The sequence below is a fragment of the Streptomyces albiaxialis genome (assembly GCF_039530985.1).
Taxonomy (GTDB): domain Bacteria; phylum Actinomycetota; class Actinomycetes; order Streptomycetales; family Streptomycetaceae; genus Streptomyces; species Streptomyces albiaxialis.
The window spans coordinates 87,970-143,939 of sequence record NZ_BAAAPE010000002.1 but is presented as its reverse complement, the minus strand read 5'-3'; the positions used below and the strand labels follow the sequence as shown (position 1 = coordinate 143,939).

Below are 55,970 nucleotides of genomic sequence, written 5' to 3'. Positions count from 1 at the left end.
GCACCGGCACAGGTTGGAGGCGACCACCTCGCGGATCTCCTCCTTGGACGCCTCCGGCCGTTCGGCGAGGTAGCCCTCGGCGAGCATCAGGAACCCCGGGGTGCAGAAGCCGCACTGGAGCCCGTGGTGCTCGGTGAACGCCCGCTGCAGATCGCCGAGTTCGCGCCCGTCGGGCCCGCCCCCGAGCCCCTCGACCGTACGGATCTCGGCGTCCTCGGCCTGGGCGGCGAACATCAGGCACGCCCGCGCGGGCGCGCCGTCGACCAGGACCGTGCAGGCGCCGCAGATGCCGTGCTCGCAGCCGACGTGGGTGCCGGTGAGACCGAGGTCGTGCCGGAGCACGTCCACGAGGGTGCGGCGCGGCTCGGTCAGCACCTCGTGGCGCTCGCCGTTCACGGTCAGGGCCAGCAGTTGCTGCCCCGGGGGCTGGTGGGTGATGTCGGGCATCAGGCGTGCTCCAGTGCGTGGGAGGCGAGAGCGCTCGCGACGGTTTCCGGGGTGACGGGGGTGCTGTCCAGCTCGACGCCGGTCGGGCGCAGCGCGTCGTTGACCGCGTTGAGGACGGCGGCCGGGGCGCCGATGGTGCCGCCCTCGCCCGCGCCCTTCGCGCCGGTCTCGGTGAACGCGCAGGGCGTCTCCAGGTGCTGGATGCCGATGTCGGGGATCTCCAGCGCGGTCGGCACCTTGTAGTCCATGAAGCTGGTGGCCGAGGGCTCGCCCTGCTCGTCGTAGGTGACCTGCTCGAAGAGGGCGCCCGCGATGCCCTGCGCGATGCCGCCCCGGCACTGGCCCTCGACGACCTGCGGGTTGATGGCGACGCCGCAGTCCTCGACGCACACGTAGCGCAGGATCTCCACCTGGCCCGTGCCCTCGTGGAGTTCGACGACGACGCCGTGGGTGGCGTTCGAGAACGTGCCGTCGTTGAAGACGTCGAACGAGGCGGTGGCCGCGAGTCCCGGATCCATGCCCTCGGGCAGCAGATGCGCCTTGAGATAGGCCACGTCCGCCAGTTCCTCGTGGCCGAGGAAACGCTCGCCGTCCGTGTGCCGCACCCCGCCGCGCGCGAGCGCGACCTGCTCGGGCGGTACGTCCCAGCGGTGCGCGGCCAGCAGCCGCAGCTTCTCGCCGAGCTTGGCCGCCGCGAGCCGTACCGCGCTGCCGCCGACCGCGATCGAGCGGCTGGCGAAGGTGCCCCAGCCGTAGGTGATGCGGTCCGTGTCGCCCTGGTGGACGCGGACCTTGTCGAGGGTCAGGCCGAGCGCGTCGGCGGCGATCTGCGCCATCGTCGTCTCGTGGCTCTGGCCGTGGCTCATGGTGCCGGTGGTGACGGTGAGCGCGCCGCTGGTGTCCATCCGGACCTCGGAGATGTCGAAGCCGGGGACGACCTCCATCTTGCGCTGCGCGAACGCCGCCGAGCCGTAGCCCGTACGCTCGCTGAAGCAGGAGTAACCGATGCCCAGGTGCCGCCCCTCGGCCGCCGCCTCGTCCCGGCGCTCGTACCAGCCCTCCTCGCGGAGCGTCGCCTCGCACAGGTCGAGCGACTCCAGATACGAACCCGGGTCGTACGTCACGTTGTTGACGCCCGTGTACGGGAACTCGGTGATCAGGTTGCGGCGGCGGATCTCGACCGGGTCCAGGCCCAGCTCGCGCGCGGCCCGTTCGAAGAGCCGCTCCATCACCACCACGTACTGCGGGCGGCTCACGCCCCGGTACGGCGCGGTCGGCGCCTTGTTGGTGGTCACGGCGCGGGCCCGTACGCGGTAGGCGGGCACCCGGTAGACGCCCGGCATCTCGGCGGAGGCCATCAGCGGCTCGATGCCGGCCGTGAACGGGTAGCAGGAGTACGCGCCCATGTCGCACACGATGTCCGCGTCCAGGCCGAGGATCCGACCCTCCGCGTCGAACGCGGCCCGTACGTCGTAGTGCTGCTCGCGCGCCAGGAACGAGGCGGTCAGCGCCTCCTTGCGGTCCTCCGTCCACTTCACGGGGCGGCCCATGCGCAGCGCGGCCGCGCCGACCGCGATCTCCTCGCGCCCGACCACGCACTTGAGGCCGAAGCCGCCGCCCATGTCCGGGACCATCACGCGCACCGCGCGCTCGTCCAGCCCGAGACAGCGGGCGGCGACCGTACGGACCTGGTGCGGGACCTGCGTGGACGTGTGCAGCACGAGCTGCTGCTCGCGGTCGTCCCAGGCGGCGACGGCGCCCCGGGTCTCCAGCGGCAGCGCGTTCTGCCGCCCGGTGCGGGACTCCACGCCGACGACCTGATGGGCGCCCGCGAAGACCTCATCGATGCCCTCGGTCGCGAACATCGAGACGTCCACGAGGGTGTTGGCCGCCGCCTCGTCGTGCACCAGCGGCGCGCCGGGGGCCAGGGCCTGGGCGTCGGACGTGACGGCGGTCCGCGTCTCGTACGTGACACGCGCGGCCTCGATCCCGTCCTCGGCGGCGTACGGGTCGCGGGCCACGACCACGGCCAGGGGCTCGCCCGCGTACCGCACCCGGTCGCGGGCCAGCACCGGCATGCTCGTCGGCACGAACTCGGCGGCGGGGCGGCCGAGGCGGGCCGTGATGTCGCCGAGCTCGAGGTCGTCCGCGCAGAACGCGGCGACCACGCCCGGGACGTCGCGGACGGCCGACAGGTCGAGCGAGGTGACCGTGGCGTGCGCGACGGTCGCGCGGACGAACGCGGCGTACAGCATGCTGGGCAGCCGGATGTCGTCGGTGAACCGCCCGCGCCCGGTCAGCAGCCGCGGATCCTCCCGCCGCCCGACGGAAGCCCCCACGAGCATGCCGTCGCTCCGGTCCTCACTCATGGTCCATCGCCTCCTCGCGGGTACGCGCGTTCGGGGTGCGGGCGGGGCCGCGACGGTGTGCGGCGCTGCCGTCGGCGTCACGGGGCGGGTCGGTGGCGTACGCGACCGCTGCCGCGCGGGCCGCGTGGGCCCCTGGCGGGGCCTCGGCTCCGGCGGCTGTCCTTCGGGCGCCGACGAGGGTGCGGCGGTGTTCGTCGGTGTCGCGGGGTGGGGCCGCCGCCTGTGGCACGCGGGGCGCGTGGGCGTCCGAAGGGGTGCCGTCCTCCGCGAGGTTCCGCCGGACGCGGTGTTGGGGGCGTGCCCTGGCGGTCGGGTTCTCACGCACCGGGCATCGCCTCCTCGCAGGCGCGTGTCACCAGGGTGCGGGTGAGGCCGCGGCGGTAGTCCGTGCTGCCGTTGGCGTCGTTGGGCGGGTCTATCGCGGTCGCCGCCGCCGAGGCGCAGGCGGCGAAGAGGTCCCGGCCGGCCGGGCCGCCCTCGGCGAGGACCCGCTCGGCCTCCGGGACCCGCACCGGCAGTGCCGCGACGCCGCCGAGCGCGACCCGGCCGCCGCGCACCGTGCGCCCGTCGGGCGCCACGTCGAGGTCGACGGCGGCGGCGACCGTCGCGAAGTCGCCGTGCCGCTGCGCGTACTCGGTGAGCGCGGCGTGCGGCGCCGGGCGTGGGAAGACGACCTCGGTCAGCAGCTCGTCGGGCTCCAGCGCGGTCGTGTAGTAGCCGTGGAAGAAGTCCCGGGCGTCGATCCGCCGTACGCCGCCTGGGCCCTGGGCCACGAGGACCGCGTCCAGCAGCAGCGCCAGCAGGCACCACTCGGCGGTCGCGTCGGCGTGCGCCAGGCTGCCGCCGACCGTGCCGCGCGTACGGATCGGGAAGTGGCCCACCCAGCGCATCGCGTCGCGCAGCACGGCGAAGCCGGGGCCGAGGTCCGGCGCGGTCTCGACCTCGTGGTGCGTGGTGAGGGCCCCGATGCGCAGGGCGCCGTCGACGCCGGGACGGATGCCGCGCAGCCCGTCGAGCCCGGAGATGTCGACCAGGTGGTCGGGGCGGGCGAGGCGGAAGTTCATCATGGCGACCAGGCTCTGGCCGCCCGCGACGACCTTCGGCTCGCCCCCGGCGTCCGCGAGTTCGGCCAGCAGCCGGGTGGCGCCGTCCAGATCGCGGGCGCGGTGGTACGTGAACGGGGCGGGCTTCACGGCGCGGGCACCTCCTCCCGCGCGGAGGCCGGGCCCGGGTCCGGGTCGGGGCCCTCCGTCACCTCGTCGGCGTCCAGCTCGCGCCCCTTGGTCTCCGGCGCGGCGACCGCCATCCACAGCACCGCCGCGACCACGACCACGCCGAGCACGGTGAACGTCAGCGGCAGCCCCAGCGTCGGCCACATCAGCGAGCCGAACAGCATCGGCGCGAAGCCGGTGCTGATCCGGCTGACGGACGAGGCCCAGCCGAAGCCGCTGGCGCGCAGCGTCGTGGGGTACAGCTCGGAGACGTACGCGTACAGCGCCGGGATCGTGAGCTGGATCAGGAAGCCGAAGACGGCGATCATGACGAGCGCCGGGGTCCGGACGTCCAGCACCAGCGCGAAGACGACCAGCGCGGCCGTCGCCACGGGCGCGGAGAAGCCGATGAGCCGCTTGCGGCCCACCACGTCCACCAGCCAGGTCGAGGCGAGCACGCCCGCGATGCCGACGCCGCTCATCAGGGTCGTGCCGGTGAACGACGCGGTGTCGCCGTAGCCCTCCTCCTTGAGGATGGAGGGCATCCAGGTCAGCGCCGCGTAGTAGACGAGCATGATGGTGATGAACAACAGCCAGGCCACCGAGGTGATACGCGGGCTGTGGCTCCACAGCCGGCGGAACTGCTCGACGCCGGCGCGCACTCCGCCCGTCGTCTCCCGCCGCACGGGCTCGGGGACGGCGTACGGCTCGGGCGTCGCGCCCGTACGCTCCACCAGGTCGTCGATGACCTCGCGGGCCTCGGCCTCGCGGCCTGTCTTCGTCAGGTACACCGGCGACTCGGGCACCCCGCGCCGCACCCAGAAGAGCAGCAGTGCGGGCAGCACCATCGTGGCCAGCATCCAGCGCCAGTTGCCGTCGAGCGGGATCAGCGCGGTCGAGGCCAGTCCGCACAGGGTGACGCCGATGGGCCACCACAGGTCGAGCGCGGTGAGGATCCGGCCCCGGTACTTCTTCGGGGAGAACTCGCTCACCAGCGCGTAGTCCACCGGGATGCAGCCGCCCAGCCCGACGCCCGCGAGGAAGCGGAAGAGCAGGAAGATCCCGTAGTCGGGGGAGAGGGCGCCGAGCACGGAGAAGAGCGCGAAGATCAGCAGCGTCGCGCTGAAGGCCTTCTTCCGGCCGATACGGTCGGCGATGGCGCCCCATACGATCGCGCCGACCGCCATCCCGACGAGGTTCGCCGTGGCGACGAAGCCCCGGGCGCTCAGGCTGAGGTCGAACTCCTTGCCGAGCAGGGGCATCAGGAAGCCGTTGAGCGCGATGTCGTACGCGTCGAACAGATAGCCGAGGCCACCGATGACGAAGATCTTTCCTTGGACTCCCCATCTCCAGGGGAGCTCCTGCACTATCTGATCGCCTGTCTTCACGGGATCACCTCGCGGAGCCGGGGACGGTGGGGCGTTTCAGCGTGGGAACTGGTACGAGAAAGCGGTCATGTCGGGGTCCCGCAGCGGCGTGCCGCTCCAGAGCCAGTCGTAGGAGACGTCGGACTCCCCGCTGAAGCCGCGCGCCAGCTTGCGGTCCCGCTCCCGCTGCTCGGGGCCGTCGGGGTAGTGGTAGAAGTCCTTGTTGCGCAGCGAGGCGTCCTGCACCATGCCCGCGTGCTTGGCCCGCCGGTCGACGTAGCGCCGCAGGCCCTGCTCGACGCCGTCGGCGGTGACCGCGCCCAGCTCCTCGGCGAGCACGGCCGCGTCCTCCATCGCCTGCGAGGCGCCCTGCGCCTGGTACGGGAGCATCGCGTGGCAGGCGTCGCCCAGCAGCGCCACCCGGCCGTCCTGCCAGACGGGGTCGCGGCGCCGGTAGTACAGGGCGAAGAGGGAGACGTCGTCGTCCTTGGCCTTGGACAGCATCGCCGGGACGCGGTCGTCCCAGCCGGGGTACGCCGCCGCCAGCTCGGCCGAGGAGGACGGCACGGTCCACTTCTCCGCGACCTCGTCCGTGCAGGGCACGATGGCCACGATGTTGAGGTACTCGCCGCCCCGGATCATGTAGTGCACCAGGTGGCGGTCAGGGCCGTACCAGATCGTGGACTGGAAGCGGTCCACCAGCCAGCGCGTGGCCGGGTCGGCGGCGATCGCGTCCCCGGAGATCAGCGCGCGGAAGCACATCTCCCCGGAGAATTCGAGGGTGTCCTCGGCGCCCATCAGGTCCCGCACCTTCGAGCGGATGCCGTCCGCGCCGATGAGCACGTCGCCCGCGTACCGCTCGCCGCCCTCGGTGACCGCGACGGGCCGCGCGGGGTCGGTGCGGTCCAGCTCCGTCACCCTGCTGCTGGTGTGCAGCGTGACGACGGGGCCCGGACCGCCGGGGTCGGTGCACGCGTCCATGAGCACGCGGTGCAGGTCGGCCCGGTGGTAGTGCCAGTACGGGGCGTTGTACGTGTCCTTGCAGTGCTGGCCCAGCGAGGTGAGCCCGACGACGCTGCCGTCCTTCCACCGGCGCCGCACCTGGTCGAGCGGCTCGGTGTGGATGGCCTCCAGCTCCTTGCGCAGCCCCATGCCGAGCAGCAGCCTGCTGGCGTTCGGCGCGGTCTGGATGCCGGCGCCCACCTCGCCGAGCTGCGCCGCCTGCTCCAGCACGGTGACCCGCACGCCGCGCTGCCGCAGCGCGAGGGCGGCGGTGAGCCCGCCGAGACCTCCGCCGACGATAGTGGCTTCGAACGACTGACTGGGCGCCAAGGCGGCTCTCCTTAGGGCGAGTTCGGAATGCGTGGGGGAGTCGGGCGGCGTCGTCAGCGCTCGGTGAGCGCGCCGCCGGTGACGACCTCGGTGCCGTCGACCGAGACCGTGCAGCCGCGCATGGCGATGTCGAGGTGCGCGTACGACTCGCGGCCGAGGACCGGGTGCGGTCCTGTGGACCAGAGGAAGTTGCCCGCGAAGGCACGCGCGTCCATGCCCATCAGGTCGCCCTTGCCGTACATGGCCGTCGCGAACCAGTCGGCCGAGCGCATCAGGCCCCAGCCCATGTGCGAGAGGTAGCGGGCCCACTGGTCGTCGGCGTCCTCGAAGAACGTCTCCAGCATCCGCGCCTCGGCCCCGCCCTCGACCTTGTCGATGCGGCCGCCCGCGATGTGCAGGGTGGCGGGCGTGTGCACGTACTCCTTGAAGGGCAGCAGGATGTCGCCCTCGGCCAGCACGATCTGCCCGTCGGAGATCTCGGGCCAGCACAGCACCATCGTGCTGGGCCAGTGGTCCCAGCGGCCCGGGTCGTCGGCGAACCCGGTCTGGAACTCGGGCTTCGAGCCCTCCAGCCGGACGGTCAGGTCGGTCCCGGCGGCGGAGGTGACGCGCATGACCCGGGACTTCTTCAGCAGCTCGGCCTCGCGGATCACGAGCTGCTTGTCGTTCTCGTCCGGCAGGTTGCGGATGAGGACGTCGGGCGCGTCGCAGACGAAGATGATCCGCGTGCCGGCCTGGAGGATCTCCTGCTGGACGGGCGCGTGGATGAAGCCCTCCTGGGTGAGGTCCACGACCAGGTCGGCGGACTTCAGCAGGTCCTGCGCCGCGCGGTCGTCGAGCACCGAGGCGAGCCCGGGGCCCGCGCCCGTGTGGGTGCTGGGCATCGGCGCGGGGCTGCCGCCGGGCACGGTCGCCGCGATGACGCGGGCGCCGAGCGACTTGGCCGCGCCGAAGGCCGCCGCGACGTAGTCCCCCCGGCTGTTGGGCTCCGCGAGGACGACGACGTGCTCGCCCTCCTGGACCTTGCAGAGCTGGAGTTCACGGGTGAAGGCGTCGAGCAGGTCGACGGACGAGAGGTCGAACACGTGGGTCCTCCGAAGTGGTTGAGGGCACGGCGGAATTGGCCCCTCACATGGGGGCTGACCAGTAAGAATGTGGGCCGGGAGCGGTGCCCGACGGAGATAATCCGAACACGTACTAACTTGGCTTGGCAAGGGTCGTGCACGGAGTTAACGGGGATCTTTCCTGGCGGACCCACGGCACACGGAAGACACCCGCGCACGGGCACGAGGCGGGCACGAGGGCTGACACGAGGGCTGGCACAAGGGCTGGCACGGCCGGCACGAGGGCCGGCACGGAGCGGACAGGGAGACGGCATGGCGGCACTGCGCGACACCTTCGACGAGGCGGCGGAGCTGTACGACAGGGTCCGGCCCCGCTACCCGGCGGCGCTGGTCGAGGAGCTGGCCGGGCACGTCGCCCCCTCGCCCGGCGCCCGCGTCCTGGAGATCGGACCGGGCACCGGCCAGTTGACCGTCCCGCTGGCGGAGCTGGGGTGCCGGATCACGGCCGTCGAGCTGGGGCCGCACCTCGCCGCCGTCGCCCGGCGCAACCTCGCGCCCCACCCGCGGGCCCGGGTGGAGGTCGCCGCGTTCGAGGACTGGCCGCTCCCCGAGGGCGGGTTCGACGCGGCCGTCGCGGCGACCTCGTTCCACTGGCTCGACCCGGAGGTGCGCGTACGGAAACTCGCCGAGGCACTGCCTCCCGGCGGTGTCCTCGCCCTGATCGCCACCCACCACGTCGCGGGCGGCAGCGCAGACTTCTTCGCCGAGGTCCAGCGGTGCTACGAGCGCCACGTCCCCGGCACCGGGCCGGGCCAGGTCCTCCCGGACGAGGCCGAGGTCTCCACGGACACCGCCGAACTGCGCCGGGACGGCCTGTTCGGCGAGGCGAGCACCCACCGGTACGCCCAGGAGATCGGCTACTCCCGCGCCGAGTACCTCGACGTCCTGCGCACCTACTCCGGGCACCGTGCGCTGCCCGACGGGACGCGCCGCGCGCTGCTGGAGGCGATCGGCGCCCTGATCGACGAGCGCCACGGAGGGCGGGTCACGAAGCGTTACCTGCACGAGCTGATCGTCACGATACGGCAGGGATGTTTCGGGAGTGCTGTCCCCGGTACTGCATGAGTCATGCATGACGAACTCCGTACGGCCAATCTCCTCGGTGCGGCCTCCCTCGCCCTGAGCGACCTGCTGCTGGCCGGAGTCACCGCGGCGGCCGGTACGAGCGGCAGCGGGGCCGCGGCCCTCGTCGTCCTCTCCGGCGACGGCGGCCTCGGCGTCACCGAACTCGGGCGGCGGGTCGGACTCAGCCAGTCCGCCGCAGCGCGCATGGTCGACGGCCTGGAGGCGCGGGAGCTGGTCCGCAGGGAGCCCTCCTCGGGCCGCTGGGTCACCGTCCACCTCACCGGCCGGGGGACCCGGGCCGCCAGGAGCCTGCTCTCCTCCCGCGGCGACGCGCTGCGCGAGGCGCTGGGCCACCTCGACGAGGCGGAGCAGGCCCAGCTCGACGCCCTGCTGGCCAAGCTCCTCACCGGGCTCCACGAACGGACGGGCGACGCGGAACGGCTCTGCCGCCTGTGCGACCGGGAACGCTGCGTTCAGGACGGAGCGGTGTGCCCGGTCGGCCGGGCGGCCCGCGCTGCCGGTCGCGAGCGGGGCGACGGGCGCGAGCGGGCCGACGGGCGCGAGCGGGGCGACGGGTTCGATGGGTGAGGCCCTCGCCCTGGCGTCGGCCCTGTGCTTCGGGGCCACCCACTTCCTGAACGGCCTCCTCGCCCGCCGCGCCGACAGCGCCGCCGTCGCCCTCACCGGCCAGCTCGGCGGCACCGCGCTCATGCTCGCCCTCGCCCCGCTCGCCGCCGCACCCCACATCACGCCCGCCGCACTCGGCTGGGGCGCCCTCTCCGGGCTCGGGACCGGCCTCGGGGTGGCCTTCCTCTACCGGGGCATGAGCGGGGGCCGCTTCAGCGTCGTCGTCCCCTTGAGCGATGTGGCGGCCGTCGCCCTGCCCGTCCTCATCGGCGTCGCCCTGCTGGGAGACCGCCCGACCTGGCCCGCCTGGACCGGCATCGCCGCCGCGCCCCCGGCCCTCTGGCTCATCTCCCGCTCCGCCCGCGCGGACGCCTCGCCCGGCGCCGCCGCCCCGCGTGGCCGTGGGGTGGTCGCCTCCGGCGCCTGTGACGGGCTCGTCGCCGGGGTCGGCTTCGCGGCCCAGTTCGTCGCGCTCGCGCAGGCCGACGCGGCCGCGGGGCTGTGGCCGTTGGCCGTGAGCCGGGCCGTGTCGGTCCTCGCCCTGGTGCCGCCGGTCGCCCGCCGCCCGCGGGCCCCGCGGATGCCGGGCCGACTCGCCTGGGCCTGCGCGGGCGTGGGCGCGCTGGGGACGGTGGCGATCACGCTCTACGTCCTCGCCGCCCGCGAGCAGTTGATGTCGCTCGCCGTCGTGCTCACCGCGCTCTACCCGGCCATCCCGGTCCTGCTCGGCGTCACCGTCCTGCGCGAGCGCCTCACCCGCGCCCAGGCCGCGGGGCTGGCCTGCGCCGGCGCTGCCATCGCGCTGATCTCCCTCGCGTAGCCCGGGGCACGGGGCCGGGACCCCTGACGTCCCGTTCGTCCTGTTCACCGAGCGACTCCGGGACGAGGAGGGCCACGTCCTCGATGCCGCTGTCCGGAACGGGGGGGGGCGGCTCACGCGGGCGGAGGCACCTCGCCCGAGCCGCGGGTGACGAGGCGGGTGGGGCGGGTGACCCGGCGCGGCGGGTCGTCGGCCCCGTCCAGGCGGCGGAAGAGCAGCTCCGCGGCGCTGCGGCCCAGCTCCGCCGGGTCCTGGGCGACGACGGTGACCGGAGGGGAGAGCAGGTCGGCCAGCTCGAAGTCGTCGAACCCGACGAGGGCCACCGGGTGTTCGCGTTCGGCGATCTCGGCCAGGACGCGGACGAGGGTGACCGTCACCCGGTTGTTCCCGGCGAAGAGGGCCGTGACCGGCTCGGGGCCCGCCAGCATGCGGGCGGCGTCGGCGCGGACGCGCTCGGGGTCCGTACCGCCCAGGGCCATCCAGGAGTCGGGGGAGGGGAGGCCCGCGTCGGCCATCGCCTCGCGGTACCCCCGCAGGCGCTCCCTGGCGGTGTGGATGCGGGGGTGGTCGCCGATGAAGCCGATACGGCGGTGGCCGTGCGCGATGAGGTGGGTGACACCCTCCCGCGCGCCGTTCGCGCTGTCCGAGAGGACCATGTCGGCGTCTATCCGGCCCGGCGGGCGGTCCACGAAGACCGTGGCGACCCCGGCGGCGATCTCCGGCTCCAGATAGCGGTGGTCGTCACTGGCCGGGACGATGATGAGCCCGTCCACGCGCCGCGCGCACAGCGCGAGGGCCAGCTCCCGCTCGCGCTCGGGGTCCTCCGCGCTCGACCCGTTGATCAGCAGCGCCCCGTGCGCCCGCGCGATCTCCTCGACGGCGCGGCTCAGCGGCGAGTAGAACGGGTCGGCCAGGTCCTCCAGCACGAGGCCGATGCTCGCGGTGCTGCCCTTGCGGAGCACCCGCGCGCTGTCGTTGCGCCGGAAGCCGAGTGCCGTGATCGCCTCCTGGACGCGGCGCTCGGTGTCGCTGGAGACCCCCGCCTCGCCGTTGACCACACGGGACACGGTCTTGAGGCCGACGCCGGCCTGCGCCGCGACGTCCTTCATGGTGGGCCTGGTGCCGTAACGGCCCCCGTTCTGGCGGGAGGCGGCGGTGCGGGCGGTATGGGGCACGGAGTCGAGTCCTTTCGTGCGGCACCAGCAGCATAGTCCCCGGGGTACCCCGGACGGCCGAGGTCTGGACAACGTTGTCAGATGTGGTCAGACTTGTCCGGTCCGCTCCCGGCCCGGGCCCGGACCGCCAACTCCCGGACACCCACCCCGGGCACCGCCCCCTCAGGAGACAACTGCCCATGCGCAACGACCTCGTCGCCTCGCTCGACATCGGAGGCACCAAGATCGCGGGTGCCCTGGTCGACAGCGGCGGCAGACTGCTCGCCAGGGCCCAGCGGCCCACGCGGGCCCAGTCGGGCGCCGCGCAGGTCGCGGGCGCGCTCTCCGAGGTGCTCGACGAGCTGGCGGCGGCCCCCGACTGGCACCGCGCGGGCGCGGTCGGGATCGGCAGCGCGGGCCCCGTGGACGCGAAGGCGGGCAGCGTCAGCCCCGTGAACATCCCGTCCTGGCGCGACTATCCGCTGGTCGCCCAGGTGCGCGAGCACGCGGGCGGCCTCCCCGTGACCCTCGTCGGGGACGGCGTGGCCCTCGCCGCCGCCGAGCACTGGCAGGGCGCGGCCCGGGGGCGTACGGGCGCGCTGTGCATGGTCGTCTCGACCGGCGTCGGCGGCGGCCTGGTGCTGGGCGGCCAGGTCCACCCGGGGCCCACGGGGAACGCGGGGCATATCGGCCACATCTCCGTCGACATGAACGGCGGCCTGTGCGCCTGCGGTTCGCGCGGCTGCGTCGAGAGCATCGCCAGCGGCCCCAGCATCGCCCGCTTCGCCCAGGAGCAGGGCTGGCGCCCGGGGACGGACGGCGACGGGACGGCCGAGGCGGTCGCCGCCTCGGCGCGCGCCGGTGACCCGGTGGCCGTCGCCGCCTTCGACCGCGCCGCGCGGGCGCTCGCGGCGGGCATCGCCGCCACCGCCACGCTCGTCGAGATCGAGATCGCGGTGATCGGCGGCGGCGTCGCCGGTGCCGGAGAGGTCCTCTTCGCCCCCCTCCGCCGCGAACTGGGCCGGTACGCCACGCTCTCCTTCGTCCAGGGCCTGGAGATCGCCCCCGCGCAGATGGGCACGGACGCGGGCCTCGTCGGCGCCGCCGCGGCCTGCTGGAAGCTCCTGGAGAACGGTTCGCGGGGCCCGGGCGCCGCCTGAACCGATCTGGCTAGGGTGTGGCGGTGATCGATGACTGGAACACCGACAGAGTGCGTCGTTTCCGCGCCGAGGCCGCGTCCCGTGTTCTGCCCGCGGAGGAGATCGAGGAATGGATACGGGCCGCCGTGCCGGGCACGTTCTTCACGCAGGGCGGTGACGGGCCGCTCGCGGCACGGATGGGCGGCGAGCCGGTACTGCCGGAAGACGCCCCGGAGCCACGCCACCCCCTGATCGCCCGCGTCGACTGCGCGCTGATACCCCGAAGCGCCACCGGACTTCCCCTCCCGCCAGAGGGCGACCTGCTGTTCTTCGCCGACCTGGAGCTGGGCCTGCACGGCCCGATGAACGACGCGGTGTGCCATGTCCCCGCCGGGACACCGGCGACCGTCCGGCATGCGGAGACCGCGTACGGGCCGTTCGTGCCGCAGGACATGCGCACGATGTGGCACCACGTGTCCCCGCCGATGCCGGAGAGCTTCGCGGAGGCCAGGTGGGACGAACCCGACGACGAGGAGTACGAACTCGCCGAGGAGCTGCAGAGCGCCTGGACGCATGTGGGGGGCTCCTGGCCGACCTGGACGTTCGCGCTCGGCGCCCACCCCGTCGTCCTCAACGACGACCCTCTCCTCCTCGCCAGGGACGACGCAGCGGAGACCGGCGACGCCGCGGCGGACCCCGACGACTGGGCCGTGCTGGCCACGTGGCGATGCGGCGAGCAGATCCCCGAGCTGGACTCGCGCGTCGTCACCTGGATGATCCGCCGCCAGGACCTGGCATCCCTCCGCTTCGACCGGGTCTACGGCCACGTCGACAGGGCGTGACGCCCGACGGGGGAGGGGACGGCGGCAAACGGGAACGGCGGCGACCGATGTGCTCAGGGCCGCCAGTCCTCCACCCCGACGACGGCGCCGACGGGCAGCGGCCCGTAGATGTGCGGATAGAGGTCCTCGCTGCCCGGCACCGGCGGCTCGTACCGTACGGGCACCGTCAGGCGGTTGCTGTCGATGACGAGCACGACCAGGCGGGAGGGGTCGGGCTCGTCGCCGTACAGGACGCGGGCGACGCGCGGGAGCTGGTGGCGCAGCGAGGAGTGGATGAAGCCCACTTCGTCCAGGGTGCGGCCCTTGGTGGACATCTCGTACGTACCGGCCTCGCGCGCCTCCTCCCACAGGGCGCGCTCCGTCAGGTGCAGCAGCTCTGTCATGGCACGACGCTAGAGCGCACACGCGCCACGTGTCACCCGGGGAACCCCGCTCTGACGTACGCCGCGGGGGAGACCCCGACGGCGTGCGTGAAGTCGCGGACGAGGTGGGCCTGGTCGGCGTAGCCCAGCTCGGCGGCGAGGCGCGACCAGTCGGTGCCGGGGTCGCGGGTGGCCTGCTCCAGCGCCTCGTGGACGCGGTAGCGCAGGACGACCCACTTCGGGCTGACGCCCACGTACGTGGCGAACAGCCGCTGGAGCGTACGGACGGAGACGCCCTCGTCGGCGGCGAGCTGCTCGACCCGCAGCACCGTACGGTCCGTACGGACGCGGTGCGCGAGCGCCATGGCCTGCTCGGCGGCGGGGTCGGCGCGCGGCCCGCGGGAGAGCAGGAACGCGTCGAGCGCCGCGACCCGCCCGTCCTCGTCCTCCGGGCCCAGCACGCGGGAGGGCACCGCCGGTTCGTCAGCGGCGCCGGGGAAGACGTCCGCCAGGGGGAGCTGCGCGCCGGTGAACGCGGAGACCGGGCGCGGCGGGGAGAGGAACGGACGGAAGCCGCCGGGCCGCGTCTGCACCCCGCACACCCGGCCCGTGCCCTCCAGCTTGGTGGCGAACAGGCCGATGCCGACGCCCGCCACCAGCCCGGTCTCCGGGGCGAGCCCGGCGGGGCCGCGCCGCTCGAAGACGAGGTTCACGGCGGGATGCGGCACCACCTGCGAGACGTACGGCTCGTCCAGGTCCCAGTCGATCAGCCAGTAGTGCTCCACCCAGCGGCGCAGCGGCCCGGCGGGCAGCCTGCGCCGGAACCGGACGCGCGCGAACAGCTCCGGGGCCTCGACGATGCCCCGGGTGTCCCGGCGCGGCGCGGGATCCCCGGCGGGGGCCGCACCGTCTCCCGAGGGGGCGGCTGAACGGTTCTGACCTGGCATGACAGCGATGTTGCGCCCCGTGTCGTGTTTCTTCAAGCCGGACCTCTGCGGCCGGGCCTACGCTCCGGACATGGCGAACGAACTCAGCGAACTCATGGAGCGCTCGGCCCACCGCACGGTGCCCGTCGTCCAGGGCGTGACCGACGCGCGGCTCGGCGACCCGACCCCGTGCTCCGAGTACGACGTACGGGACCTGCTGAACCACCTCTTCCACGTGGTGGTCGGCTTCCAGGCACTGGCCGCCAAGGGCACGGCCGACTTCAGTACCACCCCCGACTACCTGGACGGCGACTGGCGCGCCCGCTTCGGCGAGGAGACCGGCAGGCTGGTGGCCGCCTGGGGCGAACCGGGCACGCTAGAAGGAAAATCCCAGGGCTTCGGGATGCCGCAGCGCACCGTCGCGCACATGGTCCTCGGCGATCTCACCGTCCACGGCTGGGACCTCGCACGCGCCACGGGCCAGGCGTACGCCCCGGACGACGACGTGGTCGGCGAACTGCTCCCCGCCTTCGAGGGCATGGGCCCGATGGCCCGCGAGATGGGCGTCCTCGGCGAGGAGGTGCCGGTGCCCGCCGGAGCGCCGCCCTTCGAGCGGCTGCTCGGCCTCATGGGCCGCGACCCCCGGTGGAAGGTCTGACGTTCCTCGACGCTTAGCAGCGCGGCACCCCTTCATCAACCCCTGTTTCCCCGGTCTCGCGCGCCCGCCGCGCGCGCCGGGGCGCGAGCGCCGTGCCCCTTTCTCCGCTGGCAGAGCCGCCCCGGCGCGTTTCCGGGCCCCGCTGATGCGGGCAACTGAACGGGGACGACGGATGAGGGGGGACCACCGTGATCGTCTGGCTGAACGGCGCCTTCGGCGCGGGCAAGACCACGACGGCGAACGAACTCCTGGACCTGCTCCCCGGCAGTACGCTCTACGATCCCGAACTCATCGGCGCGGGCCTCAGAAGGATGCTCCCGAAGGAACGCGTCGGCCAGATCGGCGACTTCCAGGACCTCCCCTCCTGGCGGCGGCTCGTGGCCGACACGGCCGCCGCCCTGCTCAGCGAGGTGGAGGGCCCGCTGATCACCCCCATGACGCTGCTCCGCCGCGAGTACCGCGACGAGATATTCGGCGCGCTCGCCGCCCGCCGGATACCGGTGTGCCACATCCTGCTGCACGCGGGGGAAACGATCCTCCGGGCACGGATCGCCGAACGGGCCGCCACCGACGGGGACTCCACCCGCGCCTGGTGCCTGCGCCACCTGGAGCCCTACGCGCAGGCCCTGCCCTGGATCACCGCCGAGGCCCACACGGTCGACACCTCGCGGCTCACCCCGCGCCAGACGGCGGAACGCGTGGCCACCGCGCTGCGCGCGGGGGCCGGCGCCGTCGACATCGTGCAGACCCCGGAGCCCACGGCCGAGACGGTCGCCTCCGGGGTCCTGCTCTTCGACGAGTGCGACCGGGTGCTGCTGGTCGATCCCACCTACAAGCCCGGCTGGGAGTTCCCCGGCGGCGTGGTCGAGTCCGGCGAGGCACCCGCCCTCGCCGGGGTGCGCGAGGTCGGCGAGGAGCTGGGCCTGCGGCTCGACGACGAGCCCCGGCTGCTCGTCGTCGACTGGGAGCCCCCGGCCCCGCCCGGCTTCGGGGGACTCCGGCTGCTCTTCGACGGGGGCCGCCTGGCCGCCGAGGACGCCGCCTCGCTGCTGCTCCCGAGCGCCGAACTGCGCGGCTGGCGCTTCGTGACGGAGGAGGACGCCGCCGGGCTCCTCCCGCCCGTACGCCTCGACCGGCTCCGATGCGCGCTGCGCGCCCGCCGCACGGGACACCCGCTCTACCTGGAGGCGGGTGTCCCGGTCGGCTCCCGGAACCTGTTCTGAGGAGCGGGCCCGGCGAACCGGATCAGCCGCTCACGCGCCGGTCGCCGCGTACCGCCGCAGGAACTCCGCCACCGCCACCGACATGCGCTCCAGCTCGCGCGGGTCCACGCTCTCGTTCACCGCGTGGATACGGGCCTCCGGCTCGCTGAGCCCGATCAGCAGAATCTCGGCCTCCGGGTAGAGGGAGGCCAGGGTGTTGCACAGCGGGATCGAGCCGCCCTGCCCGGCGACGCGCATCTCCTCGCCGTCGTACGCCGTGCGCAGCGCCGCCTCCATCGCCGCGTACGAGGGGCTGCCGGTGTCGGCGCTGAAGGGCTGGCCCTGGCCGACCGCCTCGGTCGTGACCCGCGCGTTCCACGGCACGTGCGACTCCAGGTGCGCGGTGAGGAGCTCGACGGCCTTGACCGCGTCCGTGCCGGGCGCGATGCGCAGCGAGACCAGGGCGCGGGCACTGGCCTGCACCGACGGGGTGGCGCCGACGACCGGCGGGCAGTCGATGCCGAGGATCGACACGGCGGGGCGCGACCAGACGCGCTCGGCGACCGTGCCGGTGCCCGCCAGCTCCACGCCGTCGAGCACCCGGGCGTCCTGCCGGAAGACCTCCTCCGGGTACTCCATGCCGGGCCACTCGCCGTCCGCGGCGAGCCCGTCGATGACCGTGTTGCCGTCGGCGTCGCGCATCGAGTCGAGGGTGCGGACGAGGGCGGCGAGCGCGTCGGGGGCCGGACCGCCGAACATGCCGGAGTGCAGATTGCCCTCCAGCGTGTCCACCTGGACGCGGACCAGGGCCATGCCGCGCAGCATCGCGGTCACGGTCGGCACGCCGTTGCGGAAGTTGCCCGCGTCGCCGATGACGATCGTGTCGGCCGTGAGCAGCTCCGGGTGCGCCTCCGCGTACCGCTCCAGGCCGCCCGTGCCCTGCTCCTCCGAGCCCTCGACGATCACCTTGACGGTGACCGGCACGCCGCCGTTCGCGCGCAGCGCACGCAGTGCGAGCAGGAGCATCACGAAGCCGCCCTTGCAGTCCGCCGCGCCCCGCCCGTACCAGCGGCCGTCCTCGCGCTCGGTCAGCTCGAACGGGGGCGTGATCCAGGCCTCCTCGTCGAGCGGCGGCTGGACGTCGTAGTGCGCGTACAGCAGCACCGTCGGGGCGCCCTCCGGGCCGGGCAGCAGGCCGTAGACGGACTGGGTGCCGTCCGGGGTGTCCAGGATCGCGACGTCCCGGAAGTCCTCCGCGCGCAGCGCGTCCGCCACCCAGCCCGCCGCGGCCTCGCACTCGCTCCGCGGGAACTGCTCCGGATCGGCCACCGAGCGGAAGGCGACCAGCTCGGCCAGTTCCTCCCGGGCCCGCGGCATCAGCGCGGAGACGGAGACGGCGATGTCCGAAGGGCTGTCCGACGGGGTGGTGGCCGACGGGGTCTGCGGCATGGGAACGCTCCTTGTGGGTGCGACGTTGGCACACGTGTACGCAGACATGTGTATCGCACATCCGCGGCGGCGGAGGCCGCCGGGAGTCCGGCGGGAGTCCGGCGGCGGTCCGCCGCGAGGGCGGGCGCGCGGGCGCCGTAGGATGCGTTGGACCATGCAGGAGCCGAGCTCGGGCGGGAGCAGAAGCACATCGTGAGCAGCGAGAACGCAGCCGGGGGAACCGAATCCGAGGGCGCCGCCGCCGGCGGCCCGGAGGAGAACGCGGTCTGGGACGTCGTCGTGGTCGGAGCGGGCCCCGGCGGGGCCTCGGCGGCCTACGCCGCGGCGGTCGCCGGACGGCGGGTGCTGCTGCTGGAGAAGGCCGAGCTGCCCCGTTACAAGACGTGCGGGGGCGGCATCATCGGCCCCTCGCGCGACTCCCTGCCGCCCGGCTTCGAACTGCCGCTGCGCGACCGTGTGCACGCGGTCACCTTCTCGCTCAACGGCAAGCTGGCCCGCACCCGCCGCTCCCGGAACATGCTCTTCGGGCTCGTCAACCGCCCGGAGTTCGACCAGAGCCTCGTCGAGCACGCGGTGAAGGCGGGCGCCGAGGTGCGCACCGGCGTCACCGTCTCCCGCGTCGAGCAGCACGGCCCCGCCGTGCCCGACCGGCGCACCGTCGCCGTCGTCGTGGCGGGCGAGGACGAGCCGGTGCTGGCCCGCGCGGTCGTCGGGGCCGACGGCAGCGCGAGCCGCATAGGGGCCCACGTCGGCGTCAAGCTCGACCAGGTCGATCTCGGCCTGGAGGCCGAGATCCCGGTGCCGCCGAGCGTCGCCGAGGACTGGGCGGGCCGGGTGCTGGTCGACTGGGGCCCGCTGCCCGGGAGTTACGGCTGGGTGTTCCCCAAGGGCGACACCCTCACCGTCGGCGTGATCTCCGCCCGCGGCGACGGCGCGGCCACCAAGCGGTACCTGGACGACTTCATCGCCCGCCAGGGCCTCGCCGGCTTCGAGCCCCGCCTCTCCTCCGGCCACCTCACCCGCTGCCGTACGGACGACTCGCCGCTCTCCCGTGGCCGCGTCCTGGTCTGCGGCGACGCGGCCGGACTGCTGGAGCCGTGGACGCGCGAGGGCATCTCCTTCGCGCTGCGCTCGGGCCGGCTCGCGGGGGAGTGGGCCGTCCGGATCTCCGAGGCGCACGACGCGGTGGACGCGCGCCGCCAGGCCCTCAACTACGCGTTCGCCGTCAAGGCCGGGCTCGGCGTCGAGATGGGAGTGGGCCGCCGACTGCTGCGGATCTTCTCGCGCCGCCCTGGCCTCTTCCACGCGGCGCTGACCGGTTTCCGCCCCGCGTGGAACGTCTTCGCGCGCTTCGCCCGAGGCGCCACCTCCCTCGCCGAGGTCGTCCGCACCCACCCGGTGGCCCGCCGCGCACTGGACCGCCTGGACAAGGCCGAGGCCCGCGACGCGCGCAACGCCCCCGGCGACGACACCCAGCCCGACGACGACACCCCCACCCCCCAACCCTCGTCCCCTCCCTCGGCCTAGCGCATCCGGAGGGCGCTCCGGGGAGTGCCCTCAAGGGGCGCGGGGAACTGCGCGACTGGCCACCGCGATCCGCGCGCCCCGCGAAGCACAGGCGGGGGCAGCCCCTGCCCGGCCGGGAGAAGAGGGCGACGGTGCCTCGCCGGGCACGCTTGTCGCCCCTGGGGGCGGGGAACTGCGCGGCAAGCCACCACGATCCGCGCGCCCCGCGAAGCACAGGCAGGGGCAGCCCCTGCCCGGCCCGGAGAAGAGGGCAGCCAGGACCCGCCGGACACGCTTCCCGCATGGCGCGGGCACCCGCCAGGGAACCCGTACTGCACGGGGAGTAGATGTGATCACCGCGCTCGGCTGACGCCGGTGAGCCGACGGCCGGTCTAGCGTGACAGGCATGCGGCACTCCTCCGGGGGCACGCCCCCCGCGTCATCCCCCGCGCCCGACCCGGAAGACCGGCCGCGCGGGCGCGCCGCCGAGCCCCGTGGCGGCGCCGGGCCCCGTGGCGGCGCCGGGTCCCGTGGCGGCGCCGGACCCCGTGGCGGTCCCGCCCGGTGGGGCCCCGGCGGGCCGCTCTGGCAGCGGTGGCTGGCGCACACGCCTTCGGCGCGCTCGTACCCCTGGCGCTCCTCGCTCTTCGTGCTCGTCCTCCAGCAGGTCGGCTCCGGCTTCGCCGCGGAGGGGCAGCGGGGGCAGAGCGAGCGGCTCGACCTCGATCCGCTCGCGCGCGGGCTCCTCACCGTGGGGCCGCTGCTGCTCCTGCTCCGGCACCGCTTCCCCCGGCTCGCCGCCTTCGGTACGAGCGCCGCGACGCTCGTGTACCTGGGCGCGGGATACGTGTACGGGCCCGTGCTGTTCAGCGTGGTCGTCGCGGCGTTCTCGGCGATCGTCGCGGGCCACCGGTACGCCGCGTGGGGCGCGCTCGGCATGCTGTGGGCCGGGCACTCCGCGCTCATCCACGTGCTCTACCGGTGGCTGCCGCCGGAGGGGGACGGGCCCGGGGCGAACGACTGGGGCTCGGACCTGTTCATGCTCGCCTGGATCGTGGCGGTGTGCACCGCGGCGGAGCTGGCGCGCGTACGGCGTGCCGAGTGGGCGCGGCAGCGGCAGGAGGCGGAGGAGGCCGAGCGGCGCCGTGCCGACGAGGAACGGCTGCGCATCGCACGCGAGTTGCACGACGTCCTCGCGCACAGCATTTCCGTGATCAACGTTCAGGCGGGCGTCGGCCTCGCGCTCCTCGACTCCGACCCCGACCAGGCCCGTACGGCGTTGACGACCATCAAGTCGGCCAGCAAGGAGGCTCTCGGCGAGGTGCGGCAGGTGCTGGACACGCTCCGGGCGCCCGGGGACGCGCCCCGCGCGCCCGCGCCCGGTCTCGCCCGGCTCCCCGAACTCGCCGAGCAGGCCGAGGGCGCCGGGCTCCGGGTGACCACCAGCACCGAGGGCGAGCCGCAGCCACTGCCGCCCGGCGCCGACCTGGCCGCGTTCCGCGTCGTGCAGGAGGCCCTGACGAACATCGTGCGCCACTCCGGCTCCCGCGCCGCGCGCGTCATGCTGCGCTACGGCGGCGGCGAGCTGGAACTGCGCGTCGACGACGACGGCCCCGCCACCGGAGACGGCCCGACCGGCGGCGGCAACGGGCTCGTCGGCATGCGCGAGCGCGCCGCCGCCTTCGGCGGCACCGTGGAGGCGGGCCCGCGCGAGGACGGCGGGTTCACGGTCCGCGCCCGCATCCCGCTCCGGCCCCCGGCCGAACCCCGCGAGGCGGAGGACTCGCCGCTACAGTGAGCCCGTCCCACCGCGAGAAGGAGACGTTCCGTTGATCCGCGTACTGCTCGCCGACGACCAGGTGCTCGTCCGCGCCGGATTCCGCGCCCTGCTCGACGCCCAGCCCGACATCGAGGTCGCGGGCGAGGCCGCCGACGGCGAGGAGGCCGTGGCCAAGGTGCGCGAACTCGCCCCGGACCTCGTCCTGATGGACATCCGCATGCCGCTCGTGGACGGCCTCGCCGCGACCCGCAGGATCACCGGCGACCCCGAGCTGGCCGGGGTGAAGGTCGTCATGCTGACCACCTTCGAGCTGGACGAGTACGTCTTCGAGGCGATCCGCTCCGGAGCCTCGGGCTTCCTCGTGAAGGACACCGAGCCCGAGGAACTCGTACGCGCCGTGCGGGCCGTGGTCGACGGCGACGCGCTGCTGTCGCCCGGGGTGACGCGCCGTCTGATCGAGGAGTTCGCGGCCCGTTCCAAGGAACCGGCCGCCGCCGAGGGCCTCGCCGAACTCACCGAGCGGGAGCGCGAGGTGATGGCCCTCGTCGGCATCGGGCTCTCCAACGAGGAGATCGCGCGCCGCCTCGTCGTCTCGCCTCTCACGGCCAAGACCCATGTGAGCCGCACCATGGTCAAGCTCGGCGCCCGCGACCGGGCCCAGCTCGTCGTCCTCGCCTACGAGTCGGGGCTGGTCCGCCCCGGCTGGCTGGGCTGAGGACCGGCTACGGGGCGGGGCGGCGGTCCTTCTTGCGGCGCACGTAGATCTGCTTGCGCACGCGCGCGACGACCGTGCCGTCCGCCGCCGTGATCTCCGACTCGAACCAGGGGAGTGCCTTGGAGCCGTCGGCCGTGGCGGCGCGGATCTCGTCGAGGCGGTCCTCGGTGAGCGTGAACTCCGCGAAGACGTCGCCGCGCCCGGGCGCGACGTACTCGATCTCCCCGGCCTTGTCCCACACCACGTAGTCCCGGCCCAGCCGGTTGACCGTGAGCAGCACCCAGAAGGGGTCGCTCATCGAGTAGAGGCTGCCGCCGAACTGGGTGCCGAAGTAGTTGCGGTTGAGACGGCCCAGCCGCAGCCGTACGCGGGCGCTGCTCCAGTCGTCGGCGATGCTCAGCACCTTGATGCCCGCGAAGCGGTACGGCGGCCACCAGGACATGACGTGCCGAAGGCCCTTGGGCGTGCGCAGGGTCTTGCTCATGGACGGGAAGCTACCACGTTTATTACCGGCCAGTAATAGACGCTTCGCGCAGGAACCCGTCCAGCGCCGCGGTCAGCTCGGCGGGGGCGTCCTCCGGGACGAGATGGCCGGCGCGCTCGATGAGCCGGAGCCGGGCGCCGGGGATGCGGTCGGCGAGCTTCCGCCCGTTCGCCGCCGGGATCCACTGGTCCTCGGTGCCCCAGCAGACCAGCACGGGGATGTCGATCTCGCCGTAGTGGTGCTCGGCCTCCTCCGTCCAGCGGTGGTCGTTCTGGGCGATCTGGCGGAAGAAAGCGGGCGCGCCGTCCGCGCCGAGCCACGGCTCGACGAGCGCGTCGTGCACGTCGCCGCGCAGGCCGGGGAAGCTCGCCGAGGCGATGTACTCGCGGACGAGCGCCTCGTGCAGCGCGGGCGGGAGCTGCCCGAAGATCTCCGGGTGGGCGCCCATCAGCTTGTAGGTGGGGGAGCCCCAGGAGTCGAAGGCGACCACGACGTCGACCAGCGCGAGCCGCTCGTACGCGGCGCCGTGCAGCAGGTGGGCGCGTGCCGCGACCGTGCCGCCGAAGTCGTGCGCGAGGACGGCGGGCCGCTCCAGCCCCTCCTCCGCGCGCCAGTGCTCCAGCAGCTCGGTGAAGACGCGCGCCTGCGCGCCCAGCGAGACGTCCTGGCCCTCGAACTTGGCCGAGGACCCGTACCCCGGCATGTCCCAGACGTACACCCGGTGGCGCGGCGCCAGCGCGCGGGCGACGGCGCGCCAGGTGTACGAGGACCAGGGGGTGCCGTGCATCAGTACGACGGGCGGGAGGCCTGGCTCGCCGAGGGCCGCCCAGCGGACGGTGCCGGAGGAGCTGTCGAAGGTGCGGTCCAGGTGCCAGTTGCCGGTGGTGCGCGTCTGTGTCATGCCTCCACTCTGGCCCCGGCCGGCCCGCCGTTCCATTGGCCGGGGCGACAGCAAGTGAAAGGATCTGGCCAGTCCGGCCGGGACCCCTACGTGCCCTCCGGCAGCACCGCGTGCCGCGTCGCCCACGCGACCACTGACGCGAACGCGGCCAGCACCGCGACCGTGAGCAGCGCCGTCGTCAGCGAGAACCAGTCGGCGAGGAAGCCGATCGCCACCGGGCCGAGCAGGATGCCGCCGTAGCCGAACGTGGAGGCCGCCGCGACGCCCTGCGGGCCCGCCAGCGCGCCCGCGCGGCCGATGGCTATGGGGAAGACGTTCGCGAGTCCGAGCCCCGTCAGCACGAAGCCGCCGAGCGCGAGCCAGACCGACGGCGCCAGCGAGCCCAGCAGCATCCCGAAGGAGGCCAGCGCGCCGCCCGCGATCAACGTACGGCCCGGCCCGAGCCGTTCGAGCAGCGCCGTGCCCGAGGCGCGGCCCACCGTCATGGCCCCGGCGAAGACCGAGTACCCCATCGCGGCGAGCCCCGCGCCCGCGCCCAGGTCGTCGGAGAGGTGCAGGGCGCTCCAGTCGGCCAGCGCGCCCTCCCCGTACGCGGTGCACAGCGCGATCAGCCCGAGCACCGCGACCAGCCGTCCGGCGCGGCCCGTCATCCCCGGCGCGTCCTCGCGGGGCCCGGCCCCGGCGCGTTCCGCCGTCGGGACGGAGCAGCGCAGCAGCGGTCGGGCGCCGAGCGCGGCGACGGCGAGTGCGACGAGCATGAGGAGCGTCAGATGGCGGGCGGGGGAGAGGTGCCCGGCGACGAGGCCGCCGAGCCCCGCGCCGAGCATGCCGCCGAGGCTGAACGCGGCGTGGAAGCTGGGCATCACGGGCCGCCGCAGCGCGGCGACGACATCGACGGCCGCGCTGTTCATGGCCACGCTGATCCCGCCGTACGCGGCGCCGAAGACCAGCAGGACGAGCCCGAGCGCGAGCGCGGAGTGCGTCAGCGGCGGCAGCGCGACGCTCAGGGCGAGCAGGAACCCGGCGCCCACGGTGACCGGTTGGTGGCCGAAGCGGGCGCAGAGCCGTCCGGTGAGCACCATCGTGAGCACGGCCCCCGCCGACACGCCGAGCAGCGCGAGGCCGAGCGCGCTCGGCGAGGCGTGCGTCTGCTCCTTGATCGCGGGGATACGGACGACCCAGCCCGCGAAGACGAAGCCGTCCAGGGCGAAATACGCGGTGAGTGCGGCACGAAAGCGGCGCAGGTCCGGGAGGGTGGAGTCAGGCGGAGAACCACTGCCGCGCCCCATCGCACCGGCGAGCGCCGACCGCATTTTGTTTAGTGTCGGCACAAAGAGAGAATAGGGGAGTGACCCAGACGCGTACAACACGTCCACCGAGGCTGGAGCGAGGGCGCTCGGCACTCGGACCCGCACTGGAACTCGTCCACACCGGACAGGCGCCGACCCGCGCCGTGCTCACCGCCGAGCTGGGGGTGACCCGCGCGACGGCGGGAGCCGTCGCCGCCGAGCTGGAGTCCCTCGGGCTCATCACCGTCGACCCGCACCCCACCGCGCCCGTCGGCAGCCAGGGCCGCCCCTCGCACCGGCTCGCCGTGGACCCCGACGGGCCCGTCGTGCTCGCCGTCCAGGTGCACTCCGACGGCTTCCGCGCCGCGCTCGTCGGCCTCGGCGGCCGTATCGTCGCCACCGCGCCCGGCTGCGGCACCGTCGACGCCGACCCGGCCCGCGTGCTGGGCGAAGTCGTCGCCACCGGCGCGGAGTTGCTGCGGGAGACCGGGCGGCGCTGCGTGGGCGCCGGGTTCGCCGTGCCCTCCGCCGTCGCCGAGCCCGAGGGCACCGCGCTCAACCCGCTGCACCTCGCCTGGGAGGCGGGCGCGCCCGTGCGGGACATCTTCCAGCGCTGCCTGGACGAGGCCGGGATCCCCGGCCCCTCGGGACGGCCCCCGGTCACGGCCTTCACCGGCAACGACCTCAACCTCGCCGCCCTCGCCGAGCACCGCCACGGCGCCGGGCGCGGCGCCCGGCACCTCCTCGTCGTCGGCACCGGGCACCGCGGCGTGGGCGGCGCGCTGGTGCTCGACGGGCGCCTGCACACCGGGAGTTCGGGGCTCGCGCTGGAGGTCGGTCACCTGACCGTCGACCCGGAGGGGCGCCCCTGCCACTGCGGCAGCCGCGGCTGCCTGGACATCGAGACGGACCCGGCGGCGCTGCTCACCGCCGCCGGACGCGCGGCGGGCCCCGAGTCCTCGCTGCTGGAGCAGGCGGGCGAGCTGATCCGTGCCGAGTACGACAGCGACCAGGCCGTACGGGACGCCACCGGCCTCCTCATCGACCGCCTCGGCCTCGGCCTCGCCGGGCTGGTGAACATCCTCAACCCGGACCGCATCGTGCTCGCCGGGCTGCACCGGGTCCTCGTCGAGACCGACGGCGAGCGGCTGCGCGGCGTCGTCGCCGACCGCAGCCTGTGGGGCCGCAGCGGCAGCGTGCCGATCCTGCCCGGCACCCTCGCGCACAACTCCCTCGTGGGCGCGGCCGAGCTGGCCTGGCAGCCCGTACTCGATGACCCGCTCGGTGTCCTGGGATGATGGCCGTCATGCGCATCAGAGCGGGGCACCGCCACGATCTGGCGGCCCTCCAGGACATCGAAAGGGCGGCGGGACGCTGGTTCCGCGACATCGGCATGGACGAGATAGCCGAGGACGAGCCCCCCGCGCTCGACACCCTCGACGGGTACGCGCGCGCCGGGGGCCTCTGGGTCGCCGAGGGCCCGGACGGCGGACCCGTCGCCTACGCGATGGTCGAGAAGGTCGACGGGAACGCCCACATCGAGCAGATCTCGGTCCATCCCGACCACGCCCGGCGCGGCATCGGACGCGCCCTCATCGAGCACATCGCGGAGCGCGCCGCCGGGGACCACGCGCCCGCGCTCACCCTCACCACGTTCACCGACGTGCCCTGGAACGCGCCGTACTACGAGCGGTGCGGCTTCCGGACCCTGAGCGAGCCCGAACTCACCCCGGGTCTGCGGGAGATCCGCCGCGTCGAATCCGAGCACGGGCTCGACCGGTGGCCGCGCGTGTGCATGCGGCGCGATCTACTCCCGCCGGAGTAGTGCGGAAATCCTCCTCCGACGGCAGGTGGCGCCGGGCCGGTCCCGGCTACCGTTCCCCCATGGAGGCGGAGCGGGTGTGGCGGGACCGGATGCGGGACGTGCTGCTCGCCGTCGGCGTCACCGTGCTGGAACTGGGCGCGGCGCTCACCGAACCGGGCACGCCCGGCACCGAACTCGACGCGTACGGATACGCGTTGATGGTGGTCCCGGGCCTCGCCCTGCTCGCCTCCCGCCGCGCCCCCGTGCCCGTCCTGCTGCTCGCCAGCGCCTGCCTCGCGGCGTACGAGGTGCGCGACCACCCCGCCGACGTGGTCGCCTTCCCCGTCATCGCCGCCGTGTACGCGGCCGTGCGGCGCGGCCACAAGGCGGCGCTCCTCGCCCCCGTGCTGGCCCTGGCCGCCGCCATCGCGGGCGGGGTGCTCACCGGGGACGGCGGCCAGTCCGTGCGCGACGCCGTCCAGTCCCGGTTCCTGCTCGCGGGCTGGATCGTGGCCGCCGCGATGATCGGGCAGGCCGCGCGGAACTGGGAGGCGTACCTCGAACAGGTCGAGCGGCGCGCCGCCGACGCCGAGCGCAGCCGCGAGGAGGCCGCGCTGCGCCGCGCGGGCGAGGAGCGGCTGCGCATCGCGCGCGAGCTGCACGACTCCCTCACCCACAGCATCTCCGTGATCAAGGTCCAGGCCGGGGTCGCCGTCCACCTCGCCCGCAAGCGCGGGGAGGAGGTGCCCGCCGCGCTGCTCGCCATCCAGGAGGCCAGCGGCGACGCCTCCCGCGAGCTGCGCTCCACGCTCGGCGTGCTCCGTACCGCCGACGGCGCGGAGGACGGCACCGCGCCCTCCGTCAGCGGCCTCGACCGGCTCGACCGGCTGCTGGAGCGGGCACGCGCCGCGGGGCTGCGCGCCACGCTCACCGTCACCGGGGAGCGCCGCCCGCTGCCCGAGGAGACGGACACCGCCGCGTACCGCATCATCCAGGAGTCCCTCACCAACGCCGCCCGCCACGCGGGCCCCTCGGCCACCGCCACGGTCACCGTCGGCTACGGGCCCGCACGGCTGGACCTCCGCGTCGAGGACGACGGCCGCGCCTCGCCCGAGCGGCCCGTCGTGCCCGGCACCGGACTGATCGGCATGCGCGAGCGCGTCACCGCGCTGCGCGGCGAACTGGAGGCGGGCGCCCGCCCGGACGGCGGCTTCGCGGTGCGCGCGCTGCTCCCCCTGGCCCGGCGCGGGGACCCGGCCCCCGCCGGCGACGGCCCGCTCCCCGAGGAGGCACCCCGGTGACCCCGACGATCCGTGTCCTGCTCGTCGACGACCAGACGCTCATCAGGGGCGGCTTCCGCGCGCTGCTGGAGGCCGAGGACGACATCGAGGTCGTCGGCGAGGGCGCGGACGGGCGCGAGGCCGTCCGGCTCGCCGCCGAGCACCTCCCGGACGTCGCGCTCGTCGACGTGCAGATGCCCGTCTCGGACGGCATCGAGGCCACCCGCCTGATCGCCGCCGACCCGGCGCTGAGCGGCGTGCACGTCGTGATCCTCACCAACTACGGCCTGGACGAGTACGTGTTCAACGCCCTGCGCGCCGGGGCCTGCGGCTTCCTCGTCAAGGACATCGAACCCGCCGACCTGCTGCACGCCGTGCGCGTGGCCGCGCGCGGGGAGGCGCTGCTCTCGCCCGCCATCACCCGCAAGCTCATCTCCGAGTACGTCTCACGCCCGATGGACCTCACGGCGGGCACCGACGGCAGCCTCGACGTCCTCACCAACCGGGAGCGCGAGGTCGTCGCGCTGGTGGCCCGCGGCCTGTCCAACGACGAGATCGCCGCCCACATGGTCATCAGCCCCACGACCGCCAAGACCCATGTCAGCCGCGCCATGACCAAGCTCCACGCCCGCGACCGCGCCCAACTGGTCGTCCTCGCCTATGAGTCGGGCCTCGTGACCGCCAGGACCTGAGACGGCCGCCCTTCCCCGGGCCGCGCACCACGGAGGCACGGGGCCACGCCGCGGACGCCCGCACACCCGGCGCGGTGCGCGGGCGTCCGCGCGGTCAGGCCGGGAGCCCGTCCGCCGTCGGGACGACGAGGCCGAAGATGTCGGAGACCGTGGTCAGCGCCGCCGTGCGGAGGGCGGCCGCGGGCAGCACGGTGCCGTCCGGCGCGGCGAGGGCGCGGGTGGCCGTGGCCTCGGCGACGACCGTGGGCCGGTAGCCCCGGTTGAACGCGCCCTGAGCGGTGAACTGGACGCACATGTGCGTCATGAACCCGGCCAGCACGAGATCCCTGCCGCTCCCGGGCCCGAAGCCCAGCCCGGTCAGGGTCTTCTCCAGCTCGGTGGCGTGGAACGAGTCGGGGAACGTCTTGACCACCACCGGCTCCCCGTCCACCGGGGCCACCGCGTCGCAGACGGCGCCGATGTGCGCCCGGATGTCGTACGGGCTGCCCTCGCCGCCGTCGTTGACGACGTGGACGACCGGGGTGCCCGCGGCGCGGGCCCGCTCCAGCAGGCGCGCGGCGGCCGCGAGGGCCTCGTCGGCGCCTTCCAGGGCCATGACGCCGGTGCGATAGGTGTTCTGGAAATCGATCATGACCAGCGCCGAGTCGCGCAGCCGGGGCGGGGTGCTGTCCAGGCCGATCACGTCGCGCAGGGTCGTGGAAGCGGAGTCCGTGCTCATGGGGGACCTTCCTTCAGGGGTCGGGGCATGGCGAGGCGGCCGCCTCGCGCACACGCGGGGGTTACGGGAGAGGAGGCGGGCCGCTCAGGCGGCCCGCGTGCGGAACCTGCGGCGGTAGGCCGCGGGGGTGGTGGCGAGCCGGCGGCGGAACGCCCGGTGCAGGGTCTCCGCCGAGCCGAGCCCAGCGGCGGACGCGACCTGGCCGAGCGGGCAGTCGGTGGTCTCCAGCAGCCGACGGGCCGACTCGACCCGGGCCGCCTCGACGTACGCGGCGGGGCTCGTGCCCGTCTCCTGCTTGAAGACGCGCGCGAAGTGCCGTTCGCTCAGGCACATCCGGTCCGCCAGCGCCCGCGCGGACAGGTCGGCGCCGGGGTGCTCGGCGATCCACAGCCGCAGCTCGTCGATGTCCCGGCGCGTCGCGGCGGGACGGCTCAGCGGCACGGAGAACTGGCTCTGGCCGCCCTGCCGTTTGAGGTACAGCACCAGGTTCCTGGCCACCGCCAGCGCGGTCTGCTCGCCCAGGTCCTCCGCGACGAGGGCCAGCGAGAGATCCAGGCACGCGCTGATGCCCGCCCCGGTCCACAGCCGTCCCCGGTCCGTACGGACGAAGATCGGGTCGGGATCGACCGTGACGCCGGGGTGCTCGGCGGCGAGCTGGGCCGCCGTCGACCAGTGCGTCGTCGCGGTCTTCCCGTCCAGCAGGCCCGCCGCCGCCAGCACATGGGCGCCCACGCACACCGACGCCACCCGGCGCGCGTGCGGCGCGGTCTCCCGCACCCACGCCACCACGGCGGGATCGATGCGCGCGACGGGCCCGCCGTCCGTCATGTCGACCGCGCCCGGCACCAGCAGCGTGTCCACCTCCGCGCCGACGTCCGCGAAGGCCGTGTCGGTGACCAGCCGTACGCCCGCCGACGTACGGACCTCGCCGCCCGAGGGGCCCGCCAGGCGCACCTCGTACCCGGCACGGCCGCCGGTCTCCCGGTTGGCCAGCGAGAAGACCTCGGCGGGGCCGGTGACGTCGAGGAGATCGACATCGGGGAAGACCGCGACGACGACCCGGTGCGGAGTGGGCATGCCCTCATCCTCGCCGCGCCCGTGCCATGGCCGCAATGACGATTCCCTGTCACATCCGGACACGGCCCCCGCGTGCCCGGCGGCCGGGAGCAGGCCCGCACCCCTCGGCGTACTCCGCGGGAAGCAGCCGCACTGCCGCTGGCCGTACGACGACCGGGACCCCCTCCCGCGGCCACTCTCGGTAGCGAGAACAACGAACCGCTACCGAGGAGCTGAGCACCATGCAGACCCTGGCGCACTGGAACGACGGGGGCGGCCCCGGCCCCTGGATCCTGCTGTTCCCCCTGATGTGGGCACTCGTCGTGGCGGGCGGGATCTTCCTGCTGCGGCGCACCGTGTGGCGCGGCAGGGGCGGACCGCGCGGCCCCTGGACCCGGAACGCTTCGGGCGGCCCGGGCGCCACCGGCGGCTCCGAGAGCCCCCTCGGGCTCCTCGACCGCCGCTTCGCACAGGGCGAGATCGACGAGGACGAGTACTGGCGCCGCTTCTCCGTGCTGAACGAGAGCACGCGGGACAGGGCGGCGGGCTCCGGCGGCGGGAAGGGCGGCGCGTGATGACCGCCCCGACAGCCCCGGCGGGCGGCACGGGCGGCACCGGCGGCACGACCGCCGCCGCCCGCGTCGCCGGCGCCGTCAAGGTCTACGGCAGCGGCGACACCGAGGTCCGCGCCCTGGACGGCGTCACCCTCGACTTCACGGCCGGGCGCTTCACCGCGATCATGGGCCCCTCCGGCTCCGGCAAGTCGACCCTGATGCACTGCGCGGCGGGGCTCGACACCCTCACCTCCGGCGAGGCGTACATCGGCGGCACCGAACTCGGCGCGCTCGGCGACACGAGACTCACGCTGCTGCGCCGCGAACGCGTCGGGTTCGTCTTCCAGGCGTTCAACCTCCTGCCGACCCTGACCGTCGCCGAGAACATCACCCTCCCGCAGGACCTGTCCGGCAACCGCCCCGACCCCGAGTGGACGGACGCGCTGATCGACGTCGTCGGCCTGCGCGACCGGCTCCACCACCGGCCGGCCGAGCTGTCCGGCGGACAGCAGCAACGCGTCGCCGTGGCCCGCGCGTTCGCCGGACGGCCCGACGTCGTCTTCGCCGACGAGCCCACCGGCAACCTCGACTCGCGCTCCGGCGAGGAGGTCCTCGGACTGCTCGGCGGCGCCGTACGGCAGATGGACCGCACCGTCGTGATGGTCACCCACGACCCCGTGGCCGCGGCCCACGCCGACGAGGTCGTCTTCCTCGCCGACGGGCGGCTCGCGGGCCGCATGGAGGCGCCCACGGCCGAACGCGTCCTGGACGCCCTCAAGGAGTACGACCGCAGGGACCGCTCGGGGGTGGCGACATGAGCACCAACGGCAGTGCCCGGGCCTCCGTCCGGCTCAGCCTCGCCTCCCTGCGCACGCACAAGCGGCGCTTCGCGGGCACCCTCTCGGCCGTGCTGATCGGCGTGGCCTTCCTCGCCGGGACGCTCGTCATGGGCGACACCCTGCGCGCGAGCTTCGACTCCATGTTCGGCGGCGCCACGAGCGGCACCGACGCCGTCGTGCGCAGCGACAACGTCATCACCACCGCCGACGACGCCATGGGCACGCGCCGCCCGCTCCGTACGGACGCCACCCTGCGCGCCGTGGAGAAGGCGCCCGGCGTCGCCGCCGCCGAGCCCAGCGTGCAGGGCTCGGGGCAGCTCGTCGGCTCCGACGGCGAGCCCGTCGGCGGGGAGGGCCCGCCCACCCTCGCGGGCAACTGGATCAAGGACAAGCAGCTCAACCCGTACGAGCTGGCCGAGGGCCGCGCGCCCCGGCAGCACGCCGAGGTCGTCATCAACCGCGGCGCCGCCGAGACCGGCGGCCTGAAGGTCGGCGACACCGCCACGCTGCGCACCCCCGACCCGCTCAAGGTCAAGGTCGTCGGCATCGCCACCTTCGGCGGCGAGGACGGCATGGCCGAGACGACGTTCACCGGGATGACCCGCGCGGACGCCGAGAAGTACCTGATGCCCGAGCCCGGCATGGCCGCGAGCGTCCAGGTGCGCGCCCAGGACGGCACGAGCCAGGAGGAGCTGACCCGTTCTCTGGAGGCCACGCTCCCGAAGGGCGTCGAGGCCATCACGGGACAGGAGTCCGCCGAGGAGAACCTGGACAACCTGTCCGGCCAGTTCCTGACCCTCTTCACGAGCCTGCTGCTGGTCTTCTCCGGCGTCGCGCTGCTCGTCGCGGTCTTCTCGATCCACAACACCTTCGCGATCGTCGTCGCCCAGCGCACCCGCGAGAACGCGCTGCTGCGCGCGCTGGGCGCCTCCCGGCGCCAGGTGCTCGCCTCGACGCTCGCCGAGGCCGCCGTCGTCGGCCTCGCGGCCTCCGCGGTGGGGCTCGGCGTGGGCATCGGCATCGCGGCCGGGCTCCAGGCGCTGTTCCCCGCGATCGGCTTCCCGTTCCCCGAGGGCCCGCTCGTCATCGGCGGCGTCTCGATGCTGCTGCCGCTCGGCGTCGGCTTCCTCGTCTGCCTCGGCTCCGCACTGCTGCCCGCCGTACGCGCGGGCCGCACGGCCCCGCTGGCGGCCCTGCGCGAGACGTCCGCCGAGACCGTACGGGTCCCCCGGGCACGCACCGTCACCGGCGTCGCGCTCGGCGCGGGCGGCATCGCGGCGGCCGTCCTCGGCGCGGGCACCGGCGACCCGTCGGTGACGCTCACCGCGACCGGCGCCGTGGCCGTGCTCGCCGCGTTCGTGGTGCTGGGCCCGGTGGCCGCCGCGTTCGCCGTACGGGCGCTCGGCGGGCCCGTGGCGCGGCTGCGCGGGCTCACCGGGGCGCTGGCCCAGCGCAACGCGCTGCGCAGCCCCAAGCGGACCGCGGCCACCGCGACCGCGCTGATGATCGGCGTCGCCGTGGTCTCCCTCTTCACCGTCTTCGCGTCCTCGCTGAAGACGACGATGGACGAGACCGTCGCGCGGAACTTCGCGGGCGACGTCGCCGTCTCCACCCCCGGCTTCGGCGCGGGCGGCAGTGGGCTCAGCCCCCGCCTCGGCCCCGCGCTGGAGAAGCTGCCCGAGGTGGACACCGCGCTCGGCCTCGGCCAGGGCGTGGCCCGCGTCGAGGGCTCGGGCCAGGAGCTGACCGTCACGGACCCGGCGAAGCTGCCCGACGTCATGAACCTCGGCAAAGTCGACGGCTCCCTGGACGGCCTCGGCAAGGACGGCATCGCGGTCTCCGAGCGGAAGGCCGAGGACCACGGCTGGAAGCCCGGCTCCACGGCCGAACTCGCCTTCACCGACGGCCAGAAGCAGCGCTTCACCGTCAAGGCCGTCTTCGGCACGAGCGAACTGACGGGCGACTACGTCATCACGCACGAGGCGTGGAAGCCGCACCGCACCCAGGACGCCGACAGCCTGCTGTCGGTCACCTTCGCCGACGGCGTCTCCCAGGACGAGGGTCAGGCCGCCGTCGCGGAGACCGCCGAGAAGTACGGCAACCCCGAGGTGCAGACCCGCGACGAGTACGCGCAGTCGGCGGCGGGCGGCATCGACATGATGCTCACCCTCGTCTACGCCCTGCTCGCGCTGGCCGTCCTCATCGCCCTGCTCGGCATCGCCAACACCCTCACCCTGGCCCTCCACGAGCGCACCCGCGAACTCGGCCTGCTGCGCTCGGTCGGCCAGACCCGGGCCCAATTGCGCTCGATGGTCCGCTGGGAGTCCGTCCTCGTCGCCGCCTTCGGCACGCTCGGCGGGCTCGGCCTCGGCGGCTTCCTCGGGTGGGCCCTCGTCAAGGCCACGGACAGCAGGGGCATCAGCGCCTTCACCCTGCCGCCCGTGCAGCTCACGGTCGTCGCGCTCGTCGGGATCGCCGCGGGACTGGTGGCGGGCTGGCGCCCGGCACGCAGGGCCGCACGGCTCGACGTTCTCCGGGCCATCGCGGCCGAATGACGGCGGCGCGCGCCCCGCAGGGGAGGGCGCGCGCCGCTCCCGGCCCTCCGCGGCGCGGGGCCCCGCGGCCCGTCAGGAGGCCCGCGACGTGGTACGCGGCTGTCGCTCCCTCGGAGCGGCAGCCGCGTCGCCGTCGGCGCTGTACGCCTCGCCCGCCCGGTCCGCGTGCCGGACAGGGCGGGCCTGGCGCGGCTGCCGGGAGGAGCCCGCGGGGGCGAACGCGGCGGGCAGCGTGAACCAGACGACCTTCCCCGAACCGTCCTGCTGCGCCCGCATGCCCCAGCTATCGCTGACGGCGGCGACGAGCGCCAGCCCCCGGCCGCTGGTGTCGAGCCCGTTCCGGGACGACCGTACGCGCGGCAGCCGCGGGTCCCGGTCGCGCACCGAGACGGTGAGCCGGTCCCAGGCCAGGGCGATCTCCACCGTGCAGTGCTTGTCGCTCCCCGCGTGCCGGTGGACGTTCGACAGCAGCTCGGTCACCCCGAGCGCCGCCGGGTCGATCAGGGGATCGAGCCGCCAGTAGCGCAACTGTGCCGAGACGATTCTGCGCACCTGTCCGATGCGCGAGGGCAGGGCCTGGAACTCCACGGCGCAGTGCCTGCCGGGGACCGTGTGGACGCTGGTGCTGCTCGGTGGACTGATCACGACTGTGACTCCCTGGTGAGGGCCTGCCCGCGAGGGCGGGAGCGGATCACGTGTGACGCACGCAACAAACCCAGCATGGGAGCGGTCGCACCGGGTGGCAAACGGGGAGTGCCCGCCGGATCACCCTCGGCTCACTGCCCGAGCACCCCGCGCTCGGCGGCGGCCTTCGCACGGGCCGTCCGCACGGCGTTGATCAGCCCCTCGCGGTGACCGAGCCCGAAGCGCAGGACGTAGCGATTCCGGCCGAGCGTCGCCAGGACCTGGTCCCGTACGCCGTAGCCGCTCAGCCGCACGTGCTCCACCGGCGCGCTGTCGATCTCGCTGCCGTAGCTCGTCATCAGCACCAACTGGCCGTCCCGTACGAGCACGTGACCGGCCCGGGTCAGAGAGCGCAGCATCCGTCGTATCCGGACCCCCGCCGCGTCGAACTCGGGTTCCGTCACCTCGACCGCCTCCCACCGGTTCGTCCCGGCACGGGTACCCTCGCGCCTCGGCCGTACACCCCGCCGGGCAGCCCGTACCCGTACCCCTGCTGCGGGGAGTCTGCCCGTGTCCGGGCCGGTCTACCAGTACCGATTTATGATCGGCTTCGTGAGCACCACCGAACCCGCCCCTGACGCCACCCCCGTCCCGACAGCCGACGTGGACCGCAGTGACCCCGAGTACCGGGCCTGGCTCAAGGAGGCCGTGCGCAAGGTCAGGGCCGAGAGCGGCCGCAGCGCCGACACCCACCTGCTGGCGTTCCCGCTCCCCGAGCACTGGGGCATCGACCTGTATCTCAAGGACGAGTCGACGCACCCCACCGGCAGCCTCAAACACCGCCTGGCACGCTCGCTGTTCCTCTACGGACTCTGCAACGGCTGGATACGGCCCGGCAGGCCCGTGATCGAGGCGTCCAGCGGCTCCACCGCCGTCAGCGAGGCGTACTTCGCCAAGCTGATCGGCGTGCCCTTCATCGCGGTGATGCCCCGCACGACGAGCACCGAGAAGACCCGGCTGATCGAGTTCCACGGCGGCCGGTGCCACCTCGTGGACGACCCCCGCACCGTGTACGAGGTCTCGGCGGCCCTCGCGGCGGAGACCGGCGGCCACTTCCTGGATCAGTTCACCTACGCCGAGCGGGCCACCGACTGGCGGGGCAACAACAACATCGCGGAATCCACCTTCCACCAGCTCCGCGCCGAGCGGTTCCCCGAGCCCGCCTGGATCGTGGCCACGGCGGGTACCGGCGGCACCTCCGCCACCTTCGCCCGCTACGTCCACTACATGCAGTACGACACCCGCGTCTGCGTCCCCGACCCGGAGAACTCCTGCTTCTTCGACGGCTGGACGCGCGGCGACCCCGACGCCACCAGCGACGCCGCCTCCCGCATCGAGGGCATCGGACGGCCCCGCATGGAGCCGAGCTTCGTCCCCGCCGCCGTCGACCGGATGATGAAGGTCCCCGACGCCGCCAGCGTCGCCGCCGTACGGGCGCTGGAGGCCGCCATGGGCCGCAAGGCGGGCGGCTCCACCGGGACGGGACTGTGGAGCGCGCTGCGGATCGTCGCCGAGATGCGCGCCGAGGGCCGTACGGGCAGCGTCGTCACGCTCCTGTGCGACCCGGGCGACCGCTACCTCGACAAGTACTACTCCGACGGCTGGCTCGCCGCGCAGGGCCTCGACATCGCCCCGTACACCCGGACGCTGGACCGCTTCCTGGCGACGGGGGAGTGGCGGGAGTAGCCCCCGGTCCCGGGGCGGGCGGGCTCAGCGCACCCGGGCCCGCAGGCGCGCGTCGAGGCCGCGCACGGCCCCGCGGAACGAGCGGGCCACCCCGGGGCGGGCCAGCCGCAGGGCGGCCCGCAGCGCGGGGCCGCCGTCGACCGCCATCGTCCAGCGCAGCCGCGTGCCGCCCGAGGGCGAGACGGCGAGCGTCCAGTCCTCCAGCATCGCGCGCACGCCGGGCGCGTTCGTCTCGTCGACCCGGTACGCGTACCGCTCCACCGGCTGCGCCGCCATGATCGTCTCGCGGAAGAAGCCCCCGCCCCTGAGCCGCACGAACCGCCCCCGCCCCTCGTCGGCGGGCGTCACCTCGGTCACGGCGGAGAACCAGCGCGGCCAGTCCGCCACCTCCTCCGCCAGCGCCCGGTAGACCGATTCCCTGGTGGCGCCCACGTCCCCGGTGAAGGAGAGCCGCAGCGGTGCGGTGTCGGCGAAGTCCAGCTCGACGGGACGCAGTCGGCGTGCCATGGGCCTACCCCCAAGGAGAGCGCGAACGGGCGTACGAGCCGCACACCCTACTGCGCCCCGCGCGCTCAGCCCTCCCCGGGACCGCCCCCGGCCTCTCCCGCGACCACCAGCTCGGGCAGGTGCTCCTGGATCTCGGTCCGCGCCTCCGGCGGCAGCCCCCCGTCCGTCACCAGTGTGTCCACCTGCTCCAGCGACGCGAACGAACTCAGGCCCACCGTCCCCCACTTGGTGTGGTCGGCGACCACGATCACCCGGCGCGCCGAGCCCACGAACCGGCGGTTCGTCTCGGCCTCCGCGAGGTTCGGCGTGGACAGCCCGGCCTCCACGGATATCCCGTGCACGCCCAGGAACAGCACGTCGAAGTGGAGCGAGCGGATCGCGGCGTCGGCGACCGAGCCCACCAGCGAGTCCGACGGCGTGCGCACCCCGCCCGTCAGCACCACCGTCGCCGCGCCCGGACGGCCCGACGGCACCCCGCCCGACGAGCGCTGCGCGCTGTGGAAGACATCGGCGACCCGGACCGAGTTGGTGACCACCGTCAGGTTCGGCACGTCCAGCAGATGCTGCGCCAGCGCGTACGTCGTCGTGCCGCCGGAGAGCGCGATCGCGCTGCCCGGCTGGGCCATCGAGGCCGCGACCCGCGCGATGTCCTCCTTGGCGCTCAGCTCCATCGACGACTTCGCCTCGAACCCCGGTTCGTGCGTGCTCGCCTCGGCCACCGGCACCGCGCCGCCGTGGACCTTCTCCAGCGCCCCCTGACGGGCCAGGGCGTCCAGATCGCGGCGGACCGTCATGTCCGACACGCTGAGCTTGCGCGTGAGTTCGTTGACCCGCGCGCCGCCGCGCCGCCGCACCTCCTCCAGGATCAGCGCGCGCCGCTGCTCGGCGAGGAGGTTCTGGTTGTCGCTCACCGCTCGGTCCGTCCCTTCGGTCCCTCGTCCACCGGCTCTGCCACCCGGCCACCGGTCCGGCCCAATCCTCCCACGGGCGCGAAGGGCACGCGCGGGTCACGATTCGGCAGCGCGCGCATCAGGTTCATCCCACCGGGGAATGCACAGCGCCCTGCGGGGCGAGGATGCTGGGAGCGAGTACCGGCACGTATTCGGGGGACTTCGGGGGAACACGGACATGCCGTCAGAGCACGCGCACGAGGGTGCCCGGGAGGGCGCGGCACCGGGCCGGAACGGACAGGAACCGCGCGGACAGGACACGTACGGGCAGGGCGCGCACGGGCAGGACACACACGGACAGGGCGGGCACGAGCAGCAGGGACTCTCCCTGGAGCTGCTCGTGCACGGCGTCGGGGGCACCACACCGGAGGAGATGCTCCGGGACCCGCGCACCGAGCGCATCACGGGGGACACCACGGCGGCGGTCTACCGCCGCACCGAGGACGCGGACGCGGAGGACCGCCCGGGGGAGTACCGGGACGAGCCGGTCCCCGAGGCGTACTGCTGGTCGAATCTCACTTCGGGCAACGGGGCACGGGCCCTCTGGCTGATCCTGCTGCCCTTCATGGTCGCCAACCTCGCGCACTGGACGCGCCCCGCGTCCGACGGCCGCCGCCGCATGGTCCGGCTGCACGGCGTGCTGGTGCGCCTGGTCGCGCTGTCGCTGACGGTGCTGCTCGTCGGCGCGGTCTGCGAGGTCGCGCTCGACCTGATCGCCTGGCAGTGCGGCGGCAGCCAGGAGTGCGCGGGAGGGCGCGACTGGCTGGCGTTCATGGCGGCGGGCCCGGACGGCTCGGGCGGCTGGTGGAGTCGGCCGGGCCGCAGGCTCGCCCTGGCGGCGGTGATCCCGGCCGCCGCCACGGGCCTGCTGTGGTGGCTCTCGCACCGCACCTGGAGCGCGTATGAGTCGCAGCAGCCCCTCGACACTACCGTGACCGAGGACGACCCGAAGGCGAACGGGCGCCCGGCGCTCTCGCTGCCCGGGTTCTGGTACGGCAAGCGGCACGTCGCCCGGCTCCGCGCCGCCCACACGGCGGCGGGGTTCCTGACGATCGGCGCGATGCTCGCCGCGGCCTCCACGCGGTACGACCGCAAGCCCGGCGGCAGCACCGCGCTCGACGCCTTCGGCTGGGCCCTGGAAGGCCTGCTCCTGGCCTGCGGCGCGTGGGTGCTGTACGTGGTCTGCCGCAGGGGCCGCAAGGACACCAGGGCCGACAACGACGACGAGTCGCTCTCCGTCACGGCGCTGCCCGGCGTCGCGCTCGGCATCACCGTGCTCGCGGCCGTGCACGGCGCCTGGTCGCGCCCCGGCTGGGTCTCCTCGCAGACGCTGCCCGGCGACGAGACGTTCGGCGTCGTCGCCGTCTTCCAGGGCGCCCTGGTCGTCGCGCTGGGCGTCGTCGGCGTCGCCCTCTACCGGGACCGGCCGGTCGAGCGGACCGCGCTGGGCGGGTTCGCCCCGGCGGCGGTCGCCATGCTGGCCTGCGCCCTGGGCGGGGTCCTCTCCGGCGGCGTCGCCCAGCGCGTCGGCGACTGGCTCGACGGGCCCGCCACACCCGGCTCGCCCGACGCGCCGATCGCGGGCCCGCCCACCCTGCTCACCTGGCAGGCGTCGATCATCCCGCTGCTGCTCGTCTTCGTGCTGGTCCTGATGGGCTGGTTCGCCTTCAAGCTGTGGCGCCGCGCCAAGGCGCTGCGCGAGAACGTGAACTCGATGTACCCGGAGTCGCTGCCCGACGAGTCGCGCTCCCGCCGCATCGGCGGCGCCATCGCGCGGGCCGCGCTCACCGACGAGGCGCCCTGGCTCGTGGCCACCGTCGCGGTCGTCACGCTCGTCCTGGGCGGCGGCGCGGTCCTCGGCACCGTCCTCACCGACCAGGTCCCGGGCCAGGCGGCCGACGGCGCGGGCGCGGTGCTCAACGGGGCGGCGGACACGGTGCAGGCCCTCGGCTCCTGGATGGTCGGCTTCGGCTTCCTGCTCTTCCTCACCTGGGGCCGCCGGGCCTACCGCGACCCGTCCGCGCGCCGCACCATCGGCATCCTGTGGGACGTCGGCACCTTCTGGCCCCGCTCCGCGCACCCCTTCGCGCCGCCCTGCTACGCCGAGCGGGCCGTGCCCGACCTGGCCTGGCGCATGGCCATGTGGACCGACAAGGAGCCCACCCGGCGGCTGGTCATCTCCGGCCACTCCCAGGGCAGCGTCCTGGCCGCCTCCGCCGTCTGGCAGCTCGACCCGGAGACCCGCCGCCAGATCGCGCTGCTCACCTACGGCTCCCCGCTGGAGCGGCTCTACGCCCGCTGGTTCCCCGCGTACTTCGGCCCCGCGCAACTGGAGGCGCTGGACAAGGACGTCCACTGCTGGAGCAACCTGTGGCGGCTGACCGACCCCATCGGCGGCCCCGTGCGCCTCCAGCCCGTCGACGGCCACCGCGTGGACCACGGCCCGCTGCGCGACCCGGTGGACTACGGCCGTACGAAGGAACGCCCGCTGCCCGCGCCGATCCTGGCCCACGGCGACTATCAGGCCGACCCCGCGTTCGACGAGGAGCGCGACGGCCTGCTCGCCCGGCTCAGGATCCCGCGCGAGGGCCTGACCGGAGTCCCGCAGCAGCCCGCACTCGCGGGCCAGGCCGTCGCGGGTCAGGGGGGCACGGACCGGGCCGTCGCGGGTCAGGCCGAGGGCGCGGCGCCCGGCAGGTCCTCCGGGTAGAGGAGCGTGAGGTCGTCGGTGCTCGGGTCGGGGAGCTGCGCGACCCGGCCCGCGTGCCGCTCGACCATCGCCTCGAACGTCTGCCGCGCGGTGCGGCCGTTGCCGAACGAGGGGCCCTTGGGCAGCGTCGTGAAGTAGCCCAGCAGGGCGTCCCGCGCGCCCTCGCCGAGGTGGTACTCGTGCTCGTCCGCCTGCTGCTCGACGATGCGCAGCAACTCCCCGGGCGCGTAGTCCCCGAAGGTGATGGTGCGCGAGAAGCGCGAGGCGACGCCCGGGTTGACCGCGAGGAAGCGCTCCATCTCGGCCGTGTACCCGGCGGCGATCACCACGACCTCGTCGCGGTGGTCCTCCATCAGCTTCACCAGGGTGTCGATGGCCTCGCGGCCGAAGTCGCGCCCGGAGTCCTCGGGCGAGAGGGCGTACGCCTCGTCGATGAAGAGCACGCCGCCGCGCGCCCGTTCGAAGGCCTCCTGGGTGCGGATGGCCGTCGAACCGATGTGCTCACCCACCAGGTCGACCCGGGAGACCTCGACCAGATGGCCGCGCTGGAGGACGCCGAGGGAGTGCAGGATCTCGCCGTACAGCCGCGCGACGGTCGTCTTGCCGGTGCCGGGGGAGCCGGTGAAGACCAGGTGGCGCTTGGCCGAGGCCGCCTTGAGCCCGGCACGCTGGCGGCGGCGGCCGACCTCGATCATGTCGGTGAGGGCGCGCACCTCGCGCTTCACGCTCTCCAGGCCGACCAGCGCGTCGAGTTCGCCGAGCACCTCCTTGGACGGCCGTCCGGGCACGGCCTCGCCGTTCTCCTGGCCGCCGCCCGCGGGGTCCTGGGCCGAGGGGGTCGCCGGGGACGGGGGGAGGGACGGGGCCTGCGGCTGCCGGCCGGGAGCGTACTGGCGGGGGACGGAGACCGAGGCCGTGAGCAGCCCGGCCGTCCCCGGGCCCTCCGGGGGCGCGGCGGGCGGGGGAGCGCCGTTCAGGGAGCCGGCCTTCGCGGCGCTCTCGTCGCTGGAGCAGTCCTCGGTGACCGGGCCCTCCTCCGCGAACTCGTACCCCCCGCGCGCGCAGCGCTCCGTACGGCAGCGGCGCAGCGTGGTGCGGCAGCCGTCGATGATGTGGAACCCGTACCCCTGCGAGCCGGTGACCCGGCAGTGCTGGAACGTGCCCCGGCCCTCCGCCGAGACGTAGAAGCCCGCCTCCGCGGCGCCGCTGACCGTGGTGCGCTCGACCGTCGGGTCGGCGCCCTTGGTGACGATGACGCCGGTGGCGGCGCCGTCTATCGTGCAGCCGCTGAGGACGCCGCCGCTGCCGTGGTCGCGGAACCAGGCGCCCGTCGCCGTCTCGCGGATCCGGCAGTCGTCGAGCTGGACGGCCGCGCCGTCGCTCACCGAGACGGCGGTGCCCCGCACCTGCGACACGTCGCTGTCGAGCACGTCGACGCGGGAGCCGCGGTCGAGGACGAACAGCGCGTCGGGCACGGAGTGCACCCGGCAGGAGTCGAGGACGGCCGTGGCGCCGTCGCTGACCCACACGGCCGGGTAGTCTCCCGTGGCCTCGTGGATCTCGCAGCCGTTGGCGTCGACGCGCGTGCCGGGGTCCCATACGGACAGTCCGTTGCGCCCGAAGCGCCGCACCGTCGAGCGGGTGAGGGTCAGGACCGAGCGGGAGCGCAGGTCCACGGCGTTCTCGGGGATGTCGTGGACGTCGCAGTCGGCCAGGGTGAGCACCGCGTCGGTGTCGAGAGTGACGCCGTCGCCCGAGGTGCGGTGGACCTGGCAGTCCGTCAGATAGCCGCTGGCCCGGGCCGTGACGCGCACGCCGCTGCCCTTGATCTCGTACACCTCGCAGCCGACCGCCTCGGCGGAGGTGCCCTCGCCCTGGAGCGAGAGCCCGGCGCCCGAGGCGTGGTGCACGCGGCAGCGCTCCAGCCGGGGGCGTGCGCCGTCGCGCACCGCGATCCCCGACTGCCCGGCGGCGACCACCTCGCACTCCTCGTACAGCCCGCCCGCGCCGCCCGTGACGCTCATCCCGAGCCCCGCCGGGTTGTCCACCACGCAGCGCCGCACGGTGGGCCGCGCGCCGCCGCGGACCTCGATGCCCGCCGCCGAGCGCGTCATCACCCGCAGCCCGGTCAGCTCGGGCGCCGCGTCCTCGACGAGCACGGCGGGAACGGCCGCGTCCTGCCCCTCGATCTGGAGGTCCTGCACGGAGGCGGGCGCGCGGAGGGTCAGCGCGACCCCGTCGACGGGCGCGATACGGACCGAGCCGCTGCCGGACCGCTCGGGGCCGCGCAGCGTGATGGTCCGCTCCAGCACCAGGTTCTCGCGGTACGTACCGGGTGCGACGGTGAGCACGTCCCCGTCGGACGCCGCCTCCAGCGCGGCCGACAAGGACGCGTACTCTCCCGTGCGCCGCCGCCACCGCGACGTGCCCGCGTGCGTCACCGTGACCGAGCCCTGTGCCATGGAGTGCCGTGCCCCAACCTCGTGCGTATCCAGATGCGTTGCCACCGGGCGCGGGGGATCCCGCGTCGGTCGCACCACCGTAGCGTGCGCTGGGCCGATGGGTTGACGGGTCCGCCCGTGACGGGTGCGCGAAGGGTCAGTTACTGGTACCGGCGCGGCCCCAGTCGGGCCCGATCCGTCCCCACTCCTCGTCCCAGCGGGCGTACCGGCGGCGCATGACCTCCCGGAGGGCGAGGCGGCGCGCCAGCTCCAGCACGGTGACGGCGCCCGCGCCTGCGGCCAGTCCGGCGAGGAGGGAGTGCGAGGAAGCGGAGCGCGCGCTCATCGGGCGCGGGGTGAGACGGCCGTGCCCGTCCGTCCAGACCTCGAAGCGCTCGCCGGGGCGCACGCGCTGGTGCACGGGGAGGCTTCCGGTGTGCGGCTTGCCGTCGGCGGGCCCCAGCCAGCGCACCGTCACCCGCCCCCGGTCCTGGCCGCGCGCCGCGGACTCGGGGTCGGTGTGGAAGGCGGGCCGCGCGGAGACGTCCACCACCGTCGCCCGGACGCGGTGCCGGTCGTGCTGCTGCTCCCGCGCCGTACGCAGCAGCGCGTCGTGGGTCGCGTCCGCGGTGACGAGCCCGGCGACCGGCGCGCCGACGGCGATGAGCAGGGCGGCCCAGAGGGCGAGCCATGCCTCGCGGCGGTCCGTACGGCGGCACAGCGGATTGCCCCGCCAGCGCCAGAGTCCGACAATGGTGCGCATACCGCTCACCCCCTTCCCCGTCCGTACGTACCTCGACGCGCGAGGTACATGCACGAGAGGGAAACGAAGAGAGCGGAATCACGGACACGAAGTCCGGGCGCTCCCCGGTCCGGTGGTCGAGCCGGCCCGTCGGCGACGCGGTTCCCCTCGCGGTCCCCGCACGATTCCCCTCGTGGGGCCCCGAGTTTACTGAGCGAGCGCGCGCCCCGACTCAGGGGGGCGCGAAGCGAATTTTTGCGCGCCGTCCGTTTGCCTCTGCGCCGTCAAATGCGCCCATCCGGCCGAGTGCGCCGTTCGCCGCTGCGGAGAGTGACGGCTCCTCCGGGGCCGTCACCGAGAGTCGTCGATTCCGGCCGGTTACCCGAGCCGTGCAGCGAGCATTCACCAGGCCGGGGCATCTTTTGAGCGATTGCCCGGGGATTCCCGCCGCCACTAACTTCTGGCGGCAGCGCGTGTGAATTTTCTTTCCCTGCACGGAGATTGGGTTCAGAATGACGACTGCGACAGAGCGGAATTCCGGCGGCGAAGGCGAGGTCGAGGCGGGCGGGGCGGCCCAGCTCAGCCTCGCGACGGCCGCGGCCCGGAATCTCGCGACGACCACCAAGACGCCCCCGCAGATGCAGGGGATCTCGTCGCGGTGGCTGCTCAAGGTCCTTCCGTGGGTGCAGGTCTCCGGCGGCACGTTCCGCGTGAACAGGCGGCTGTCCCACACCCTCGGCGACGGCCGCGTCGAATTCACCTCCACGGGCTCCGAGGTCCGCGTCATCCCCGCCGAGCTGACCGAGATCCCGCTCCTGCGGGGTTACGAGGACAGGGCGGTGCTGGAGTCCCTCGCCTCCCGCTGCACCCAGCGCGACTTCGGGCCCGGCGAGACCGTCGCCGAGGCCGGGAGCCCCGCGGGTCTGCTGCTCGTGGCCCACGGCAAGCTGCGCAGGACCGGCAGGGGGAGGTACGACGAGGAGACGGCCCTCGGCATCCTCGCCGACGGCGACTTCGCGGGCGCCGAGAGCCTCGGCGGCACGCCCGCCACCTGGGACTCCACCCTGACCTCGCTCACCAGCGGCACCGTCCTCACCCTCGACCGCTCCGCTTTCGACGAGATCCTCGCGGGCTCCGACAGCCTCCGCGCGCACCTCGAATCGGTGCGCCGGGCGATCCCGGCCAGCCGCACCGAGCACGGCGAGGCGGCCATCGAGCTGGCCTCAGGGCATGAGGGCGAGCCGGAGCTGCCGGGCACCTTCGTGGATTACGAGCTGAGTCCGCGGGAGTTCGAGCTGAGCGTGGCCCAGACCGTGCTGCGCGTCCACACCCGCGTCGCCGATCTCTACAACCACCCGATGAACCAACTGGAGGAGCAGCTCCGGCTGACCGTCGAGGCCCTGCGCGAGCGCCAGGAGCACGAGATGGTCAACAACCGCGAGTTCGGCCTGCTGCACAACGTGGACATGAAGCACCGCGTGCACACCCGTTCCGGCCCGCCGACCCCCGACGACCTCGACGAGCTGCTCGCCACCGTCTGGAAGGACCCGAGCGTCATCCTCGCCCACCCCAAGGCCATCGCCGCCATCGGGCGCGAATGCAGCAGCCGCGGGGTCTACCCTCAGCACACCGATTTCGAGGGCCAGTCCGTGCCCTCCTGGCGGGGCGTTCCCATTCTGCCGTGCAACAAGATCCCGGTCACCAAGAGCGGCACCAGTTCGCTCCTCGCGATGCGCACGGGGGAGAAGACCCAGGGTGTCGTCGGACTCCACCAGACCGGAATTCCCGACGAATACAGCCCCGGCCTCTCCGTGCGTTTCATGGGCATCAATGAAAAGGCAGTCATGTCCTATCTGGTGAGTGCCTACTATTCCGCGGCCGTCCTCGTTCCCGACGCGCTCGGCATCCTGGAGGACGTCGAGATCGGGCACTGACCGCCCGCCCACCCGCACATCAGCACACGCGTCCACGCCCCCGCCCGGCGCACACCAGGGCGGGGAAGAGCACGAAGAAACAGGGAGCGGGAAGACACCCGATGACCACGCACCCCGAAACCGCCGGCACCACCGGGCCCGACCGGTCGAGCCTCGCGACCGCCGCCGCCCGGAATCTCGCGACGACCACCAAGACGCCCCCTCAGATGCAGGGCATCTCGCCCCGCTGGCTGCTGCGCGTCCTGCCCTGGATCGAGACCACCGGCGGCACCTACCGGGTCAACCGCAGGCTCACCCACACCCTCGGCGACGGCCACGTCGAGTTCGTCTCCACCGGCGCCGACATCCGCGTCATCCCCGCCGAGCTGCGCGAGATCCCGCTGCTGCGCGGCCTCTCCGACGAGGCGGCGCTGCGCACCCTCGCCGACAGCTTCGTCCAGCGCGAGGTCGACGCCGGCGACACCCTCACCACGCGCGGCGAGCCCGCCTCGGAGCTGCTGCTCGTCGCTCACGGCAGGCTCGACAAGCGCGCGGCCGGGAAGTACGACGACGAGATCAGCCTCGGCGTCGTGGCCGACGGCGACCACGTGGGCGACCAGATCCTCACCCCCGACCCCGGCACCTGGGCGTACACCCTGACGGCCACCACCCGCTGCACCGTCCTCGCGCTGCCCCGCGAGGCGTTCCGGCAGGCCGCCGAGCGCTCCGGCACGCTCCGCGCGCACCTCGACAGCGTCGTGTCCCGTGCGGTGCCCCGGCAGAACCGCCGCGGCGAGGCCGACATCCTCTTCGCCTCCGGTCACGAGGGCGAGCCGGAGCTGCCGGGCACCTTCGTGGACTACGAGCTGAGTCCGCGGGAGTACGAGCTGAGCGTGGCCCAGACCGTGCTGCGCGTCCACACCCGCGTCGCCGATCTCTACAACCAGCCGATGAACCAGGTCGAGGAGCAGCTCCGGCTGACCGTCGAGGCCCTGCGCGAGCGCCAGGAGCACGAGATGGTCAACAACCGCGAGTTCGGCCTCCTCCACAACGCCGACCTCAGCCAGCGCATCCACGCCCGCTACGGCCCGCCCACCCCCGACGACCTGGACGAGCTGATCTCGCGCCGCCGCAAGACGCGCTACATGCTCGCCCACCCCAAGACCATCGCCGCCGTCGGCCGCGAGTGCAGCAGCCGCGGGGTCTATCCCGGCGAGACCACCGTCGAGGGCAGCCGCGTCCTCGCCTGGCGCGGCGTCCCGCTGCTGCCCTGCGACAAGATCCCCGTCCGCGACGACGGCACCAGCTCGATCCTCGCCATGCGCGTCGGCCAGGAGAACCAGGGCGTCGTCGGGCTCCACCAGACCGGCCTCCCCGACGAGATCCAGCCCTCGCTGAACGTGCGCTTCATGGGCATCGACGACAAGGCCCTCGTCTCCTACCTGGTGAGCGCCTACTTCTCGGCGGCCGTCCTGGTGCCCGACGCGCTCGGCATCCTGGAGGACGTCGAGGTCTGAGCCGCCGCCGCACACGAGTCCACACAGCCGCGCCCGGGGCGTTGCCCGCCGCCGGGCGCGGCTGCACGATGACGGTGTGCGGAATCCATGGCTCGCCCTCGAAGCGGGAGCGGACCCGGCCCGGCGTGCGGGCCAAGTGCGCCGTGCCCACGAGGAGTTCCTGACCGGAGGCTCGATCGCCACGCCCGTGCGCGACGTGGTCGCCGAGTCCTGGCGGCGCTGCGCCGGGGCCCGCGTCGCGCCCGAGGGCCTCGCCCGTATCGACCTCGACGACGCGGCGCTCGCCGCCTGCCGCGCGGAGCACCCCCTCGCGCCCGTGATGCCGCTCTTCCGGGAACTCCTCGGCGCCATCGCCGAGGACGGCGAGCACCTGCTGTCCGTCTGCGACGCGCGCGGCCGGATGCTGTGGGTCGAGGGCCACCCCCAGGTACTGCGCCGCGCCGAGCGTATGAACTTCGTGCCCGGCTCCCGCTGGGCCGAACGCGCCTCCGGCACCAACGCGCCCGGCACCGCGCTGGCCCTCGACCACCCGGTGCAGATCTTCGCCTCCGAGCACTACTGCCGCCCCGTGCAGTCCTGGACGTGCGCCGCCGCGCCCGTGCACGACCCGCGCACCCTCCGCGTCATCGGCGCCGTCGACATCACCGGCGGCGACCACCTGGCCTCTCCGCAGAGCCTCGCCCTCGTCCAGGCCACCGCGCGCGCCGCCGAGGCCCGCCTCGCCGCGCTCGGCCCCACGACGCCCGCGCCCGCCGCCACGTACGCCCTGGACGTCCTCGGCCGCGACGAGGCCCTGCTGCACACTCCGTACACCCGCGCCACCGGGCAGCCCGTGCGGCTCGGCCCCCGGCACAGCGAGATCATGCTGCTGCTCGCCGCGCACCCCGACGGGATGACCGGCGACCGGCTCGCCCACGAGCTGTACGGGGAGCGCGACGTCACGCCCGTCACCCTGCGCGCCGAACTCTCCCGGCTGCGGCACCTGCTGGGCCCGCTGCTCGTCTCGCGCCCGTACCGGCTGCGGGAGCGGCCCGCCACCGACTACGACGCCGTCGCCGACGCGCTCGGCGCCGCCGACCCCGGCGCGGCCCTCGCCGCCTACCCGGGCCCGCTGCTGCCCCGCTCCGAGGCCCCCGGCGTCATCCGGCTGCGGCGCCTGCTCGAACAGCGGCTGCGCCGCCGCCTCCTCGCGAGCGGCGACCCCGCGCTGCTGGAGAGCTGGCTGTGCACGTCATGGGGCGAGGACGACCTGGAGGTACGGGACCTGCTGCACGCCCGTACGGCACGCGCGGCGCACCCGTCCGGGGGCCCCGGGCGTGCAACCTCCGCGCAACGTTCCGCGCGCTAGCGTCCCCACCACCGCGACCGCCGCACGGGCGGCGGGGCCTTGAGCGGGACCCTCAAGGGAGGCACAGCATGAGCCGCTACGCAGCACCGGGCACCGAGGGCGCCCTGATGTCGTATCAGCCGCGCTACGACCACTGGATCGGCGGGACCTACGTCGCCCCCAAGCAGGGCGGCTACTTCGAGAACCCCACGCCGGTCACCGGGCAGCCCTTCACCGAGATCGCCCGGGGGACCGCGGACGACGTCGAGCGCGCCATCGACGCCGCGCACGAGGCCCAGCCCGCCTGGGGCCGCAGGCCCGCCGCCGAGCGCGCCGCCGTCCTCAACGGGATCGCGCAGCGCATGGAGGCGCACCTGGAGGAGCTGGCGGTCGCCGAGAGCTGGGAGAACGGCAAGCCGGTCCGCGAGACCCTCGCCGCGGACATCCCCCTCGCCATCGACCACTTCCGCTACTTCGCCGGGGCGATACGCGCGCAGGAGGGCTCGCTCTCGCAGATCGACGAGGACACCGTCGCGTACCACTTCCACGAGCCGCTGGGCGTCGTCGCGCAGATCATCCCGTGGAACTTCCCGATCCTGATGGCCACCTGGAAGCTCGCGCCCGCGCTGGCCGCGGGCAACGCCGTCGTCCTCAAGCCCGCCGAGCAGACCCCGGCCTCCGTCCACTACTGGATGAGCCTGATCGCCGACCTGCTGCCGCCGGGCGTCGTCAACATCGTCAACGGCTTCGGCGCCGAGGCGGGCAAGCCCCTCGCCGGCAACCCGCGCGTCGCCAAGATCGCCTTCACCGGCGAGACGACGACGGGGCGGCTCATCATGCAGTACGCCTCGGAGAACCTGAAGCCCGTCACGCTGGAGCTGGGCGGCAAGAGCCCGAACATCTTCTTCGAGGACGTCTCCGACGACGGCGACGACTTCTACGACAAGGCCCTCGAAGGCTTCACCATGTTCGCCCTCAACCAGGGCGAAGTCTGCACGTGCCCGTCCCGCGCCCTCATCCAGCAGGGCCACTACCGCAGCTTCCTCGACGCCGGGATCGCCCGCACCGAGGCCATCGTCCAGGGGCACCCGCTGGACACCGCGACGATGGTCGGCGCGCAGGCCTCCAACGACCAGTTGGAGAAGATCCTCTCCTACCTCGACATCGGTCGGCAGGAAGGCGCCCGCGTCCTCACCGGCGGCGCCCGCGCCGAACTCGGCGGCGAGCTGGAGGGCGGCTACTACGTCCGGCCCACCATTCTGGAGGGCGGCAACCAGATGCGGGTCTTCCAGGAGGAGATCTTCGGCCCCGTCGTCTCCGTCACCGGCTTCACCGACTTCGACGACGCGATGTCGATCGCCAACGACACGCTCTACGGCCTCGGCGCGGGTGTCTGGACCCGCGACGGCTCCCGCGCGTACCGGGCGGGCCGGGCCATCCAGGCGGGCCGCGTGTGGACCAACTGCTTCCACGCGTATCCGGCGCATGCCGCCTTCGGCGGATACAAGCAGTCGGGCATCGGCCGCGAGACGCACAAGATGATGCTCGACCACTACCAGCAGACCAAGAACCTGCTGGTCAGCTACTCGCCCAAGAAACTCGGACTGTTCTGATGGCACAGCAGAAGGAGCGTGTCGCCCTCACCCCGGAGGCGGCACGCCTGCTGCGCGAGCTGACGGAGAAGCACGGCCCGCTGATGTTCCACCAGTCCGGCGGCTGCTGCGACGGCAGCAGCCCCATGTGCTACGAGCGCGGCGAGTTCCGCACCGGCGACTCCGACGTCCTGCTCGGCGAGCTGGCCGTCGAAGGCGTCGCGGAACCCGTGCCGTTCTGGATGTCGGCGAGCCAGTTCGCGTACTGGAGCCACACGCATCTGACCGTCGACGTCGTCGAGGGCCGGGGAAGCGGCTTCTCCCTGGAGGCGCCCGAAGGCGTCCGCTTCCTCATCCGCTCCCGGCTCATGGAGCGGTGAGGGCTCCCCGCTCTCCCCGCTCCACCGTGCCGCTCCCGCCCCCCGGCAGTCGGCGCCGGACCTGGTCCGTCAGTACCCCCGGCCGGGGTACTGGTGGCCACCGTACGGATCCTCGTACGGGCTGGGCATCTGGCGGGGCACCGGCGGGCGCGGCGCGACCGGCCGCATCTGCGGCGGCTGCGCCTGCTGCGGCACCTGGGGGTGCGGCTGGGGCTGCTGCTGCGCCGGCGGAGCCGCGTACCCCCGCGCGGGGGCGTGCGTCTGCTGCGGCACATAGGCGGCCGGGGCCTGCTGGAGCGGCGCCGGGGCCTGCGGCAGCGCGGGCTGCGCCTGGGGCAGGGCCGGCTGCGTCATCTGCTGGTGATGATGCGGCACGGGCGCGGGCGGCGCGGGCTGCTGATACCCGCCGTACTGCGGCGCCGGGGGCTGCTGCGCGGCCGGACCGGGCGGGAGTGCGGCGGGCGGCAGCGCGGGAAGACCGCCACCGGTGTCGTAGAGAGGAGATGTCACTCGGATAGGAGCGATCTGCGGCGTGCCCCGCTCGGCGACAAGCATGTCGTAGATCGGTGTCTCGGGGTAGCTCGGTGCAGCGTAGTAGCCGCCGCCATAAGAGCTGCGGGGGGAGGTCATGCCCATAAGTTAAGCCCAAAATGTGGCCGTTGGGGAGTCCGATAGGTGGACGGTTCTCCGTGTTCGGAGTGGCCCCGGCTCACTAATGTGAGCGAATCGACGAAAAACGGGCCCCATGGTGCGTTGGAATCCTGTAAAGAGCGTGTGCCCCGGAGGGGGACGCGCCATGCCGGAAGACCGGACAGTAGGTTGGGAATCACGCGAGCACCAGGGCAGAGGGGGAGCGGGCAGCATGACGATGCGCAAGGGAACGAACGTCCCCGTCACGGCGGACGCGGTACGGATCGAGCTGGGCTGGCGCACCGGTCCCGGCGTCCCTGACGTCGACGCCTCCGCGCTGCTGCTCACCGACGCCGGGAAGGTCCGCTCGGACGGCGACTTCGTCTTCTACAACCAGCCCAGGCACGCCACCGGCGCCGTGCGCCACGAGGGCAAGAAGCCCCAGGGAGCCGCGTGCGTCGACGAGTTGGGCGCCGACCTCGGGCGCGTCGAGCCCGGCATCGAACGGATCGTCGTCGCCGCCTCCGCCGACGGGGGCACCTTCGGCCAGGTGCCCGGGCTGTACGTCCGCGTGCTGGAGGCCGTGACCGGGGCCGAGCTGGCCCGCTTCGACAGCGACGACGCCACGGTGGAGACCGCGTTCGTCCTCGGCGAGCTGTACCGCAGGCAGGGCGGCTGGAAGTTCCGCGCCGTCGGACAGGGCTACGGCAGCGGACTCGCGGGCCTCGCGACCGACTTCGGCATCAGCGTGGACGACCCCGCCCCCGCTCCCACGCGCACCCCCGCGCCCCCGCGCACCCCGGAGGCCCCACCGGCGCCGGCCCCCGCACGGCAGGCCCCTGCCGTGCCCCCACGCGCCCCGGAACCCCCGTCGGCCCCCGCGCCCCCTTCCGCGCCCGTGCGCCTCAGCAAGGTCACGCTCACCAAGGACTCACCGTCCGTCTCGCTCACCAAGCAGGGCGGCACCTCCGGCACGATGCGCGTGAACCTCAACTGGACGACGCAGGGCTTCCAGTCGAAGGGACTCGCGGGCCGCCTCAGCCGCGCCATGGGCGCCCTCACCGGCCCCGACCTCGACCTCTGCGCCCTCTTCGAGCTGACCGACGGGCGCAAGGGCGTCGTCCAGGCCCTCGGCAACTCCTTCGGCTCCCTCGCCCGCCCGCCCTACATCCACCTCGACGGCGACGACCGTACGGGCGCCGTCGAGACCGGCGAGAACCTCACGATCAACCTCGACCACATCAAGGACCTGCGGCGCGTCCTCATCTTCGTCACCATCTACGAGGGCGCCCGTTCCTTCGCGGGGCTGCACGCCACCGTCACCCTCCAGCCCCAGCACGGCGCGCCCGTCGACTTCTCCCTCGACGAGTGCACCGTCCCGTCCACCGTGTGCGCCCTGGCCCTCCTCACCAACGAGGGCGGCGACCTGATCGTCCGTCGGGAGGCGCGCTATCTGGTGCCGCCGCGCGGCGTCAGCCCACAGCGCACCGTCGACCAGGAGTACGGCTGGGGCATGGAATGGACCCCGGGCCGCAAGTGACGCCCCGGGCCGCACAGGTGACGCCCCCGGGCGGGAAGTGACGGCCGGTCACGAATACGTCCGGTCACGAATACGTGCGGCCCTTCCACGCCGCGCCCCTGCCCCGGTAGTGCTGCACGGCCGAGTCCACCGTCATCGCCAGGTACAGCGCGGCGGTGACCGGGAGGAGAGGGGCCAGCCAGAGGGGCTGGCCGTAGTAGCGCAGCATCGGCACGTACGTCAGCGTCATCAGCGCCCAGGCCGCGCCGCCCGCCGGTGAGCCCGCGCACGCGGCCATCGGCGGCACCAGATAGACCAGCGCCAGTCCGGCCACCGTGCCGAGCAGCAGGAGCGGGTTGTTCCGCAACTGGGCGTACGCGCTGCGCGAGACCATCCGCCACAGCGGACGCAGCCCGCTGTACGGGCGCACGCTCGTCACGCCCTCCGCCAGGCCCAGCCAGATCCGGCCGCCCGCGCGCTTGACCGTACGGCCGAGCGTCACGTCGTCGATCACCGCGTCCCTGATGCTGTCCGGCAGCCCCGCGCGCACGGCCGTCTCCGTGCGCAGCAGCACGCAGCCGCCCGCCGCCGCTGCCGTGCGGCCCGAGGGGCGGTTGATCCAGCGGAACGGGTAGAGCTGCGCGAAGAAGTACACGAAAGCGGGAACGATGAGCCGCTCCCATCCGGACACCACGCGCAGCCGTGCCATCTGCGACACCAGGTCGAGCCGGGAGAGGCGCGCCGCGGCGACCAGGCGGCGCAGCGAGTCCGGGGCGTGCGCGATGTCCGCGTCCGTCAGCAGCAGGAACTCCGGCTCCGCCCCGTCCGCCGCGCGGCCCTCTTCCCGGGCGACCCGCATCCCGTGGCGCACCGCCCACAGCTTCCCCGTCCAGCCCGGCGCGGGCTCTCCGGGGGAGTGGACCGTCAACGGGAGCCCGCGCGGGGCGTCCCCGGCTCCGGCGAGCTTCCGCGCGACCTCGCCCGTGCCGTCCGTGGACCCGTCGTCGACGAGGACGATCCGCGCCCGCCCCGGATAGTCCTGCGCCAGCAGCGTGGGCAGGCTCAGCGGCAGCACCTCCGCCTCGTCCCGCGCGGGCACCACCACGGCCACCTCGGGCCAGCCCACGTCCCGCCGGCCCTCGTCCGGGCCGCCGCCGGGCGGCAGCCTCACGTCCGTACGCCAGAAGAAGCCCTGGCCGAGCAGCAGCCAGAGCCAGGCGGCGAGGGAGAACACGGCGGTCCACATGAGCACGGTCATCGGCGGCAGTCTGCCCGACGCGGACCCGTATGACCGATCGATTAGAGTTGCTCACCGTGAAGATCGCGCTGATGGACTCCGGAATCGGCCTCCTCCCGGCCGCCGCCGCCGTACGCCGGGCCCGCCCCGACGCCGACCTCGTGCTCTCCGACGACCCGGACGGCATGCCCTGGGGGCCGCGCGACGCCCACGACATCACCGCCCACGCGCTGGCCTGTGCCCGCGCCGCCGCCGAGCTGGGCCCGGCCGCGCTGATCGTCGCCTGCAACACCGCCACCGTGCACGCGCTGCCCGCGATCCGCGCCGAACTGGAGCCCGCCGTCCCGGTGATCGGCACCGTCCCGGCCATCAAGCCCGCCGCCGCGGCGGCCGCGACCTCCGGCGGCCCCCTCGCGATCTGGGCGACGCCCGCCACCACCGGCAGCCCGTACCAGCGCCGTCTGATCGACGAGTTCGGCAACGGGGCGGACATCACCGAGGTGCCCTGCCACGGTCTCGCCGACGCGATCGAGAGCGGCGACGAGGACCTCATCGACAAGGCCGTGCGCGCCGCCGCCGCGCTCACCCCCGACGACGTACGGACCGTCGTCCTCGGCTGCACCCACTACGAGCTGGTCGGTGGCCGGGTCCGCGAGGCCGTCACCGCGCCCGGCGCCACCCCGCCGGTCCTGCACGGCTCGGCCCAGGCCGTCTGCGCCCAGGCGCTGCGCCGTGCGAACGCCGTCCCCGACCCGGACGCCGAGCCGACCGGCGGCCTCACCGTGCTCCACAGCGGCAGCACGGGAGAGCTGACCAGCACCGCGCTCACGTACGCCGAGGGGCGTCTGCTCGCCGCCTCCAGCCCCGCCCGGGGCTGACCGGGCTCCGCGCGGCGGGCCGGACACGGGCGGCGGAGCGGCACGCACGACGGGCTGCCCGCGGGTGCGGAGCGGAGTAGGCTCGTCACCATGAGGGATCATCCCCGCGATGCCGTGCCCCCGGGCAAGGGTGCCGAGGGTGACGCGGTTCCCCCCGCATCCCCGACGCCCCCGAATCCGCCGGCGGACCAGCCCTGCCCCGAGCACTGGACCGGCCGGGCCACCAACCGCTACCAGTGGGCGCTCGCCGCGCTCGGCGCCGCCTGCCTCGCCCTCGGCATCGACCTCGCCGTCGAGGCCGCCTGGTGGGGCGGGCTCGCGCCGCTGGTCATGTCCGTCGTCGGCTGCCTCGCCGCGGGGCTGCTCATCCTCTTCGGCACCCTCGCCTTCGTGAAGGTCAAGGTGAAGGTCGACGACGACGCGCTGGAGGTGCGGTGCGGCCACGCCGGGCTGCCCCGGCGCCGTATCCCGCTGCGCGACGTGATCGAGGCCGACCACGCCCCCACCGTCACCCCGCGTCACTGGGGCGGCTGGGGCTACCGCTGGCGCCCCGAGAAGGGCACCGCCGTCATCGTCCGCAGAGGCGAGGGCCTGGTCCTGCGCCTCGGCGACGGCCGCGTCTTCACGGTCACGGTCGACGACGCCGAGGCAGCGGTCCGCGTCATCCGCTCCCGCCTCACCGTGCCGGGGGCTTGAACCGGGCCTGGTGTCATCGCCCGTTGCCCGTGCCCGGGTAGGGGCACGCCCCTTGCTTCTCCCCGCTGTGCTTGGGAAGTCTGCGCTGGGGGTCCCCCCTGCTCGAAGAGCTTGGGGGAGCAGGGTTGGCAAGCGCAGCCCACTTCGCTGGGTGCGCGCGTACAAGGGCCGGGTTCGGGGTGCCCCGGGCTGTGCTTCGCGGGCCGCGCCCGCGTCTGGGCTGGGCGCGCAGTTCCCCGCGCCCCTGGAGGGGCAAGCTCCGTGGTGTTGTGACCGGGCGTCCCGGTGGTGGAG

Annotated in this window: 51 protein-coding genes (1 of these 51 running past the window's edge); 27 read left to right on the top strand and 24 right to left on the bottom strand. The window is 74.1% G+C overall.

Going from position 1 to position 55,970, the window contains the following annotated elements; translation table 11 throughout:
• The 7 genes in view from ABD343_RS05625 to ABD343_RS05595 are tightly spaced (at most 53 nt apart) and all read right to left on the bottom strand, a layout consistent with a single transcriptional unit that may run on beyond the window.
• On the bottom strand, nt 1–447 hold the 5' portion of the coding sequence (locus ABD343_RS05625; RefSeq protein WP_344524672.1) for a (2Fe-2S)-binding protein. 114 nt of this gene lie to the left of the window's left edge; 447 of the gene's 561 nt are visible here — the first part of the coding sequence; it begins with the start codon at nt 445–447; its stop codon lies beyond the left edge, outside the window.
• Nucleotides 447–2,816 (bottom strand): xanthine dehydrogenase family protein molybdopterin-binding subunit, encoded by a 2,370-nt coding sequence (locus tag ABD343_RS05620; RefSeq protein WP_344524670.1) that lies wholly within the window; start codon nt 2,814–2,816, stop codon nt 447–449. The genes ABD343_RS05625 and ABD343_RS05620 overlap by 1 nt, the downstream gene beginning before the upstream one ends.
• Nucleotides 2,809–3,141 carry a hypothetical protein gene (locus tag ABD343_RS05615; RefSeq protein ID WP_344524668.1) on the bottom strand — a complete coding sequence of 111 codons (333 nt, stop codon included), beginning with the start codon at nt 3,139–3,141 and terminating at the stop codon, nt 2,809–2,811. The genes ABD343_RS05620 and ABD343_RS05615 overlap by 8 nt, the downstream gene beginning before the upstream one ends.
• On the bottom strand, nt 3,134–4,009 hold the full coding sequence (locus ABD343_RS05610; protein ID WP_344524666.1) for an FAD binding domain-containing protein: 876 nt from the start codon (nt 4,007–4,009) through the stop codon (nt 3,134–3,136). The genes ABD343_RS05615 and ABD343_RS05610 overlap by 8 nt, the downstream gene beginning before the upstream one ends.
• Entirely contained in the window at nt 4,006–5,415 is a 1,410-nt protein-coding gene (locus ABD343_RS05605) for an MFS transporter (RefSeq protein ID WP_344524664.1), read from the bottom strand. The genes ABD343_RS05610 and ABD343_RS05605 overlap by 4 nt, the downstream gene beginning before the upstream one ends.
• Before the next feature lie 36 nt (nt 5,416–5,451).
• The gene (locus ABD343_RS05600) at nt 5,452–6,726 is read right to left on the bottom strand and encodes an FAD-dependent monooxygenase (RefSeq protein ID WP_344524662.1); all 1,275 of its coding nucleotides are present in this window, start codon (nt 6,724–6,726) and stop codon (nt 5,452–5,454) included.
• Between the two features lie 53 nt (nt 6,727–6,779).
• Nucleotides 6,780–7,811, bottom strand: a complete 1,032-nt coding sequence (locus ABD343_RS05595) for a 2,5-dihydroxypyridine 5,6-dioxygenase NicX family protein (RefSeq protein ID WP_344524660.1) — start codon at nt 7,809–7,811, stop codon at nt 6,780–6,782.
• Nucleotides 7,812–8,102: 291 nt separating this feature from the next.
• Between ABD343_RS05595 and ABD343_RS05590 the strand changes: the two genes are divergently transcribed.
• From ABD343_RS05590 to ABD343_RS05580, 3 genes are read left to right on the top strand one after another with little or no spacing between them, the layout of a single operon-like run.
• Nucleotides 8,103–8,915, top strand: a complete 813-nt coding sequence (locus ABD343_RS05590) for a class I SAM-dependent methyltransferase (protein WP_344524658.1) — start codon at nt 8,103–8,105, stop codon at nt 8,913–8,915.
• A gap of 3 nt (nt 8,916–8,918) precedes the next feature.
• The gene (locus tag ABD343_RS05585) at nt 8,919–9,503 is read left to right on the top strand and encodes a MarR family winged helix-turn-helix transcriptional regulator (protein WP_344524656.1); all 585 of its coding nucleotides are present in this window, start codon (nt 8,919–8,921) and stop codon (nt 9,501–9,503) included.
• Nucleotides 9,496–10,362: an EamA family transporter gene (locus ABD343_RS05580; protein WP_344524654.1), complete on the top strand. Its 867-nt coding sequence runs from the start codon at nt 9,496–9,498 to the stop codon at nt 10,360–10,362. Before ABD343_RS05585 ends, ABD343_RS05580 begins: the two co-directional genes overlap by 8 nt.
• A 113-nt stretch (nt 10,363–10,475) precedes the next feature.
• On the opposite strand, the gene ABD343_RS05575 is transcribed toward ABD343_RS05580, so the two are convergent.
• Complete coding sequence (locus tag ABD343_RS05575; RefSeq protein ID WP_425578102.1) at nt 10,476–11,537, bottom strand: LacI family DNA-binding transcriptional regulator; 1,062 nt, start codon at nt 11,535–11,537, stop codon at nt 10,476–10,478.
• A gap of 179 nt (nt 11,538–11,716) precedes the next feature.
• Between ABD343_RS05575 and ABD343_RS05570 the strand changes: the two genes are divergently transcribed.
• Both ABD343_RS05570 and ABD343_RS05565 read left to right on the top strand, forming a co-directional pair.
• Nucleotides 11,717–12,676, top strand: a complete 960-nt coding sequence (locus ABD343_RS05570; protein WP_344524652.1) for an ROK family protein — start codon at nt 11,717–11,719, stop codon at nt 12,674–12,676.
• Between the two features lie 23 nt (nt 12,677–12,699).
• The gene (locus ABD343_RS05565) at nt 12,700–13,497 is read left to right on the top strand and encodes a DUF1963 domain-containing protein (protein WP_344524650.1); all 798 of its coding nucleotides are present in this window, start codon (nt 12,700–12,702) and stop codon (nt 13,495–13,497) included.
• A 53-nt stretch (nt 13,498–13,550) separates the two neighbouring features.
• On the opposite strand, the gene ABD343_RS05560 is transcribed toward ABD343_RS05565, so the two are convergent.
• Nucleotides 13,551–13,880: a DUF952 domain-containing protein gene (locus ABD343_RS05560; protein ID WP_344524648.1), complete on the bottom strand. Its 330-nt coding sequence runs from the start codon at nt 13,878–13,880 to the stop codon at nt 13,551–13,553.
• Nucleotides 13,881–13,912: 32 nt separating this feature from the next.
• The gene (locus tag ABD343_RS05555; protein WP_344524646.1) at nt 13,913–14,806 is read right to left on the bottom strand and encodes a DUF6597 domain-containing transcriptional factor; all 894 of its coding nucleotides are present in this window, start codon (nt 14,804–14,806) and stop codon (nt 13,913–13,915) included.
• Between the two features lie 70 nt (nt 14,807–14,876).
• On the opposite strand from ABD343_RS05555, the gene ABD343_RS05550 reads away from it, so the two are divergent.
• A complete protein-coding gene (locus ABD343_RS05550; protein ID WP_344524644.1) occupies nt 14,877–15,443 on the top strand; it encodes a TIGR03086 family metal-binding protein in 567 nt (188 codons plus the stop codon).
• A gap of 188 nt (nt 15,444–15,631) precedes the next feature.
• Nucleotides 15,632–16,666, top strand: coding sequence for an NUDIX hydrolase (locus ABD343_RS05545; protein ID WP_344524643.1), 1,035 nt, complete (start codon nt 15,632–15,634; stop codon nt 16,664–16,666).
• 30 nt (nt 16,667–16,696) lie between these two features.
• On the opposite strand, the gene ABD343_RS05540 is transcribed toward ABD343_RS05545, so the two are convergent.
• Nucleotides 16,697–18,094 (bottom strand): dipeptidase, encoded by a 1,398-nt coding sequence (locus ABD343_RS05540; protein ID WP_344524641.1) that lies wholly within the window; start codon nt 18,092–18,094, stop codon nt 16,697–16,699.
• A gap of 192 nt (nt 18,095–18,286) precedes the next feature.
• Between ABD343_RS05540 and ABD343_RS05535 the strand changes: the two genes are divergently transcribed.
• From ABD343_RS05535 to ABD343_RS05525, 3 genes are all read left to right on the top strand, one after another.
• The gene (locus tag ABD343_RS05535; RefSeq protein ID WP_344524639.1) at nt 18,287–19,621 is read left to right on the top strand and encodes a geranylgeranyl reductase family protein; all 1,335 of its coding nucleotides are present in this window, start codon (nt 18,287–18,289) and stop codon (nt 19,619–19,621) included.
• A 385-nt stretch (nt 19,622–20,006) separates the two neighbouring features.
• Complete coding sequence (locus ABD343_RS05530) at nt 20,007–21,398, top strand: sensor histidine kinase (RefSeq protein WP_344524638.1); 1,392 nt, start codon at nt 20,007–20,009, stop codon at nt 21,396–21,398.
• Nucleotides 21,399–21,429: 31 nt separating this feature from the next.
• Nucleotides 21,430–22,095, top strand: coding sequence for a response regulator transcription factor (locus ABD343_RS05525; protein WP_344524636.1), 666 nt, complete (start codon nt 21,430–21,432; stop codon nt 22,093–22,095).
• Between the two features lie 7 nt (nt 22,096–22,102).
• Here the strand turns inward: ABD343_RS05525 and ABD343_RS05520 are convergent, their stop codons facing one another.
• The 3 genes from ABD343_RS05520 to ABD343_RS05510 all read right to left on the bottom strand — a co-directional run bounded on the left by ABD343_RS05520 (nt 22,103) and on the right by ABD343_RS05510 (nt 24,811).
• The gene (locus ABD343_RS05520) at nt 22,103–22,579 is read right to left on the bottom strand and encodes a DUF4442 domain-containing protein (RefSeq protein ID WP_344524634.1); all 477 of its coding nucleotides are present in this window, start codon (nt 22,577–22,579) and stop codon (nt 22,103–22,105) included.
• Nucleotides 22,580–22,601: 22 nt separating this feature from the next.
• On the bottom strand, nt 22,602–23,480 hold the full coding sequence (locus ABD343_RS05515) for an alpha/beta fold hydrolase (RefSeq protein WP_344524632.1): 879 nt from the start codon (nt 23,478–23,480) through the stop codon (nt 22,602–22,604).
• A gap of 86 nt (nt 23,481–23,566) precedes the next feature.
• Nucleotides 23,567–24,811, bottom strand: a complete 1,245-nt coding sequence (locus ABD343_RS05510; RefSeq protein ID WP_344524630.1) for an MFS transporter — start codon at nt 24,809–24,811, stop codon at nt 23,567–23,569.
• A gap of 17 nt (nt 24,812–24,828) precedes the next feature.
• Between ABD343_RS05510 and ABD343_RS05505 the strand changes: the two genes are divergently transcribed.
• Genes ABD343_RS05505 through ABD343_RS05490 form a run of 4 tightly spaced genes read left to right on the top strand, consistent with a single transcriptional unit; the run spans nt 24,829 to nt 28,545 of the window.
• A complete protein-coding gene (locus ABD343_RS05505; RefSeq protein ID WP_344524628.1) occupies nt 24,829–26,067 on the top strand; it encodes an ROK family protein in 1,239 nt (412 codons plus the stop codon).
• 8 nt (nt 26,068–26,075) lie between these two features.
• On the top strand, nt 26,076–26,594 hold the full coding sequence (locus ABD343_RS05500; protein ID WP_344524626.1) for a GNAT family N-acetyltransferase: 519 nt from the start codon (nt 26,076–26,078) through the stop codon (nt 26,592–26,594).
• 59 nt (nt 26,595–26,653) lie between these two features.
• A complete protein-coding gene (locus tag ABD343_RS05495) occupies nt 26,654–27,874 on the top strand; it encodes a sensor histidine kinase (protein WP_344524624.1) in 1,221 nt (406 codons plus the stop codon).
• The gene (locus ABD343_RS05490; RefSeq protein WP_344524622.1) at nt 27,871–28,545 is read left to right on the top strand and encodes a response regulator; all 675 of its coding nucleotides are present in this window, start codon (nt 27,871–27,873) and stop codon (nt 28,543–28,545) included. Before ABD343_RS05495 ends, ABD343_RS05490 begins: the two co-directional genes overlap by 4 nt.
• A 94-nt stretch (nt 28,546–28,639) precedes the next feature.
• On the opposite strand, the gene ABD343_RS05485 is transcribed toward ABD343_RS05490, so the two are convergent.
• Together ABD343_RS05485 and ABD343_RS05480 are read right to left on the bottom strand one after the other, a co-directional pair.
• Nucleotides 28,640–29,263, bottom strand: a complete 624-nt coding sequence (locus ABD343_RS05485; protein WP_344524620.1) for an isochorismatase family protein — start codon at nt 29,261–29,263, stop codon at nt 28,640–28,642.
• 84 nt (nt 29,264–29,347) lie between these two features.
• Nucleotides 29,348–30,340: a GlxA family transcriptional regulator gene (locus ABD343_RS05480; protein WP_344524618.1), complete on the bottom strand. Its 993-nt coding sequence runs from the start codon at nt 30,338–30,340 to the stop codon at nt 29,348–29,350.
• Nucleotides 30,341–30,561: 221 nt separating this feature from the next.
• Between ABD343_RS05480 and ABD343_RS05475 the strand changes: the two genes are divergently transcribed.
• Genes ABD343_RS05475 through ABD343_RS05465 form a run of 3 tightly spaced genes read left to right on the top strand, consistent with a single transcriptional unit; the run spans nt 30,562 to nt 34,267 of the window.
• A complete protein-coding gene (locus ABD343_RS05475; RefSeq protein WP_344524616.1) occupies nt 30,562–30,894 on the top strand; it encodes an SHOCT domain-containing protein in 333 nt (110 codons plus the stop codon).
• Nucleotides 30,894–31,691, top strand: a complete 798-nt coding sequence (locus tag ABD343_RS05470; protein ID WP_344524614.1) for an ABC transporter ATP-binding protein — start codon at nt 30,894–30,896, stop codon at nt 31,689–31,691. The genes ABD343_RS05475 and ABD343_RS05470 overlap by 1 nt, the downstream gene beginning before the upstream one ends.
• Nucleotides 31,688–34,267, top strand: coding sequence for an ABC transporter permease (locus ABD343_RS05465; protein WP_344524612.1), 2,580 nt, complete (start codon nt 31,688–31,690; stop codon nt 34,265–34,267). The genes ABD343_RS05470 and ABD343_RS05465 overlap by 4 nt, the downstream gene beginning before the upstream one ends.
• 72 nt (nt 34,268–34,339) lie before the next feature.
• On the opposite strand, the gene ABD343_RS05460 is transcribed toward ABD343_RS05465, so the two are convergent.
• On the bottom strand, nt 34,340–34,912 hold the full coding sequence (locus tag ABD343_RS05460; protein WP_344524610.1) for an ATP-binding protein: 573 nt from the start codon (nt 34,910–34,912) through the stop codon (nt 34,340–34,342).
• 131 nt (nt 34,913–35,043) lie between these two features.
• The gene (locus ABD343_RS05455; RefSeq protein WP_344524608.1) at nt 35,044–35,355 is read right to left on the bottom strand and encodes a hypothetical protein; all 312 of its coding nucleotides are present in this window, start codon (nt 35,353–35,355) and stop codon (nt 35,044–35,046) included.
• A 136-nt stretch (nt 35,356–35,491) separates the two neighbouring features.
• On the opposite strand from ABD343_RS05455, the gene ABD343_RS05450 reads away from it, so the two are divergent.
• On the top strand, nt 35,492–36,637 hold the full coding sequence (locus tag ABD343_RS05450; protein WP_344525556.1) for a PLP-dependent cysteine synthase family protein: 1,146 nt from the start codon (nt 35,492–35,494) through the stop codon (nt 36,635–36,637).
• 24 nt (nt 36,638–36,661) lie between these two features.
• Here ABD343_RS05450 and ABD343_RS05445 read toward each other — a convergent pair whose 3' ends face one another.
• Both ABD343_RS05445 and ABD343_RS05440 read right to left on the bottom strand, forming a co-directional pair.
• Nucleotides 36,662–37,144, bottom strand: coding sequence for an SRPBCC family protein (locus ABD343_RS05445; RefSeq protein WP_344524606.1), 483 nt, complete (start codon nt 37,142–37,144; stop codon nt 36,662–36,664).
• A gap of 65 nt (nt 37,145–37,209) precedes the next feature.
• Complete coding sequence (locus ABD343_RS05440; RefSeq protein WP_344524604.1) at nt 37,210–38,055, bottom strand: DeoR/GlpR family DNA-binding transcription regulator; 846 nt, start codon at nt 38,053–38,055, stop codon at nt 37,210–37,212.
• A gap of 217 nt (nt 38,056–38,272) precedes the next feature.
• Here ABD343_RS05440 and ABD343_RS05435 point away from each other — a divergent pair, with 217 nt between their 5' ends.
• Complete coding sequence (locus tag ABD343_RS05435; protein ID WP_344524602.1) at nt 38,273–40,804, top strand: hypothetical protein; 2,532 nt, start codon at nt 38,273–38,275, stop codon at nt 40,802–40,804.
• Here ABD343_RS05435 and ABD343_RS05430 read toward each other — a convergent pair.
• On the bottom strand, nt 40,765–43,266 hold the full coding sequence (locus tag ABD343_RS05430; RefSeq protein ID WP_344524600.1) for a right-handed parallel beta-helix repeat-containing protein: 2,502 nt from the start codon (nt 43,264–43,266) through the stop codon (nt 40,765–40,767). The two genes, ABD343_RS05435 and ABD343_RS05430, sit on opposite strands and share 40 nt — an antisense overlap.
• 136 nt (nt 43,267–43,402) lie before the next feature.
• Nucleotides 43,403–44,008 carry an Rv1733c family protein gene (locus tag ABD343_RS05425; RefSeq protein WP_344524598.1) on the bottom strand — a complete coding sequence of 202 codons (606 nt, stop codon included), beginning with the start codon at nt 44,006–44,008 and terminating at the stop codon, nt 43,403–43,405.
• A 491-nt stretch (nt 44,009–44,499) separates the two neighbouring features.
• On the opposite strand from ABD343_RS05425, the gene ABD343_RS05420 reads away from it, so the two are divergent.
• From ABD343_RS05420 to ABD343_RS05400, 5 genes are all read left to right on the top strand, one after another.
• Complete coding sequence (locus tag ABD343_RS05420; protein ID WP_344524596.1) at nt 44,500–45,921, top strand: family 2B encapsulin nanocompartment shell protein; 1,422 nt, start codon at nt 44,500–44,502, stop codon at nt 45,919–45,921.
• Between the two features lie 101 nt (nt 45,922–46,022).
• Nucleotides 46,023–47,417 (top strand): family 2B encapsulin nanocompartment shell protein, encoded by a 1,395-nt coding sequence (locus ABD343_RS05415; RefSeq protein WP_344524594.1) that lies wholly within the window; start codon nt 46,023–46,025, stop codon nt 47,415–47,417.
• Between the two features lie 76 nt (nt 47,418–47,493).
• The gene (locus ABD343_RS05410; RefSeq protein ID WP_344524592.1) at nt 47,494–48,765 is read left to right on the top strand and encodes a helix-turn-helix domain-containing protein; all 1,272 of its coding nucleotides are present in this window, start codon (nt 47,494–47,496) and stop codon (nt 48,763–48,765) included.
• A 68-nt stretch (nt 48,766–48,833) separates the two neighbouring features.
• Nucleotides 48,834–50,357, top strand: coding sequence for an acetaldehyde dehydrogenase ExaC (exaC, locus tag ABD343_RS05405; RefSeq protein ID WP_344524590.1), 1,524 nt, complete (start codon nt 48,834–48,836; stop codon nt 50,355–50,357).
• A complete protein-coding gene (locus tag ABD343_RS05400; RefSeq protein ID WP_344524588.1) occupies nt 50,357–50,716 on the top strand; it encodes a DUF779 domain-containing protein in 360 nt (119 codons plus the stop codon). The genes exaC and ABD343_RS05400 overlap by 1 nt, the downstream gene beginning before the upstream one ends.
• Nucleotides 50,717–50,785: 69 nt before the next feature.
• Here ABD343_RS05400 and ABD343_RS05395 read toward each other — a convergent pair whose 3' ends face one another.
• Nucleotides 50,786–51,346, bottom strand: a complete 561-nt coding sequence (locus ABD343_RS05395) for a DUF6643 family protein (RefSeq protein WP_344524586.1) — start codon at nt 51,344–51,346, stop codon at nt 50,786–50,788.
• A 232-nt stretch (nt 51,347–51,578) separates the two neighbouring features.
• Here ABD343_RS05395 and ABD343_RS05390 point away from each other — a divergent pair, with 232 nt between their 5' ends.
• Nucleotides 51,579–52,886: a TerD family protein gene (locus ABD343_RS05390; RefSeq protein WP_344524584.1), complete on the top strand. Its 1,308-nt coding sequence runs from the start codon at nt 51,579–51,581 to the stop codon at nt 52,884–52,886.
• A gap of 64 nt (nt 52,887–52,950) precedes the next feature.
• Here ABD343_RS05390 and ABD343_RS05385 read toward each other — a convergent pair whose 3' ends face one another.
• Nucleotides 52,951–54,123: a glycosyltransferase gene (locus ABD343_RS05385; protein ID WP_344524582.1), complete on the bottom strand. Its 1,173-nt coding sequence runs from the start codon at nt 54,121–54,123 to the stop codon at nt 52,951–52,953.
• A 56-nt stretch (nt 54,124–54,179) separates the two neighbouring features.
• On the opposite strand from ABD343_RS05385, the gene ABD343_RS05380 reads away from it, so the two are divergent.
• Together ABD343_RS05380 and ABD343_RS05375 are read left to right on the top strand one after the other, a co-directional pair.
• Nucleotides 54,180–54,980, top strand: a complete 801-nt coding sequence (locus ABD343_RS05380) for a glutamate racemase (RefSeq protein WP_344525554.1) — start codon at nt 54,180–54,182, stop codon at nt 54,978–54,980.
• Between the two features lie 90 nt (nt 54,981–55,070).
• On the top strand, nt 55,071–55,676 hold the full coding sequence (locus tag ABD343_RS05375) for a hypothetical protein (protein WP_344524580.1): 606 nt from the start codon (nt 55,071–55,073) through the stop codon (nt 55,674–55,676).
• Nucleotides 55,677–55,970: the final 294 nt, after the last annotated feature.

Bases quoted from the DNA above. Each gene is read 5' to 3' on its own strand.
- ABD343_RS05620 (WP_344524670.1), bottom strand. From the start codon at position 2,816: ATGAGTGAGGACCGGAGCGACGGCATGCTCGTGGGGGCTTCCGTCGGG.
- ABD343_RS05590 (WP_344524658.1), top strand. From the start codon at position 8,103: ATGGCGGCACTGCGCGACACCTTCGACGAGGCGGCGGAGCTGTACGAC.
- ABD343_RS05585 (WP_344524656.1), top strand. From the start codon at position 8,919: ATGCATGACGAACTCCGTACGGCCAATCTCCTCGGTGCGGCCTCCCTC.
- ABD343_RS05580 (WP_344524654.1), top strand. From the start codon at position 9,496: ATGGGTGAGGCCCTCGCCCTGGCGTCGGCCCTGTGCTTCGGGGCCACC.
- ABD343_RS05570 (WP_344524652.1), top strand. From the start codon at position 11,717: ATGCGCAACGACCTCGTCGCCTCGCTCGACATCGGAGGCACCAAGATC.
- ABD343_RS05560 (WP_344524648.1), bottom strand. From the start codon at position 13,880: ATGACAGAGCTGCTGCACCTGACGGAGCGCGCCCTGTGGGAGGAGGCG.
- ABD343_RS05555 (WP_344524646.1), bottom strand. From the start codon at position 14,806: ATGCCAGGTCAGAACCGTTCAGCCGCCCCCTCGGGAGACGGTGCGGCC.
- ABD343_RS05550 (WP_344524644.1), top strand. From the start codon at position 14,877: ATGGCGAACGAACTCAGCGAACTCATGGAGCGCTCGGCCCACCGCACG.
- ABD343_RS05540 (WP_344524641.1), bottom strand. From the start codon at position 18,094: ATGCCGCAGACCCCGTCGGCCACCACCCCGTCGGACAGCCCTTCGGAC.
- ABD343_RS05530 (WP_344524638.1), top strand. From the start codon at position 20,007: ATGCGGCACTCCTCCGGGGGCACGCCCCCCGCGTCATCCCCCGCGCCC.
- ABD343_RS05520 (WP_344524634.1), bottom strand. From the start codon at position 22,579: ATGAGCAAGACCCTGCGCACGCCCAAGGGCCTTCGGCACGTCATGTCC.
- ABD343_RS05515 (WP_344524632.1), bottom strand. From the start codon at position 23,480: ATGACACAGACGCGCACCACCGGCAACTGGCACCTGGACCGCACCTTC.
- ABD343_RS05500 (WP_344524626.1), top strand. From the start codon at position 26,076: ATGCGCATCAGAGCGGGGCACCGCCACGATCTGGCGGCCCTCCAGGAC.
- ABD343_RS05495 (WP_344524624.1), top strand. From the start codon at position 26,654: ATGGAGGCGGAGCGGGTGTGGCGGGACCGGATGCGGGACGTGCTGCTC.
- ABD343_RS05485 (WP_344524620.1), bottom strand. From the start codon at position 29,263: ATGAGCACGGACTCCGCTTCCACGACCCTGCGCGACGTGATCGGCCTG.
- ABD343_RS05480 (WP_344524618.1), bottom strand. From the start codon at position 30,340: ATGCCCACTCCGCACCGGGTCGTCGTCGCGGTCTTCCCCGATGTCGAT.
- ABD343_RS05475 (WP_344524616.1), top strand. From the start codon at position 30,562: ATGCAGACCCTGGCGCACTGGAACGACGGGGGCGGCCCCGGCCCCTGG.
- ABD343_RS05470 (WP_344524614.1), top strand. From the start codon at position 30,894: ATGACCGCCCCGACAGCCCCGGCGGGCGGCACGGGCGGCACCGGCGGC.
- ABD343_RS05465 (WP_344524612.1), top strand. From the start codon at position 31,688: ATGAGCACCAACGGCAGTGCCCGGGCCTCCGTCCGGCTCAGCCTCGCC.
- ABD343_RS05450 (WP_344525556.1), top strand. From the start codon at position 35,492: ATGATCGGCTTCGTGAGCACCACCGAACCCGCCCCTGACGCCACCCCC.
- ABD343_RS05445 (WP_344524606.1), bottom strand. From the start codon at position 37,144: ATGGCACGCCGACTGCGTCCCGTCGAGCTGGACTTCGCCGACACCGCA.
- ABD343_RS05435 (WP_344524602.1), top strand. From the start codon at position 38,273: ATGCCGTCAGAGCACGCGCACGAGGGTGCCCGGGAGGGCGCGGCACCG.
- ABD343_RS05430 (WP_344524600.1), bottom strand. From the start codon at position 43,266: ATGGCACAGGGCTCGGTCACGGTGACGCACGCGGGCACGTCGCGGTGG.
- ABD343_RS05425 (WP_344524598.1), bottom strand. From the start codon at position 44,008: ATGCGCACCATTGTCGGACTCTGGCGCTGGCGGGGCAATCCGCTGTGC.
- ABD343_RS05420 (WP_344524596.1), top strand. From the start codon at position 44,500: ATGACGACTGCGACAGAGCGGAATTCCGGCGGCGAAGGCGAGGTCGAG.
- ABD343_RS05415 (WP_344524594.1), top strand. From the start codon at position 46,023: ATGACCACGCACCCCGAAACCGCCGGCACCACCGGGCCCGACCGGTCG.
- exaC (WP_344524590.1), top strand. From the start codon at position 48,834: ATGAGCCGCTACGCAGCACCGGGCACCGAGGGCGCCCTGATGTCGTAT.
- ABD343_RS05400 (WP_344524588.1), top strand. From the start codon at position 50,357: ATGGCACAGCAGAAGGAGCGTGTCGCCCTCACCCCGGAGGCGGCACGC.
- ABD343_RS05395 (WP_344524586.1), bottom strand. From the start codon at position 51,346: ATGACCTCCCCCCGCAGCTCTTATGGCGGCGGCTACTACGCTGCACCG.
- ABD343_RS05390 (WP_344524584.1), top strand. From the start codon at position 51,579: ATGACGATGCGCAAGGGAACGAACGTCCCCGTCACGGCGGACGCGGTA.
- ABD343_RS05385 (WP_344524582.1), bottom strand. From the start codon at position 54,123: ATGACCGTGCTCATGTGGACCGCCGTGTTCTCCCTCGCCGCCTGGCTC.
- ABD343_RS05375 (WP_344524580.1), top strand. From the start codon at position 55,071: ATGAGGGATCATCCCCGCGATGCCGTGCCCCCGGGCAAGGGTGCCGAG.